This is a genomic window from Schaalia sp. ZJ405, assembly GCF_011038885.2.
GTDB lineage: Bacteria > Actinomycetota > Actinomycetes > Actinomycetales > Actinomycetaceae > Pauljensenia.
The window spans coordinates 2,297,637-2,345,961 of sequence record NZ_CP064952.1; the positions used below are offsets into that span (position 1 = coordinate 2,297,637).

General features: G+C 57.8%; 42 protein-coding genes (1 of these 42 running past the window's edge). 10 read left to right on the top strand and 32 right to left on the bottom strand.

Going from position 1 to position 48,325, the window contains the following annotated elements; genetic code table 11:
* The 3 genes from G7Y41_RS09775 to G7Y41_RS09785 form a co-directional block, all read right to left on the bottom strand.
* Window positions 1-97 carry the 5' end (the start) of an ATP-binding cassette domain-containing protein gene (locus tag G7Y41_RS09775; RefSeq protein WP_331272603.1) on the bottom strand. The gene continues 1,445 nt to the left of window position 1, outside the view, so only the first 97 of its 1,542 coding nucleotides appear in the window; the start codon lies at window positions 95-97; its stop codon lies beyond the left edge, outside the window.
* 133 nt (window positions 98-230) lie between these two features.
* Entirely contained in the window at window positions 231-1,358 is a 1,128-nt protein-coding gene (locus tag G7Y41_RS09780; RefSeq protein WP_165216866.1) for a substrate-binding domain-containing protein, read from the bottom strand.
* A gap of 207 nt (window positions 1,359-1,565) precedes the next feature.
* Entirely contained in the window at window positions 1,566-2,597 is a 1,032-nt protein-coding gene (locus G7Y41_RS09785; RefSeq protein ID WP_165216868.1) for a TIM barrel protein, read from the bottom strand.
* 192 nt (window positions 2,598-2,789) lie between these two features.
* On the opposite strand from G7Y41_RS09785, the gene G7Y41_RS09790 reads away from it, so the two are divergent.
* The 4 genes from G7Y41_RS09790 (at window position 2,790) to G7Y41_RS09805 (ending at window position 8,024) form a co-directional block, all read left to right on the top strand.
* The gene (locus G7Y41_RS09790; protein ID WP_165315530.1) at window positions 2,790-4,067 is read left to right on the top strand and encodes an ROK family transcriptional regulator; all 1,278 of its coding nucleotides are present in this window, start codon (window positions 2,790-2,792) and stop codon (window positions 4,065-4,067) included.
* A gap of 75 nt (window positions 4,068-4,142) precedes the next feature.
* The gene (locus tag G7Y41_RS09795; protein ID WP_165315529.1) at window positions 4,143-5,201 is read left to right on the top strand and encodes a carbohydrate kinase family protein; all 1,059 of its coding nucleotides are present in this window, start codon (window positions 4,143-4,145) and stop codon (window positions 5,199-5,201) included.
* A gap of 2 nt (window positions 5,202-5,203) precedes the next feature.
* Window positions 5,204-6,424 (top strand): mannitol dehydrogenase family protein, encoded by a 1,221-nt coding sequence (locus tag G7Y41_RS09800; RefSeq protein ID WP_165315528.1) that lies wholly within the window; start codon window positions 5,204-5,206, stop codon window positions 6,422-6,424.
* A 142-nt stretch (window positions 6,425-6,566) separates the two neighbouring features.
* Window positions 6,567-8,024: an ATP-binding protein gene (locus G7Y41_RS09805; protein ID WP_165315527.1), complete on the top strand. Its 1,458-nt coding sequence runs from the start codon at window positions 6,567-6,569 to the stop codon at window positions 8,022-8,024.
* Between the two features lie 143 nt (window positions 8,025-8,167).
* On the opposite strand, the gene hxlB is transcribed toward G7Y41_RS09805, so the two are convergent.
* The 5 genes from hxlB to G7Y41_RS09830 all read right to left on the bottom strand — a co-directional run bounded on the left by hxlB (window position 8,168) and on the right by G7Y41_RS09830 (window position 13,453).
* Window positions 8,168-8,725 (bottom strand): 6-phospho-3-hexuloisomerase, encoded by a 558-nt coding sequence (hxlB, locus tag G7Y41_RS09810; protein ID WP_165216879.1) that lies wholly within the window; start codon window positions 8,723-8,725, stop codon window positions 8,168-8,170.
* An 11-nt stretch (window positions 8,726-8,736) separates the two neighbouring features.
* A complete protein-coding gene (locus G7Y41_RS09815; protein WP_165315526.1) occupies window positions 8,737-9,750 on the bottom strand; it encodes an ABC transporter permease in 1,014 nt (337 codons plus the stop codon).
* A gap of 9 nt (window positions 9,751-9,759) precedes the next feature.
* On the bottom strand, window positions 9,760-10,779 hold the full coding sequence (locus G7Y41_RS09820) for an ABC transporter permease (RefSeq protein WP_165315525.1): 1,020 nt from the start codon (window positions 10,777-10,779) through the stop codon (window positions 9,760-9,762).
* Between the two features lie 9 nt (window positions 10,780-10,788).
* Window positions 10,789-12,342, bottom strand: coding sequence for a sugar ABC transporter ATP-binding protein (locus tag G7Y41_RS09825; protein WP_196819516.1), 1,554 nt, complete (start codon window positions 12,340-12,342; stop codon window positions 10,789-10,791).
* Between the two features lie 64 nt (window positions 12,343-12,406).
* Window positions 12,407-13,453 (bottom strand): substrate-binding domain-containing protein, encoded by a 1,047-nt coding sequence (locus G7Y41_RS09830; protein ID WP_165216884.1) that lies wholly within the window; start codon window positions 13,451-13,453, stop codon window positions 12,407-12,409.
* A gap of 146 nt (window positions 13,454-13,599) precedes the next feature.
* On the opposite strand from G7Y41_RS09830, the gene G7Y41_RS09835 reads away from it, so the two are divergent.
* On the top strand, window positions 13,600-14,865 hold the full coding sequence (locus tag G7Y41_RS09835; protein WP_196819517.1) for an ROK family protein: 1,266 nt from the start codon (window positions 13,600-13,602) through the stop codon (window positions 14,863-14,865).
* 53 nt (window positions 14,866-14,918) lie between these two features.
* On the opposite strand, the gene G7Y41_RS09840 is transcribed toward G7Y41_RS09835, so the two are convergent.
* The 6 genes from G7Y41_RS09840 to G7Y41_RS09865 form a co-directional block, all read right to left on the bottom strand.
* Window positions 14,919-16,082 (bottom strand): acetylxylan esterase, encoded by a 1,164-nt coding sequence (locus G7Y41_RS09840; protein WP_231367296.1) that lies wholly within the window; start codon window positions 16,080-16,082, stop codon window positions 14,919-14,921.
* Window positions 16,083-16,153: 71 nt separating this feature from the next.
* Complete coding sequence (locus tag G7Y41_RS09845; protein WP_165315524.1) at window positions 16,154-18,481, bottom strand: glycoside hydrolase family 3 N-terminal domain-containing protein; 2,328 nt, start codon at window positions 18,479-18,481, stop codon at window positions 16,154-16,156.
* Window positions 18,482-18,572: 91 nt separating this feature from the next.
* Complete coding sequence (locus tag G7Y41_RS09850; protein ID WP_165315523.1) at window positions 18,573-20,132, bottom strand: glycoside hydrolase family 43 protein; 1,560 nt, start codon at window positions 20,130-20,132, stop codon at window positions 18,573-18,575.
* Window positions 20,129-21,007, bottom strand: a complete 879-nt coding sequence (locus G7Y41_RS09855; RefSeq protein WP_165216888.1) for a carbohydrate ABC transporter permease — start codon at window positions 21,005-21,007, stop codon at window positions 20,129-20,131. The genes G7Y41_RS09850 and G7Y41_RS09855 overlap by 4 nt, the downstream gene beginning before the upstream one ends.
* On the bottom strand, window positions 21,004-22,002 hold the full coding sequence (locus G7Y41_RS09860) for a carbohydrate ABC transporter permease (protein ID WP_165315522.1): 999 nt from the start codon (window positions 22,000-22,002) through the stop codon (window positions 21,004-21,006). Before G7Y41_RS09860 ends, G7Y41_RS09855 begins: the two co-directional genes overlap by 4 nt.
* Before the next feature lie 8 nt (window positions 22,003-22,010).
* On the bottom strand, window positions 22,011-23,312 hold the full coding sequence (locus G7Y41_RS09865; protein WP_165216890.1) for an ABC transporter substrate-binding protein: 1,302 nt from the start codon (window positions 23,310-23,312) through the stop codon (window positions 22,011-22,013).
* Between the two features lie 210 nt (window positions 23,313-23,522).
* On the opposite strand from G7Y41_RS09865, the gene G7Y41_RS09870 reads away from it, so the two are divergent.
* Entirely contained in the window at window positions 23,523-24,554 is a 1,032-nt protein-coding gene (locus G7Y41_RS09870; protein WP_165315521.1) for a LacI family DNA-binding transcriptional regulator, read from the top strand.
* Between the two features lie 46 nt (window positions 24,555-24,600).
* Here the strand turns inward: G7Y41_RS09870 and G7Y41_RS09875 are convergent, their stop codons facing one another.
* The 4 genes from G7Y41_RS09875 to xylA all read right to left on the bottom strand — a co-directional run bounded on the left by G7Y41_RS09875 (window position 24,601) and on the right by xylA (window position 30,409).
* A complete protein-coding gene (locus G7Y41_RS09875; protein WP_165315520.1) occupies window positions 24,601-26,058 on the bottom strand; it encodes an MFS transporter in 1,458 nt (485 codons plus the stop codon).
* Window positions 26,059-26,094: 36 nt separating this feature from the next.
* Window positions 26,095-27,399 (bottom strand): MFS transporter, encoded by a 1,305-nt coding sequence (locus G7Y41_RS09880; protein ID WP_165315519.1) that lies wholly within the window; start codon window positions 27,397-27,399, stop codon window positions 26,095-26,097.
* 197 nt (window positions 27,400-27,596) lie between these two features.
* The gene (locus tag G7Y41_RS09885; protein ID WP_165315518.1) at window positions 27,597-28,955 is read right to left on the bottom strand and encodes a xylulokinase; all 1,359 of its coding nucleotides are present in this window, start codon (window positions 28,953-28,955) and stop codon (window positions 27,597-27,599) included.
* 101 nt (window positions 28,956-29,056) lie between these two features.
* A complete protein-coding gene (gene xylA, locus G7Y41_RS09890) occupies window positions 29,057-30,409 on the bottom strand; it encodes a xylose isomerase (protein ID WP_165216897.1) in 1,353 nt (450 codons plus the stop codon).
* A gap of 80 nt (window positions 30,410-30,489) precedes the next feature.
* On the opposite strand from xylA, the gene G7Y41_RS09895 reads away from it, so the two are divergent.
* Window positions 30,490-31,773: an ROK family transcriptional regulator gene (locus G7Y41_RS09895; protein WP_165315517.1), complete on the top strand. Its 1,284-nt coding sequence runs from the start codon at window positions 30,490-30,492 to the stop codon at window positions 31,771-31,773.
* 43 nt (window positions 31,774-31,816) lie between these two features.
* The gene (locus tag G7Y41_RS09900; RefSeq protein WP_165216901.1) at window positions 31,817-32,875 is read left to right on the top strand and encodes a LacI family DNA-binding transcriptional regulator; all 1,059 of its coding nucleotides are present in this window, start codon (window positions 31,817-31,819) and stop codon (window positions 32,873-32,875) included.
* Window positions 32,876-32,979: 104 nt separating this feature from the next.
* On the opposite strand, the gene G7Y41_RS09905 is transcribed toward G7Y41_RS09900, so the two are convergent.
* From G7Y41_RS09905 to G7Y41_RS09925, 5 genes are all read right to left on the bottom strand, one after another.
* On the bottom strand, window positions 32,980-33,543 hold the full coding sequence (locus G7Y41_RS09905) for an RpiB/LacA/LacB family sugar-phosphate isomerase (protein ID WP_165315516.1): 564 nt from the start codon (window positions 33,541-33,543) through the stop codon (window positions 32,980-32,982).
* Window positions 33,540-34,592, bottom strand: a complete 1,053-nt coding sequence (locus G7Y41_RS09910; RefSeq protein ID WP_165315515.1) for an ABC transporter permease — start codon at window positions 34,590-34,592, stop codon at window positions 33,540-33,542. Before G7Y41_RS09910 ends, G7Y41_RS09905 begins: the two co-directional genes overlap by 4 nt.
* 11 nt (window positions 34,593-34,603) lie before the next feature.
* Window positions 34,604-35,617, bottom strand: a complete 1,014-nt coding sequence (locus G7Y41_RS09915) for an ABC transporter permease (RefSeq protein WP_165216907.1) — start codon at window positions 35,615-35,617, stop codon at window positions 34,604-34,606.
* On the bottom strand, window positions 35,617-37,179 hold the full coding sequence (locus G7Y41_RS09920; protein WP_165216909.1) for a sugar ABC transporter ATP-binding protein: 1,563 nt from the start codon (window positions 37,177-37,179) through the stop codon (window positions 35,617-35,619). The genes G7Y41_RS09915 and G7Y41_RS09920 overlap by 1 nt, the downstream gene beginning before the upstream one ends.
* A gap of 129 nt (window positions 37,180-37,308) precedes the next feature.
* A complete protein-coding gene (locus G7Y41_RS09925) occupies window positions 37,309-38,358 on the bottom strand; it encodes an autoinducer 2 ABC transporter substrate-binding protein (protein WP_165217793.1) in 1,050 nt (349 codons plus the stop codon).
* Window positions 38,359-38,836: 478 nt separating this feature from the next.
* Here G7Y41_RS09925 and G7Y41_RS09930 point away from each other — a divergent pair, with 478 nt between their 5' ends.
* Both G7Y41_RS09930 and G7Y41_RS09935 read left to right on the top strand, forming a co-directional pair.
* Window positions 38,837-40,147, top strand: a complete 1,311-nt coding sequence (locus G7Y41_RS09930) for an aminotransferase-like domain-containing protein (RefSeq protein ID WP_165216911.1) — start codon at window positions 38,837-38,839, stop codon at window positions 40,145-40,147.
* Window positions 40,144-41,109 (top strand): D-alanine--D-alanine ligase family protein, encoded by a 966-nt coding sequence (locus tag G7Y41_RS09935; RefSeq protein WP_165216913.1) that lies wholly within the window; start codon window positions 40,144-40,146, stop codon window positions 41,107-41,109. Before G7Y41_RS09930 ends, G7Y41_RS09935 begins: the two co-directional genes overlap by 4 nt.
* A gap of 48 nt (window positions 41,110-41,157) precedes the next feature.
* Here G7Y41_RS09935 and G7Y41_RS09940 read toward each other — a convergent pair whose 3' ends face one another.
* The 9 genes from G7Y41_RS09940 to rpmH all read right to left on the bottom strand — a co-directional run bounded on the left by G7Y41_RS09940 (window position 41,158) and on the right by rpmH (window position 48,081).
* Window positions 41,158-41,808: an HAD family hydrolase gene (locus tag G7Y41_RS09940; protein ID WP_165315514.1), complete on the bottom strand. Its 651-nt coding sequence runs from the start codon at window positions 41,806-41,808 to the stop codon at window positions 41,158-41,160.
* A 144-nt stretch (window positions 41,809-41,952) separates the two neighbouring features.
* Complete coding sequence (locus G7Y41_RS09945) at window positions 41,953-43,389, bottom strand: ParB/RepB/Spo0J family partition protein (protein ID WP_165315513.1); 1,437 nt, start codon at window positions 43,387-43,389, stop codon at window positions 41,953-41,955.
* A 153-nt stretch (window positions 43,390-43,542) separates the two neighbouring features.
* Window positions 43,543-44,430, bottom strand: a complete 888-nt coding sequence (locus tag G7Y41_RS09950; protein WP_165315512.1) for a ParA family protein — start codon at window positions 44,428-44,430, stop codon at window positions 43,543-43,545.
* Window positions 44,431-44,535: 105 nt separating this feature from the next.
* Window positions 44,536-45,228, bottom strand: a complete 693-nt coding sequence (gene rsmG, locus G7Y41_RS09955; protein WP_231367297.1) for a 16S rRNA (guanine(527)-N(7))-methyltransferase RsmG — start codon at window positions 45,226-45,228, stop codon at window positions 44,536-44,538.
* An 11-nt stretch (window positions 45,229-45,239) separates the two neighbouring features.
* On the bottom strand, window positions 45,240-45,752 hold the full coding sequence (locus tag G7Y41_RS09960) for a Jag family protein (RefSeq protein WP_165216921.1): 513 nt from the start codon (window positions 45,750-45,752) through the stop codon (window positions 45,240-45,242).
* Window positions 45,753-45,775: 23 nt separating this feature from the next.
* Complete coding sequence (gene yidC / locus G7Y41_RS09965; RefSeq protein ID WP_231367298.1) at window positions 45,776-47,140, bottom strand: membrane protein insertase YidC; 1,365 nt, start codon at window positions 47,138-47,140, stop codon at window positions 45,776-45,778.
* 10 nt (window positions 47,141-47,150) lie between these two features.
* The gene (gene yidD, locus G7Y41_RS09970) at window positions 47,151-47,576 is read right to left on the bottom strand and encodes a membrane protein insertion efficiency factor YidD (RefSeq protein WP_231367419.1); all 426 of its coding nucleotides are present in this window, start codon (window positions 47,574-47,576) and stop codon (window positions 47,151-47,153) included.
* Window positions 47,576-47,908, bottom strand: coding sequence for a ribonuclease P protein component (gene rnpA, locus G7Y41_RS09975; RefSeq protein WP_231367299.1), 333 nt, complete (start codon window positions 47,906-47,908; stop codon window positions 47,576-47,578). Before rnpA ends, yidD begins: the two co-directional genes overlap by 1 nt.
* Window positions 47,909-47,940: 32 nt before the next feature.
* Window positions 47,941-48,081, bottom strand: coding sequence for a 50S ribosomal protein L34 (gene rpmH, locus G7Y41_RS09980; protein ID WP_231367300.1), 141 nt, complete (start codon window positions 48,079-48,081; stop codon window positions 47,941-47,943).
* Between the last annotated feature and the right edge of the window lie 244 nt (window positions 48,082-48,325).

The following is a 48,325-nucleotide window of genomic DNA, read 5'->3' on the forward strand; positions in this document are numbered from 1 at the left end:
CGTCAAACGTCACGTTGGACAGCGCTTTAACACCAGGGAAGGTCTTCGTAATGTTGTCCATTTCGAGAATGACCCTGGGCATGTTTTCCATCGCCATGAAACACCCTTCTCAACGGGTTGGCTTGGGGTGTGGGGTGCGCCCCGATAACCGTGGAGTCCCGAAGCTGGTCTTCGCGGATTCCCGCGGCTATTCGGGGCGCCCACACCTCACTGGCTAAGCCAACAATGAATCAGAGTCCGAGGTCCTCAGCTTTGTAGAAGCCAGAGTCAACGAGGACTTTCTGGACGGTGTCCTTCGTGACAACCTCCGGGGTCAGCAGGTAGGTCGGAACGACTTTCTGGCCGTTGTCGTAGGTTTCGGTGTCGTTGATTTCAACCTTTTCACCCTTGACAATCTGGTCAACCATCTTCGCAGCCTGCTCAGCGAGGAAGTCCGTGTTCTTGAAGATTGTCACGGCCTGCTTGCCCGCGAGGATGTTCTTGACGTTGGCGATGTCGGCGTCCTGACCGGTGAGCAGCGGGTAACCTTCGCCCGGCTTGTAGCCTGCACCTTCGAGGGCCTGAGCAATACCCAGAGCAAGGGAATCGTTCGGGGAGAGAACGACGTTGACCTTCTGACCGTCGGTGTAGAAGGAGTTCAGGCGGTTCTCCATTTCGGCCTGAGCGTCGTCAGAGCCCCAACCGAGAATGCCAATGGACTGCCACTTATCGTTATTCTCGGGAGCCTTTCCAGAGCGGACCTCCAGGGTGCCGTCCTTGACGAGGGGGCTGAGAACGTCCCAGGCACCGGAGAAGAAGTACTTCGCGTTGTTGTCGTCCGGTGATCCAGCGAAGGGCTCGAAGTAGATCGGCTTGTCCATATCCGCGATCTTCTCTTTGATGAATTCACCCTGGAGCTGGCCGACCTTGTAGTTGTCGAAGGTGACGTAGTAGTCAACGGATTCGGTTTCGTTGAGCAGGCGGTCGTAGGCAAGAACTTTGATGCCAGCTGCGGCGGCCTTGTCGAGGACGGGGCCGAGGGCGGTGCCGTCAATCGAGGCGACGACCAGGACGTCGGCGCCCTGCGTGATCATGTTTTCGATCTGGGTGATCTGCTGATCAACCTTGTTGTCGGCGTACTGCAAAGAGGTCTCGTAGCCCTTTTCTTTGAGGACCTCTTCAAGGTGAGCACCGTCGCGGTTCCACCGCTCAAGCGCCTTCGTGGGCATTGCGATGCCGATCGTCGCGCCTTCGGAGCTGCCTCCGGTCTTATCGGATTCCGAACCCGATGTGTTCCCGCGTTCGGCACTGCATGCCGTCAGGCCCGCAGCTGCAACTGCAAAGGCGGAGATGGCAACAACCAACTTCGTGATCTTCATGTTTAACTCCTGGCTTCACTGCCTTGGGTTCAGGGCAAACGACCTCGTTCACCCTTCCCCTGGATGTGGGGTGTGTATGCAGGGGTTGTGCGCCCCCTGCATGACGGTGTTCTCACTGCCACCGATAGGTGTCACTAAGAACAGCGGATGACCGGTTTGTACCCGGCGCTGACAGCATAACGCACACTATGCAACAAAATCAGTGCTTCATGCCCCCAAAAGTAGCTCGAGAATGTAGATTTCCACACCCTCGTAGTCATCTTTCGCCACCAAATCATCGACGATCGACTGGTCGAACTTCTCAACCTTGTCTTCCATCAATTCGACGATCCGAAGCGAGTTTTCCAAGTGTTTGAAGCCAAATTCGTCAGCCGTGGACCGCATGGCTTTGACATCGAGACCGATGTACTCACCCGCCGATCCATAATTGTTATCAATAAGCAACTTAATCTGGTTGAAAGTTGAGCGCAGGGACTCCGAACCAAAGATCTTGTCCTGATCAAACTTCATGCCGTTTTGATCGTTGAGGTGAACGGAGAAGAGTTTGTTCGCGGCGATCGCGAAAGCCATGTCGGCCGTGGGGTCCAGTCCGGCGAGCACCGAGTGTGCCGATTCGATGAGAACACCGCAGCGCGAAGGGTCATCCGTGAGGCCTCCGAGGGCTAGCGCGTGTCCCGCGGTTCCCGCGTAGGAGCGATCAATCGGCTCATTTGGCTTCGGCTCAATCGCAATGCGCACCTTGTCGTCGTAGCCAAGCATGTAGTTCAGCGACTCTTTGAGCTGATTGATCATGTCAACAGGATTCTTCGACTCCTGACACAGGGTTCCCTCACGGGCAAGCCACAGCACAATGAGGTCCGCACCCAGAATGTTCGCAATGTCGATGGTGCGCTCCGACCTCCACAGGGCACGCTCCCAATTCTCACGCTTAGGCGCGGTGTAGGCGCCGTCCTTGAACGCGGGATCGAACCACAGACGCGGTGCGACGAATTCACATCCAACGCCCAGGGAGTCGAGGAACTCTCGAAGCTCGTGCGCCTCGTCCCTGATCTGGTCAATGGACTTCGACTGGATATCCGGCACAGCATCGTCATCATGGAACTGGATCGCCGAGAACCCCATCTGGGCAAAACGCTCAATTTTTTCCTTCATTGTCAGACTGCGGCGGGTCTGTGGCCCATAGACGTCAGTTCCTTCAGCAACATTCCACGGACCAACGGTGTACCTGAACCTGCTCATCTGATAACTCTCCTCCACATTCTCACAAGGGCAGAACGCGCCCTTGCGTTCCTGCGACTGCGCAACAGCGTCGTCGCGGCTTGTCTCACCCGAACACCGATTAATGTTCGATGATGAAACTATTAACTGATGAACGACTCCTGTCAAGCCTTTACGTCACTTTGCTCCACAGACTGCGCTACTCTCACCTACATGGCCGGCTCGCAACAGACTCTCCCCGCTCACGGAGTTCCCCTGACTCTGTCAACCCCCCTCGTCGGCGCAGCCCCCACCGTCCCCGCAAGCCAGGCGAGTGTTCGCCAGCAGAATCTCTCCCTCATTTCTTGCCTCATTTTCGGCTCACCAACCTCGCTGACACGCGCCGCCCTCGCAACGCGCACAGGTCTTGGGCGCGCAACGGTCTCCCGCCTGATCAACGAACTCATTGGAGCGGGAATCGTCCATGAAAAGAAGCCCGAAGAGTCTCTTTCACGAGGACGACCGGGGACTCCCCTTGCGCCGGCATCTCGCACCGTCGCCGGCATCGGCCTCGAGGCAAACGTTGATTTCGTTGCGGGGCGCGCCATCGATTTGGCCGGGACAACTCTCGCGGAATTTCGGCTCTCCGGCCTCGACCTGTTGGATTCTCCCGAAACAATGCTCACTCTCCTCGGCGATTCCGCGGCATCCATGATCTCAAGCCTTGCCGCAACCGGAGTTCGCTTCGCCGGGGCCTCCCTGGGGGTCCCCGGCCTCGTCAATACGGAGAATCACAGCCTCCTTGTGGCCCCCAATCTCGGATGGTCCGAATTTGCCCCTCTCGCCATGCTCGGAGAGCGCTGGAATTCCCTCGGCATCGATACGCAGATTCACAACGATGCCGATCTTCAGAGTCTGGCTGCGGCATTTACTCGACCGGGGTGTTCGCGCACTGATGCGACATTCCTCTACATCGCGGGCGATGTCGGAATCGGCGGATCGATCCTCACGGGTGGTGCACTCACCCGCGGGTCCCACGGATGGGCCGGAGAAATCGGCCACCTGACCGTCGACCCCGTCGGACCCCAATGCTCCTGCGGCTCCGTGGGATGTCTCGAGGCTTTCGCCGGTCAGGCCTCGATCTTGAAAGCAGCGGGTCTCTCACGTGAAAGCTCCGTGCACGACCTCATTCAGCTGCTCAGAGAGGGCGACGAGGCCGCGGCGACCGCCGTCGAAAAAGCCGGATGGGCGCTCGGCGTGGCGCTGTCGGATGTCATCAATGTTGTCGACATCTCCCGGGTGGTTTTCGGAACCTCCCTCGGGTCACTACTTCCCTGGCTTCGCCCGCACATCGAGTCGGGTCTGACGCTGCGGGTGATCGGCGCGAAGCATCGTGGGATCGAGCTGGTTCAAGGCCCGATGATTGCGCTTCCCGCATGTACGGGCGGCGCCTTCAACGCCCTCCATCCGCTGATCGCCGACCCGTCCTCGTGGATCGACCTGACATCTTGAAATCTCGTCAACTTTGCGTATTATGTTTTGTCGTCGATCATAAATACGAAGTTGTATGTGAAACGAGGGTCCACCGTGGTAGCAGTACACGTTATCGGCCATGTCTGCGTCGATCTCACACCTCACCTGCACTCAGAACGCCTCGGAGTTCCCGGCGAACTCACCGAGGTCGGCCCCATCGAAATCCGCACCGGCGGAACTCTGTCGAACTGTGCTCGCGCACTCAAACACCTCGACACCGAGGTTTTCCTCTCCGGAATGGTTGGCAACGACGACCTCGGCACCATCTGCCGAAGAAAACTTGAGGATGAGCACCCCGGCCACGTTGAACTCACCGCTCATCCCAAAGCTGCCACGTCCTACTCCGTTGTCATCCGTCCGCCACAGACCGACCGTTCCTTCCTTCATCACACCGGTGCCAACGATTTCTTCACCGGCGAATGCACCCTCCACTCGAACACGATCTGCCACTTCGGATACCCCACACTCTGCCCCGGAATGTGCGCCGACAACGGCCGCCCCGTCGCCGACCTCTTCGACCGCGCCCACGCTCTAGGTAATGCGACCAGTCTTGACTTGGCCTACCTGGCAGATAACTCGCCCCTGAAACAGCTTGACTGGAATGCACTCTTTGCGCAGGTTCTTCCGGTCACGGACGTATTCTGCCCATCCTGGGATGACATTGCCTCGTGCCTGCCCGGTATCAGCGCCGACTTTGACACGGAACTCATTGAGAAGCAGACCCGCACTTTCCTTGACCAGGGTGCCGGCCTCGTCCTCGTTACTGTGGGAAAACACGGTGCGTACCTGGCAACGAATGACGCTGACCGACTGGCACCCCTGGCCACGCTCACGGGAATCAACGCGAAGCAGTGGGCGAACCAGTCGATCTGGGACCCAGCTGTGCCCGTGGAGAAAGAAGCCGACGGACCGCTGGACACGAACGGAGCCGGGGACACATTCAAGGCATCCTTCCTCCACGCGTTGACTCGTCGGGCAACGCCGCAGGCCGCAATCCGTTTCGCCTCGGAATCAGTCGCGCGCAAACTCCTGAGCCGACCCCTCGAGGCATTCGCCGACGTCGACAATGGCGACGCCTGGGATGCCGACGCACCCCTCGCCCAGGAGCACTAATCGTGCCTCAGCTTGTTGCTTTCGGCGCCGGAAACGTTGGACGCGGGTTCATCGGCCAGATTTTCTCCGACTCGGGGTGGGACGTCACCTTCCTCGATGTTGCTCCGCAGGTGGTGGATGCGCTGCACACGGACGGTTCGTATATTCACGAAACCGTGTCCACCAACGGAACCGTTCCACGCACCATCACACGTGTCGATGCCGCGTATTCTTCCGACCAGGACGCCGTTGATGCCCTGATAACACGCGCTGACCTAGTGACAACATCGGTGGGGGCACGGGTACTGCCGCTGATCGCCCCGGCGCTGGCTCACGGCCTTGCCTCCAGATGGGAAGCGGGTCACGGCCCCCTCGATATTCTTCTCTGCGAGAACATTCACGGGGCCTCACGGGTGGTCCGCGACCTGCTGCTTGAGCATATTCCCACCGAATATCGTGACCACCTGCTCACCCACTGCGGACTGGCAGAAACGTCGATCGGGAGGATGATCCCCGCCGTTCCCCCCGAGCTTCAGCGCACGCCAACCCTGGTTCGTGCCGAGCCGTATTGCCAGCTTCCCTACGATGCGACGGCGTTGAAGGCCCCGCGTCCCACAGTTCGCGGCCTCGTTGGAATTGATGACGTCGCTTTCGATTTCTACGCTGATCGCAAGCTATTCGTTCACAACATGGGCCACTGCTTGTGTGCCTATGTGGGAGAAATCTACGGTCATGAGTTCATCTGGCAAGCCACCGCGGATCCGCGGATTCACAGTCTTGTGCGTTCGGCGATGAATCAGTCCGCACTGGCTCTGGCCAGGCATTACGGAGCGGACTATTCGGCCCTGACCGAGCATATCGACGATCTCTTAGCTCGTTTTGCCAACCGGGCTTTGGGTGATCCGTGCGAGCGCGTCGGCCGTGACCCCGAACGCAAATTGGGTTCCCATGACCGCCTCGTCGGGGCATATCGCCTGGCGCAGTCTCAGGGGGTTGCGCGCAGCTACCTCTCCCTTGCTCTTGCGGTTGGCATCGCCCGACTCTCCCAAGAGCCGGGATGGGATCTGCCGCGTGCACGTTCTTTTGTTGAGTCCGCCCTCTGGTCCTCCGAATCGTCTAATTCAGGGGACGAGGACGAGCGCGCGCTCATGAACGCTCAGATTGATCAGGCCGCTGCTGGTTTCGACTGGGCTGAACAGATGCGCCTACTGAACGAATACATTGTGAAGAAGGGTTTGATCTAGGGTGCACACGCTCAATAGAGAACCGTGTGAGGCGCAGAATTTCAGCGAAAATACTTGGCTGATTGCTCGTTCACAGCGAACTTCCCACTCAGCTTCCCACTGAACTTCCCACTGTGGGATGTTGAGTGTTATGTTAGGTGTTATGTTGGAGAGCAGCGCCCAGGAAACGATTGATCGTCTGCGCATCATCGGGACAGACACGCAGCGGATCGAGGTCAAGAAAGGTGTTGGGAAAGAAATCCTTCCAACACTCAGCGCCTTCTCTAATTCCGGTGGAGGCACACTGATCATCGGCGTATCGGAACGCGACGGCTTTACCGCAGATCGCACCGCCAACGTTCACCAGCTCCAGGACCAGCTACTGTCCAGGTGCGATCAGATGTCTCCGGTTGTTAGACCGAATATCCGCATCGAAGATGTGGATGACATCCCGATTCTTGTCGCCGAAATTCCCGAAATTCCTCCCTACGACAAACCCTGCTACATCCGCGAGCGCGGACGCTACGCCGGCTCGTACAGACGTGGGGGCGACGGCGATATTCGCTTGGAAACCTACGAAGTTGACCGCCTCATTGAGGAGCAGCATCAACCCCGATGGGACGAGGACGGCGTTGCCGAGGCAACAATCGATGACCTCAACCCTGAAATCCTTCAGCCCTTTCTTGAGTCTGAAAAGCGAGCTCGTCCTCGTTCCTTCTCCAACGGAACTCAACAGGCTTACAAGCACCTCCGGCTCCTCAAGAACGATCAGGTGACCCTCGCGGCACTCCTGGCTATGGGTGAATATCCGCAAGAATTCTTCCCCAGACTCACCGTGACCTTCGCCCTCTTCCCTGGAACATCAAAAGGCGAGATCACCACCGGCACACGGCTCCTCCATTCGGAGACTTTAACGGGACCGATACCGGAACTCGTTGAAAGATCGGTTGAGCTGGTAAAGAACAATATGCGCACGGGCGCAATCATCGGAGATACCTTCCGCACTGAGCTTCCGGACTATCCGCTCGTTGCCGTTCGCGAGGCCGTCGTCAACGCGCTCATGCACCGCGACTACTCCCCGCTTGCACGAGGAACTCAGGTGCAGATCAATATGTTCGTTGATCGTCTTGAGATTACGAACCCCGGAGGCCTCTACGGTGCTGTGACCCTGTCAAACCTGGGTACTGCGGGCCTGAGTTCCACGCGCAACCAGCGGTTAGCAACTTTGCTCGAAACCGTTGCTCTTCCCAGTGGGGGCATCGTCGCTGAAAACCGCGGAACGGGGATCCAGGTCATCCAGTCCTCGCTTGCCGATGCCCTTTTACCCCCGGCGGAAATTCGGGGGGAGCTGACATACTTCACCATCGTGTTTCATCGCCGGCGAGTCGCACCGCAGGAACGGTACGAGACTGCGTACGACAAAGTCAACGCTTTCATTCACGAACATTCCAGTGCATCGACAACCGAACTCATCAAGGCAACCAGCCTGAGCCGAAGTGCGATCCAAAAGGCAATCAATCAACTCATTGACGCCGGCGTCATCGAGGCCGTTGAACCGCCGAGGAGTCCCCGGCAGCGGTACCGCATCGTCGTGGGTTCGCACAGCTCGCGCCACTGCTAACATCCGTTGATTCACGTCGATCCTCGTTTGAGGGAGCAAACTTCCCACTCAGCTTCCCACTGAACTTCCCACTGTGGGATGTTGAGTGGGAAGTAAGTGGGAAGCTCCGCCTGCCAATCTATTGTGGAGGCTCAAACACCAGATCACTCAAGGTTTCGATGCCGATCAACCAGGTCGGCGTGATCGAGTTGCTCGGCCTCTTCAATATCCAAAATGACGCAGTCAAACATCAACCAGACAGACTGCTCGAAGAGGGAACCCATCGGCTGGATGCTCTCAACCATGTCCCCGCTCGACAGGAAAGCGGCGGCGGGCACGGTCACGATGTGCTGGGCGCGCAGCGCGGTTTTGCCCTGCGGATTTGCAGTGACAACAGCGATCTGCGCTCCGATTTTCTCGGCGCGAGAAACGACATAGTCAATGTGCCCAATCTCCCCGGATCCACTGACCGCAATCAGCAGATCATCTGCGGTGAGGGAAGGGGTGGTGTCGTCCCAAATCCAGTGGGAGTCAATACCGGCATGGGCCAGCCGCATGGTGAAGGCACGAGCCGCTAGGCCCTCGCGCCCCACGCCGATGACGATGACCCGCCGAGCACCGAGGATTGCGCGTCGAAGATCAACGACCTCGCGAGAGGACACTCGCTGCATAACCTCCGACAGTTCGGAAACGATTGTTTGTGAGTTTTCTGCAAATGACATGTGGCGACCTTTCATTGATGTTGTGGGGTCTTACGGCGCACAATCATGCGCCCGGAACCCAGATAATAGTTGAGAACCATGACGATCAGGAGCATCGCACCCCAGACGAATGTCTTTGCGAAAGGTGAATAGCCGAAGATCGAGAATGCGCTCTGAAGCGACTGAAGAACGATGACCGCCAGGAGTACGTTCCATGCCCGGCCTTTACCGCCGTCTGGGTCAAAGCCTGCAAGTACCGCAACGAGGATTGCTTGAAGCTGGTACGACTCACCGAATCCTTCGCGCGCAGCATTCTGTGAAGCGAGCATGAGAACCGCTGCGATGCCAGAAAGTAATCCAGACACCGTGTACACCCAGAACTTAACGACATCGGTCCTTACTCCGCTGAAACGAGCGGAGGTCACCGATTCGCCGACAAGGTAGATGCGTCGACCAAGTTTCCTCCGTCTCAAAACAAAGGCAACGAGGGCGAAGGCAATGACAAGAATGATGAAGGCAACCGGGATTCCCGCGAGCGTCGCGGTGGACAGCGCGGACAGACTCGACGCTTGGACCGCAACGCTGTTTCCGTTCGTCACGGCTAAAGCGATGCCGCTAAAGAAGATCATCGTTGCGAGGGTGACCAGAATTGGTGGCACGGAAAACCATGCGACGAGCACTCCGTTAACGGCGCCACAGAGAACGCCAACGATGACAATCACGATGATGCCGATTGCGGTCACCAGAACATCGTCACCGTCCGAGAGCGGAATAAGTGACCCTGACATCACGTATGCCCCTGCAATCGACGCAACCGCTGCGATCGAAACGATCGATAGATCAATCCCGCCCGAGAGCATGGCCAGAGACATTGCAAGCGAGAGGAGACCCAAGACGGACATCTGGATCGCCATCGATTGGAAATTGACGACCGAGAAGAATCGTCCACCGAGAACTGCACCCAGCACGACGTAGAGAAGAAAACCAGCGATGACAAGCATCAATGAGTCTCGGTGGCGTCGAATAAAACGAATATCCATTGTCATTTTTCTTCCCTAGGCGTTTCCGAAGACCAGATTTTCGCGGTTTGCTCGGCGCTTTCGCAGATACATTGTTGCGAGCGTGACGAGCAGGACGGTCCCGAAGAAAAAGTTGTTAAACGAGGCCGAGAGCCCAAGAAATACCAGGGTGTTCTGGAAGAGTTGAACCACCGTAACTCCCAAGATCGTCCCAAGAATCGTGCCTTCTCCGCCCGTCAGGGTCGCACCACCGATGACTACTGCGGCCAACACGAAGAGTTCGGAACCGACTAAGCCTGTGGGGTTGACGAAGCGCAGATTGGAAAAATAGATCACCCCGGTGATCCCTGCGAGAAGACCCGCGTAGCCGTAAACAAACCCACGGACAAGGCCGACATTAATTCCGATTCGGCTTGCGGCATCTGCGTCGCTTCCCACCGCAAAAATCTCACGACCAAGCCTCCAACGGTAGAGGATGAACCAGGTCAACACACCAATGACCACAGCGATGGGGAAGAAGACCGTCAGACCGTAGCTTGAACCATCGTCTGCTGCGAACGACACGATGTTGGCGCTGCCGAAAGAGGCCATCGATTTGGGCATCTCCGCGGCAGAATACGATTTTGTCCCGAGGACGAGTGCCATTCCACCGTAGAACACCGACTGCGTCCCCAACGTAACGATCAGGGCATGGAGCTTGTATTTGTGCACAAGCACCGCATTGACCAGGCCCATGAGACATCCCGATAGGCCGGCGATAGCGCAGGCGAGCAGAATGTTGTCGATACCTGATGCCAGAAGAATTTTCACGGCAAGGTATCCACCGGCAGCAGCAATCGCCGTAAACGAAACATCGATTCCGCCGCAGATGAGAACGACAAGTAGACCCAGGCCAAAGAGGATCATTGTTGATCCTGAACGCACTGTGTCGAACACTGTCTCAAGGCTGAAGAACAACGGGTTCTTGATTCCGACGAGCGCAATGTAAGCAATGACAACGATCACCAAGTACTTTTCCATCGAAGTTGCTCGGCGATGAAAGAGACGTGAAAACATGTCGATCCCTCACTCTCCGACCTGAGAAAGATCTAGCGCAGCGTCGGTTGACGGCGGGTTTGCAATGATTCGCGCTAAGCGCTTCTTGAAGTCAGCTGCGGCCATTTCATAGTCCCGGAATGTCTCCACAACACGTCCCGCGTGCATCACGAGGACTTTGTTGCAGATTGTCGCAATCTCCTCGGCTTCATCCGAGATCACGATGAGACCCATCCCTTCGCTGGCTAGGTGCTGGATTGCCTCGTAAATTTCATCCTTGGAACCGATGTCGATTCCAACGGTCGGACTATCGAGGATGAGTACCGTCGGCTGAGCTGCCATCCATTTTCCGATGACAACTTTCTGCTGGTTTCCGCCGGACAGAGCGCCTGAGCGGATGGTGATATCCCTGTTATTCACCCTCAGCTGCTCAACCATCTGGGTGGCCAGATGCTTTTCTTTTTCGGAGGCAATACTGCCGACACGGTTCGTCACACGCGACAAAGCCGAAGACGTGATGTTACGTTCCACTGACTGGCGAAGAAAGAGTGCCTGCTTCTTACGATCCTCCGGGAGCAACGCAATTCCATGTGCTAGAGCATCCGAAGGACTGTTAATCGACACTTCCGTTCCTTCAACCAGGATGGATCCTGATGTCGGTGCGTTAAGACCGAAAAGCGAAAGAGCAAATTCCGTTCGTCCCGACCCCAGTAGTCCGGTGATTCCGAGAATATCTCCCGGTTTCACCTGCACGTTCACGTCGGCATAGTGTCCGGTCCGAGTTAGACCTCGTGTTTCCAGCAGTGAGTTGTCGTCTTGACGTGTGCGCTGATAGCGCGTGTACTCCACGTCGCGACCGGTCATATAGTATGCGAGCTTCTTTTCGTCGAGATCCGCAGCGGCAAAATTTCCGACCGTCACGCCGTCGCGCAGAATCGTCATCGAATCGGCAATCTTGAAGACCTCATCAAGTTTATGGCTGATGAAGACCACCGACAGTCCCTGCCGTTTGAGGTCGAGGACGATCGACAGCAACCGATCCACTTCCGTTGATGTCAGTGCCGTTGTCGGTTCATCCATGAATAGCACCCGTGCATTCATCGACAGTGCACGGCAGATCGCCACGATCTGCTTGTTCGCCACGGACAGTGACGAGACGAGGGCACTGGGATCCAGGTCAACACCGATACGTGTGAGTTGTTCACGTGCAATGCTGACGATCTTCTTCCGATTGATCAACGAGCTGCGCTGCTGACGAGTGCGGAGGAATGCAATGTTTTCCGCGATGGTCAGGTGGTCGAAGAGAGCGAGGTCTTGGAAAATTACCTGGATTCCAGCGTCGATCGATGCTTGAGGGTGCCCAAGTTGAAGGTCATGCCCACCGATTGCGACCGATCCTGAATCGGGTACGTGTACCCCGGAGATCACCTTGACCAAGGTTGATTTTCCACAGCCATTTTCTCCCGCTAAACACACGATCGTTCCTGGGAAAACGGTGAAATTCACATCGTTGAGCGCGGTCGTTCCGGAAAACCGTTTTGTCACATGTGAAACCTCAAGCAGAGGCTGGACTGTTGTCATCATGAGAACTCTTGTCTGTGTGAGCGTGGGCCGGCGGGCGTACGCCCGCCGGCCCACCTGTGACGTGTCAGTAGGGATACTTTCCTGACGAATGTGAATCGGATGTGAAGCTGACAATGCCGTCACCCGTGACCAAGCCATTTGTCACCGAGGCCGATGCGAAGCCATTTGCCTTCAGGTCCACTGTCGATTCAATCTTTTCGCCCTTGAGTAGTTTCAGGGCCAGGATGTTGGCAGCGTAGCCGGCTGCCATTGGGTCCCATCCTTGAGCATTGTCCATCCATCCCTCTGCAAGGTAGGAGTCCGAGATCGACGGAACAGACAGCGTAGAAACGGCAATGTTCGTCATGTTTTTATCCTTGATTGCCGCCGCAAAGTTCGATCCTGCTGACACAGACATTCCCGCGAATCCGCCCAGATCGGGATGGGCTTTGAGGATTTCAAGCGACTTCGACTGCGCAACGGCGTCGTCGTTATTGTCCTCGTATGGGGTATCGGTCACCGGTTTCATATCCGGGTAGTTCTTCTTCAGATATGCGGTCCCCGCTTCGTACCAGGCCATGTGTGTTTCGTTTGTTAGCGAGGCAACCATCGTGACGTACGTTCCCTTACCACCCATCGATTTGGCGAGGTTTTCGTACATCTGCTCACCGAACTTCGTGTTATCGAAGGCTTCGAGGTCGTAGTCGACGCTCTCAGTACCCGCAAGTGCCGGTGCTTCGTGAGTGATGACAACGATTCCTTTATCACGAGCCTGCTTAAGTACGGGTGCGATTCCTTGTGGGTCATTTGGAACGACGACGATCGCATCAACATTCTGAGCGATGAGGTCTTGAACAATCTGAATCTGTTGGGCGGAGTCACCGGTCGAGGGACCAGTCTGACGCGCCGACACACCGGAGTTGTCCTTGCCGAACTGTTGAACTCCCTGGTTCATACGTTCAAACCACGGAATACCTTCCACCTTGGAAACTGTGACGATCGTGTAGTTTCCGTCGTCGCCTCCGGATTCTCCAGACGAGCTACTGCTCACTGTCGAGCCGCACGCACTCAGCGTAGCCATCAGAGCTGTTGCAGTGGCGAGGACTATTGCGCGACCGAACCGTGCCTTCATGCCATTCTCCTTTGAAAGACAACTACATCGCATTTTGTTGCGACCATGATCAATATGCGTCTTCGGATACCCCCTCGTCAAGTCGCTCAGCACAATTCCTTGGTCACAATTAGATGAACACTCCCTTTCGATGCAGGGAAATCACGGTGCTACCCTTAAAAACGAGCGGCATTTTTGCGCACTACCTGGGGACAACACGGGAACTTGTGGAGAGGGGAATATCTTTGGGTTCACGCACCGCGACTCCCTCTCACGCACCGACCGGAATGGACTTCACCGCGGTACGTCGAAACAACCTCGCCGCAGTCCTGCGCCCCGTTCACTATTCAGGGTCGATCACCCGCGCCGCCCTCGGCCCCATGACCGGACTCAATCGGTCAACGATCATTGCACTGACAAACGAGCTCATTGAACGCGAACTCGTCATCGAATCTCCACCGGACATGTCCATCCGAAGGGAACGAGGACGCCCAAGCGCACTCCTGCACCCCAATTCCCTCATCGGTGTGGGAATCATCAGCGTCGATGTTCGATCAGTGACCACAGCACTCGTCGGACTCGGCGGAAAAATCCTCGCCCGCCACACCGTCGCCCGAACAACCCCGCCCACAATTGACGACATCCGCACCCTTCTTCACACGCCCGATGCCCTTGCCTTTGGTTCAGCACCGAGCGGATTCCGCTGCATCGGATACGTCCTCACCCTGTCGGGCATGCTCTCCCAAGATGACCAGACGATCCGACTCGCTCCACAGCTTGGCTGGGAGAACGTCAACGTCCAGCAGGAACTCGCTCAGACACTCGATCGTCCTCTCTCAGTGATCACCCACGCAGAAGCGGCCGCCCTTGCTGAAACCCGATTCGGCGGGGCCAAAGGATTCAGCGACGTTGTGTATATCGGAGGCAACGACGACGGCATTACATCAGTGATCCTCGTTGGGGGATCACCGCTTCGTGGGAGTCAAGGATACGCCGCACAATTCGGTGAATTCCTCACGGCACCTCCGCGGGGAACAGCGGGCCGAACCACGGCCCGAACAGTCAACGATGTCGTTAACCGATTCAATCTTCTTCGCGCAATCGGCACGGAACACGCCAGCGACTCCGACATTGAGAGGGCACTCTACGAGGGAGCCACCGACGCCATTCGAGCCGAGAGCGCACGCCAATCCGAAGTTCTCTCCGTGGTGTTCAGCAACGTCATCAATATGCTCAACCCCCAAGCGATCCTGCTCAACGGTTTCGTCAACGCCATCTACGGTTCCGATCCCGGGTATCTTCTCACGCTGCTACGTCGTCAGTGTTCAGCTCCGCTCATGGAAAACTTCCAGTTCCTGCGCTCATCGCTGGGCGAAGATGCAATTCTCATCGGTGCTGCTGAGGAAGCGCTGAGTGTTTTATTGCAGAACTAAATATCTCTGTATTCCTCGCCAATCAGCGGCTAATGATCCCCCACAGCTCACCCCTATCCTCGGTCCTCCTCGTCAAGGAGTTCGCGCACCCATGCAACCTGTTTGAGCCACTGATAGGTCACTCCACCTTCGTGTTGGTTGAAGGGGTAGACGTTGATGTCTGCGCGCACAGCCAGATCACCGTAGTGGTCTGAGCTTTGGGTGTTGTTCCCATCCATTGCGGCGCCAACTGCGCTGACAATGCCCGCGATTCCGGCGGCAGCTGCGACTCCGGCGGTCCCGGCGATCGGAGCGTCAGCCCCAATCGTTGCGCTGACACTCTCGTTTTCTGCGAGTTCCTCTGCTTTCGCGCCCCACCAATTCCGACAGGCAAACACTGACGAGGGCGGACAGGTTTCATCCATAAGCGCTGTGGAAAAGAGCGCGGGAACTCGGGCGCGACGCCCTAAGAGCACTCCGTCAAAGTACGACAGCGTGTGGAAAACCTGTTCTTCGCGCCCACGAAACACCGAGAGGTACTGAACGATTTCGTCGTAGGGCCGCTGCCCGGTCATCCCCACGGATCGGGGGAAGTGATTCATGAAGGGCACGTCAGGCATCGCTGCGATCACTCGATGATTGAGCGAGGCGGCAGCGATTGCGAGGGCTCCTCCCTGACTGCCGCCGGTGACGATGATTCGCCGGGGATCAACATGGGGAAGCACGGCTGCCGCTTCAACCGCGTGATGGGCATCCGTGTACAGTCGCCGGTAGTAGTAGCTTTCAGGGCTTTCGATGCCGCGGGTCATGTAGCCCTGTTCGCTTGAGCCACCGCCATCTGAATCCCCGGTTGCCCCTCCGTTTCCCCAGGTTCCTCCCTGACCTCGGGAGTCCATGAAAAGGTGGGCAAAACCGCAGCTCGCCCAATCCAGGTGATCCACCGGAAGCCCGCGGCCACCACCGTATCCCTGGAATTGGACAATCGTCGGCAGTTTTTCCGTGCTTCCCGCCGGCACAGTCAGCCACGCATGGATTGTTTCGCCCCCGTATCCAGGGAAAGTTACATCGAAAACAGACAGCGTCACGAGAGGCGTTTGCGCCGGAGTAATCGTCACCTTCTGAGGGATGAAAGGGTTTTCCCGCAGCGTCCTCGCCCAAAATTCGTCGAAGTTTTCGGGTTCCTCCAGCGTTGGCCGGTAGGTTTCCAGTTCGTCACGTTCCATGTCAAAACGAGGCACGGGTCAGCTTCCTTTCATTCACCGCACATCAACCGTCGTAGCTGCGGTTCACGCCATCCTATTTGCAGGGATCACCGTTGGCGGATGTCAACGTGAACGGGAGTTGTCAGAACGCGACCTTCCCCAACGATTCGCCGTCCGGCTTCGATCTCAACGGCAATCGCTTCCACACGATCTTCACTGGACCGTCCAGCCGATAGTTCAATGATTCCGCCCTCGACAATGCGCTGCATGTCAACACCGGTAAAGGAGAAACGATCAGCGTGAACATCGAAAGTCACTCGGGCTTCCTGCCCGGGATTCAGGTGAATTTTGGTGAACCCGATAAGGGACTTCAGCGGGCGAACAACTTCGCCAACGGGGTCTGCTGCGTAGAGCTGAACAACTTCCGATCCGGCTCGGTCACCGGTGTTACGCACGGTGACGGAGTAGCTCACCGTACCATCACGTGCGATCTGCGACGCCGACACCTGCGCATCGGTGTATTCAACTGTGGTGTAGGACAGTCCGTGTCCGAAGGGGAACTTCGGACGAGGGTCGATATTCGAGATCCCCTCGGATTCCCAGGCAAGCGGGGGTGCGAGATACGTCCCCGGCTGTCCTCCCGGGGAGTGAGGAATAGAAATCGGTAGGCGACCCGAGGGATTGACGTCCCCGGAAAGAACTCCAGCGATTGCGTCTGCACCTTCCACGCCGGGCATAAACGCCTGGACGACTGCCGCACAGCGATCCGCGTACTGCCCGATCGCATAGGGTCGGCCGGTCACGAGGACGAGGACGACGGAGGTTCCGGTGTCAAGAACTGCTTCAAGCAACTCACCTTGACGTCCCGGCAAATCGAGGCTCGCAACGTCACAGCCTTCACCGGAGGTTCCTTCGCCGAACATTCCAGCAATATCACCCAGAGTCATCACGACGGTGTCTGCGTTGCGCGCCGCTTCCACTGCCTCGCGGAGTTCATCGTCGGTCCCGTTCATGAATCCTGTGCCCCGAACGAAGGAGACGTCCTCGACAATCTCACCCAGAGCTTCGGGGAGTGTCCGGATCTCTAAACCGGTGCCCTTGTCTTCTCCACGAGAGAGCACGTGGTTGGGGAAGGCGTAGCATCCCATGAACGACCGAACTTCGGTCCACACCGGACCGATAACGGCGACTTTTTGTTCGCGTGCCAAGGGAAGAGTGCCGTTATTTGCAAGGAGAACAATGGATTCATCCGCCACTGTTCGTGCTGTCGCACGGTTACCTGCCGAATCCAAGTCGCGGGTGTCGTCGACCTGTGGCTGCCAGTCCTCATCAAGGAGTCCGTGGCGTACCTTCTGGAGGAGCACGCGACGCACCGCCGCGTCGATGGTTTCCTGCTTCACACGTCCCTGTTTCACAGCGTCCACAAGGTAGTGGTAGCACGTTGTTTCGGGCAGTTCGACATCCATCCCTGCGTTGAGGGCGAGGGCGCCGGCCTCGATGGGATTGGCGGCAACCCGATGCATCTTTTCGAGGAAGCGAATTGACCAGTAGTCCGACACGGTGACACCCGAAAAGCCCCAGCGCTGGCGAAGAACTTCCGTGAGCAAGTGCCGTGAAGCCATCGCGGGAACACCGTCAATATCGGAGTACGAGTTCATCACGGACTCAACTCCGCCCTCGCGCACCGCCATCTCAAAGGGAGGCAGCATGACGTCTTCGAGTTCGCGTGGTCCCATTGAAACGGGAGCATGATTGCGTCCACCCCGCGACGCCGGGTATCCAACGAAATGCTTGAGTGTGGCATCAACTCCGGTGCTTTGGAGCCCTTTGACGTAGGCCGTTCCGATGGAGCCAACAAGGTAGGGGTCTTCACCGCAGGTCTCTTCGACGCGCCCCCAGCGGTAGTCGCGAACAACGTCAAGCAGCGGAGACAACCCCTGGTGGACACCCACAGCGGCAAGGTCTTCACCGATGCGTTGCGCCATCTGCTCGATGACCTGGGGATTCCACGTTGCTCCCCACGCGATTGCTGCCGGGTAGACCGTCGCACGGTACGCGGTGAATCCCGTGAGGCATTCCTCGTGGACGAGGGCGGGGATACCAAAGGCGTTCTTTGACCGCACATCCTCCTGAAGGGTTTTGAGCTTTTCGGCCCCTTCACTCACCTCCAAGGGATCGGTCCCCCACACTCGCGTCAGGTGCCCCAGTCCGTGAGTTGTTGCCTCTTCCCACGTCAGGCTCTCGGCCTTAAACGCGTTCTCCATCGGAGCGACCTCGTGGTCATCCTGCGTTGGCTCCGGCGCGGGGACATCCTCGTCTTCTTGGCGTAGCCAATAGGAGCCAAGCTGATGGATTTTCTCCTCGTCGCTCATCTGTGCCATCAGCGCATCAACGCGCTCCTCGTCACTGAGTGCCGGGTCGTTCCAAAGTTTCATTGCTTCACCACTGATTGTTGTCTATTGGCCGCTGATGAGGCCTGATCGTTGAGATATCCACGTCGGTCATGATTGCGTGGGGGATTGGCCGTCAGTTGACTCCCGAGAGTCGAATCGTGCCAGCTCCAGCTGGGGTCTGTTCCCCACCCCATGTTCCCACGAGGCAACCGGTAAAACCGCCTGCTTCTTCGGTTGACAGCCACGCCGCATCGACCGAATAGGAGTGCCCGTCGCCGTCTTTTTCGCCGACGCCAACGAGGATCCCCAGGTCATTGAGGCGAATCCAGAGTCGGTGTTTCTCCGCTGTCCCCATTGACGAGGACGAGGCCGCGCCTTCCTCGCTCCGGGTTGCGTGATCTCCCATGCCTCGCAGCTGCTGTCCAAGGCTCACGCGTTCCATTTGTCCCGCACGGTGAAGTTCTACCAGCACTTCATTCGGCTCATCTCCGAGTCGAAGACGGATCCAGTTGTCACTGTCCTGGATCATTCCCAGTGCCGTGATGTTGCCCTGTGTGAGTGCTTCCCATGCGATTGATATCGACGCGTCCCAGGACGCCACCCTCACGCCACGGAACGTGGCGGCCTCGTCCTCGTACCAATCACGGCCCGCTGGACGTAAAGCGGACGCACGGAACTCAGCGATATCGGTGTCCGTGATGATGCCGGGGCGCTCCTGTCGGATCACACCGGCGGAGGCTGAGGTCAGGGAGCGTGTTTCCCCCGGAAGACCCGCAGTTGTGTCAATGAATTCCGGGAGGTGCCCAACGCCAGGGGCGAAAACAGGCCAGCCATCTTCCCATGTCACCGGGCAGAGGAATGTTTCTCGGCCAAGAAGATGGCGATTGTCCCTGAGGCGAACTCCCAGCATCACTGCCCACCACGACCCATCGGGACGGCAGAACAGATCTGCGTGTCCGACGTTGTGGACCTCTGAATGCCGCCCAAGGTTGCGATGAGTGAAAATCGGGTTCCGTTTGCATCCGTGCCACGGACCCGTGACTTCGCGTGAACGCGCGATACTCACCGAATGTTCTTCAGCTGTTCCGCCTTCAGCGGTGAGCAGGTAATACCAGTCCCCCACGCGATAGAGGTGGGGCCCTTCAGACCAGACGGCACCTTCAACGGCTCCGTGCCAAATAACGGTTTCCGGACCCGTGAATACGGCATTATCGAGGTCGACCGGTCGAGTCCAAATTTCCGTTTGCTGTTCCCACAGGGGAGTGTGTGCAAGACGCGTACCCGTCCACCAGACGGTGCCGTCCGCGTCCTCGAACACGTCGGGGTCGATCCCGCCGGCCCCGTCGAGGATCTTCGGAGTTGACCACGGGCCGGATGCTTCCGGTGCAGTCATGATGAAGGACCGCGATATCGGTCCCGTCACCATTGTGCACACCAAGACGAAGCGGCCCCCGATGTGGCGCAGTGTCGGCGCGAAAATCCCTTCGGAGTCTTTCGCCGAGGCGAAATCGAGCGTGGCCTCGTCAACGAGCGCATGGCCAACGAGTTCCCACGACTCCAGGTCGCGGCTGGCATGAATGGGAAGCCCGGGAAGCCACGTGAATGTTGAATTCACCAGGTAGGTGACGTCACCGACCTGACACACGGAGGGATCCGGATACATCCCCGGTAACAGTGGGTTACGCACGGTCATCCCTTCACGGCTCCTGTAAGTCCACCAACGATGCGACGCTCGAAGAGGCTGAAGAAGATCAACGCGGGAATCATTGACAGCGACGTAAATGCCAGGACTTGTGCGGTGTCTACCGAGTATTGGGATGCAAATGCCTGAACACCCAGCGGGAGGGTGAAGAGTTTGTCATCGGAGAGAACGAATAGCGGAAGCATGTAGGAGTTCCACGATCCGATGAATGCAAGAATTCCCGTGGTAATGACACCCGGAGCTGAGAGTGGCAGAACGATCTTCCAGAAGAACCCGAGGCGACTACACCCATCAAGCGCGGCTGCCTCTTCGAGTTCCTTAGGAATGGTCCGCAGGAACGGAACGAGGATGATGACCGTTGTTGGAAGTGCGAATGCGATCCCCGGGAGAATAACACCGAGGAGATTGTTCGTCAGCCCCAGTGACTTGATGAGAATGTACAGCGGTGTAATGGCGACGGTCATCGGGAACATCAGTCCCGCTGCAAATAGCGAGTACATGGCACCGCGTCCCCTGAAGGGGTAGCGGGCGATGACGAAGGAAGCCATCATTCCCAGGATGACGACGCCGAGGGTTGTGGCGACGGCAACGATGATGGAATTGAGGATCTGACCCCAGAACACCGACGAGGTGATCACCGTCGTGTAGTTTTCAATAACCCACGGATTGGGTAAGCCCGCCGGGTTTTCGGTGATCTGCGAGTTAGTACGGAATCCTCCGATGATCACGTAGGCAACGGGAGCAAGAATCGCAATGATTGTTACCGCAGCAACGAAGTAGATTCCGGGATTCCCCCACTGAAGTTTTTGTGCTTCACGCCTTTTTGCGAGGCGGCCTTTGCGTTGAGACAGACGTGCGGTTGTCATCTCGTCCCTCCTGTCAACGCGCCTTCGGTGTCACGACGCAGAACGAAGCGCTGGTACAGCAGCGCAATAATCAGCGAGATGATGAAGACAACAACAGCAACGGCGTTACCGTAACCAAAGTTTCCAGCGAGGCGGCCATTGACAACCATGTAGGTCGCCATTGTCGAGGTCCCCGCAGTTGAGGCAACGTACTGACCCCAGATGATGTAAACGAGGTCGAAGAGCTGGAGCGAGCCAATGATCGACAGGAACGCCCACATGCGGATCGTCGGACCGAGCAAGGGGATGGTGATGCGGCGTTGAATTTGCCAGTAGGACGCTCCATCGACGCGCGCGGCCTCCATGAGTTCCGTTGGAATTCCCTGCATTCCCGCAAGGAAAATGATCACGGCGAATCCCACGTACTTCCACGTGAGGATCCCCATGAGGGTCCACATAGCGATCTTCGGATTGGAAATCCAGTCGTTCGCCAGGTTTCCAAGACCGATGTCCTGGAGAAGTCGGTTGACACCACCTTGGGTTTGCAGAAGCAGCGACCACGCCGTTCCCGCGATGACCTCAGAGATGACGTAGGGAATGAAGATCAGGACACGGATCACTGACTGTCCGCGCATCTTCTTGTTCAGCAGCAGCGCAAGAAGCAGAGCAATCGGACCCTGAAGGAGCAGAGATGCCACGAGGATGATGGCGTTGTGCCCCAAGACCGCATGGAATTCCGGGTCCGTCAGGATAGTCACGTAGTTTTTCAGACCGACGAAGTCCGTGGGAACGCCATAGCCCTTCCATTTGAAGAAGCCATAGTAGGCGGCCATAATCACCGGGAAGATGACGAAAGCAAGGAACATGAGGATCGCGGGCCCCGAAAGAACCGCGATCTCAAGGCGTTCACGCCTGCCGATCATTGACGGCTCTTTCGTCTTGCGGCCGCGGCTGCGGGAGGAACGCGCCCCTCCCGCAGCCTTGGATCCCCCGTTGAGCACGGGGAGAGCTGACATTGGTGCGGTCACCCCTTATCCGCTGCGGACTGCACGGCCTTAAGGATGCCCTCTGCATCGCTCTTGCCGGCAAGCATGTCGACAACCGCAACGTTCAGCGCGTTACCCACATTCTGGCCGAGCAGGGTGTCGAGCCATGTGGAGACGGAGGATGCCGCTTCGTAAGCGGGCAGGATGTCCTTGAGAGCATCGCTGGTGATGACGTCCTGAGCATCCTTGTTTGCGGGGATCGTCTCAAAAGCATCCGCGTACTTACGCTGGTTATCAGCGTTGACAACAAAGTTGAGGAAGTCCGCGCATTCCTTGGGAGCGTTCTTCGAGCATCCGAATCCGTCAACGCCACCCATCATTGCGGTCGGGTCACCCTTGCCGCCGTCAACTGCGGGGAAGGGGAACCAGCGCAGGTCAGCGAGCGGTTGCTTATCCGGTGTCAGGTCACCGATGACGCCGACGTTCCAGCCACCCATGAGTTCCATCGCTGCCTTGTGGTTGGCCACGAGACCGGCGGAGGATCCTGCTCCCTGCTGAGCCGAGGTGGTAAGGAACCCGTCGTTAAAGGGTTCAGCCGCGGCGAATTCCTCCAGGTCTTTGCCGGCCTTGAGCCAGCATTCATTCGTAAAGTCACCTTCGAGCGCTGATTTTGCGAGGACGTCTTCAGAGCATTCGCGAAGAGCGAAGAAGTAGTACCAGTGCGCGGCGGGCCATGCGTCCTTCGCACCGAGTGCGATCGGCTGAATACCAGCGGCCTTGAGCTTGTCGATGGCTGCGTTCAGGTCTTCCATTGTCTTGGGGGCCTCGGTGATTCCGGCCTGTTGGAAAAGGTCAGCCGAGTAGAAGATGCCGCCGGGAAGAACCGACATCGGCATTCCATAGACCTTGCCGTCGACCGAGAGAGCATCAAATGCGCCCTCGTTAATCGCCTTCTTCGTCTCATCGGTGATGAGATCGGTCAGATCCATTGCCTGACCAGCGTCAACGACGTCCTTGAGCTTGGCGCCGCCACGCGCAAAGAAGATGTCTGGAGCGTCATCGGCATTAAATGCGTTCTGGAGCTTGCCATCCATCTCTTCGTTCTGGATAGCTTGGATTTTGATCGTCACCTTCGGGTTCTGCTCGTGGTAGGCGGCTGCGGCTCCCTCCCAGAAAGCCTTTCCGTCGCCCGTTGTCGAGTTGTGCCACAGGGTCATCGTGACGTTGCCATCGGCATCTGCCTTATTCGCGGAGTCGCCTCCACCCGCGCAGGCTCCGAGGGCCAGCGCAGCAACCATGAGGGTCGCTGTGGCTCCAAGAATTCGTGAACGCTGTTTCATCTGTGAAACCTCCATTTCCTGGCCGCTTCAATCATCTTTGATCGAAACCTTTCGCGAACCAGTTTCACACAGAATTAGTTTAGACGGATAATTTAATCCGTCAAGTCAGAGCTTTATTACGATTTCATAACCCTTTGAGCGCTTTGGCAATTCCGAAACTATTTCGTAAAATGGGTTCAGGAGGTCATGATGGCGCGAGGCACCCAGAGAATGAACAAAGTGACACTTGACGATGTCGCCCGTGAAGCGGGCGTCTCAAAATCCGCTGTTTCTAAAGCGCTGAACGAGCGCGCAGACGTCTCACAGTCCACGCGAAAACGGGTGCTTGATGCCTGCGCTCGCCTTGGCTACAGACGATCAACGTCACCGAGAAACCAGGGCTCCCCGATGATCGCCTTCGTTGCAGATGACCTCTACACGACCTACACGTTGAAAGTTCTCAAGGGTGCAACCACCGAAGCCCAACGAGGCGGTGCAACCATCACGCTCGCTCACGGCCAAGCTGATGAATTAACGGCTCCAACCAACACTCCCCTGTCTGACACGTGGATCTCACGCATCGCCGCGATGGGTTTTGCAGGTGTCATCACATTGACCTCTCGAATCACCGAGGAGATCGCTGAAACTTTCCGCCAGTCAGGACTCCACCACGTGTCGATTGACCCGGCACTTCCCTCCCCGACGGGAACAACGTCGATCGGTGCAACAAACTGGAACGGCGCCGTTGCAGCAACGCAGCACCTCGTCGATTGTGGACATCGCAGAATCGGTTTCATCAAGGGTCCACCGGACTCTGTTCCCTCAAATGAACGATACGAGGGATATCAGTCCGCACTTCGGATGAACAACATCGAGATAGATCTGCGTCTTGTCGGCGGTAACGAATACTCCTACGACAACGGACGCACGGTCGCCACACATCTGATGACTCTGCCACCGAAGATTCGACCAAGTGCGATCTTCGCCTGTAACGATGTCACGGCTCTGGGCGTGTACGAAGCCGCACGCGAACTGGGCCTGAGAGTCCCAGAGGATCTGTCAGTTATTGGCTTCGATGACACCGACCTCGCGCAGTGGGCCACTCCTGGGCTGACAACTGTTCATCAACCACTCCTGGAAATGGGAGCGCGCGCAGTTCGCCATCTCCTCACCCTCAACAGTGATCAGTCCGAAGCGACGAGCAGTCCGATTCAACTGACCACTCAGCTGATTCTGCGTGATTCGACAGCGCAGCTGCGGTGAAGCAGCGGCATCGGCACCCAGCGCCGCACCGGGGATTTTCTCAGCGTCATGAATCCGGCGTCGTGGGTTGCGCCTCTGAACCCAAGGAACGTCGTACCGAGGGCATCGACACCACCGCGAGAACCAGTGCGGCCAGCGCGAAGCCGATGATCGTTGCGAATCCACCGGCAGATCCCAGGCGGTCAATAGCCTGACCGGCAACGAAGTTCGATAGGGAGATGCCGACAACCCACATCGAACCGAGGAATGACATTCCCTCTGTAAAGCGCGATGATGGGACGATTCTCAGCAGAATCTGATTGATGTTCACCACGGTTGGTGCCTGGAAAAGCCCGGCGATGAGCATGATGATCCCGGCGGTGAGCATTGAGTCAACGAAAATCAATGCACTGCAACTGAGCGCAAGGACACCCAGACCCGAGTAGAAGCGAATCCACAGCGGACTCTTCCAGTCACGCATCCCGTAGAGCATCGCCCCGATCATTGAACCGCCTGAAAAACACGCCGTGACAGCTCCCGCCCAGGCCTGCACATTCCGTTCCTTTGAGAAGGCAACAATGGCCACACCCGTCGTTGTCTGAAATGCCCCGTAGAACACGAGGATCAGAAGCAGAGTGACAAAAGTGACGGTCCAGAGTCGCTGAGACTCGCGAGGACCCGAGGGGGAATTGTGCGCCGCGGTCGCAGTATTCTCAGTCAAATCCGCCGCGACCACAGGCCTCTCAGTGGGAGCCGATGGTGCCACGTGCGACGATTCACCCACACCGAATTCGGATTGCTCCGACACATCATTCGTCCGCTCATCAGCGATGGCGTCCTGTGATTGCTCCACCGCTTCCATGCCGGGTTGTTGAGCGGGCTCGTCCTCGTTCCCAGATACGTGCCGGCTCATCAGGGGAGCAGGCTCGTAGACCCGAACGGAAAATAACAGGTAGAGCCCGAGGAACACTGTTGCCACAGCAAACACCAGCGCAGCAATCGGTGACACCACCGTCGCCAGAACCGTGGCAATCGGAGTTGAGAGCACCCACATGCATTCCTCAAGCACAGAGGTCAGGGACAGCGCAGACGACATCCGCGACGGCTGTTCGCGCAACACCAGACGCCAGCGTGAGCGAATAATCGAACCACCCGGCACAGTGACGCCCAGCATGATGACAACTACCATGAGCACCCAATACGGAGGCTGCACCCACAGCACCACCGCGAGCGCGCACATGGACAGTACCCAGAAGGCACCGACGATGAGGCTTACTCGCTGCTGACCCCACCGGTCAATGAGACGCCCAACGTGGGGTCCAACGAACGCGCCGGCTATCGACATGACAGCCGAGGCAATCCCCGCTGCCGTGTACGAGTGATACCCGTCGCGCACACCAATCAGCAGCGCCATGCCGATCATTCCGAAGGGGAATTGGATGATTACTCCGCCCAGCAGGAATCGCAGCACGTGAGGGGTGGTCAGCAGTGTCCGATACACTCCGATTCCCCGATTGGAACTCACAAGGCACCTCCCATCCGTCCAAATGGCTTGATTGAGCTATTGGTCTTTCGAGACCCGCGGACCACGGCTCCCGCGGATAATCTGCGCCGACACCAAGGTCAACAGACCCGCAATCGGCACAACAACCATCGCGGACAGCAGCGACGTGTGTTCGACGATGATGCCGACAAGCGGTGGTGCCCCCAGGAAGGCAAGCCTGCCCAACCACGAAACGATCGTCAGACCAACACCGGGTTTCATCCCGGGAATGTCATCGGCGGCATTCATCGCAATCGGAACGGTCGACGCGCAGCCGAAACCAGCCAGGCACATACCGATGATCGTTGTCCAGACGGTCGGCACGGCAACGGCAATCCCCATACCGAGGGTGATGAGAAGCCCACCATAGATCAGCGTGCGCCTCGGGCCGAAGATCTGCATCTGCCAGTCCGCGCTGAATCGGCCAATTGTTTGCGCAGCGAGAGCGAGAACGTATGCAGATCCGGCAAGACCACCCGTGATCATGAGGTAGTCGCGCATATAGAGCGTTGTCCAGGTTTGGGCGGCGTCCTCGACAAGCATTCCGGCAATTGCCAGCAGCGTCAGCGCGGTAACAACGGTGACGGGGGAAACCTGCGCCGTGCGGATCCGCAGGTCAGGTGCGTCTTCTCTGAGGTCAATGGGGGACGAGGACGAGGCGGCGCTCCATTCACTCACCGGATCCCGTTGGCCGGGCAGAGGATCCGCGCCGGGAAGGCAGAATCTCAACGCCACCTGGGCAATGATGACAAACAGTGTGGAGGCGACGATCAGGTGAAGCCACAGGGGAATGTGTGCGGCCGTTGCCGTTGTCCCCATGAAACCACCAATGACGGCGCCGATCGACCAACCGGCGTGGAAAGAGTTGATGATTGGACGCCCTAAGACCCTCTGCACACGAAGGCCGTGGCCATTCTGTCCGACATCGGTGATCGCGTCGAGCCCACCGGCGGTGAAGAGAACAGCCATGAAAAGCGCCTGAAGGAGGAGTGGGACAAAACCCGGGGAGGCCCCATCCTGAGTGAGGAGACGCAGCCCTGCGAGGAGGCCAACACCGGTGAGGGAAATCCCGACCCCAATGGTTCCCCAGGCGGCGGTGCGTGCGGAGCCGAGGCGGCGCATGATCGCACCGGCCAGAGGCCCAACGATGAGGGCACCCAGAGGGAAAGTCGCAATTGTCATGCCGTAGAGGGAATCAGACAGCTCGAAAATGTCTTTGATTTCCGGGTAGCGGGGAACGAGATTGGCAAAGAGTGCGCCGTTCGTCAGGAAGAGGACGAACACTGCCATACGCGCATGACGGATACGGTCATTCACATGCATGCCTTTGATTGAGTCGTGTGGGATGGGACGGCGATCATGAGATGGCGAATGCGCACCAAGGCCGAGGCTCACCCACTGTGAACAGTGAGCCGCCCCGGCCTCAGTCACTGAGGACTATCACCGCATCGAGTATGTGCCTGCTTTAAGGCTCATGAGAACACGCACCCGCCGGCGACATCCAGCGATCCGACAGGAGATCAGGCGTTCGCCAGAACCTTCGCGGCCTGTTTCGCAGCTCCCAGCGCAACGTATTCGCCGGGCTCTGGCATCTCAACCTCAGCGGCCAATCTCTGTGCCGCAAGTTTCTGCACGGCAACCGACTTTGCGCCGCCGCCAACCATAAGCACCCTGTTCAGCGGAACACCCAGCGCCCGAACAGCGTCGAGTGCGTAACGCATGAGGCTGAGCAACCCCTCAACGGTTGCGCGGGCCACGTGCTCACGATCGGAGTTCGCCAGCGTCATGCCCCGCAGCTCAGCGGTGGCGTCGGGCAAGTTCGGCGTGCGTTCACCCTCGAAATAGGGAACGAGTTCGAGGCCACCGGCGTCCTCCACAGCGAGCGCGTATTCGTCGAACTCCTGATAGTTCAGACCCGTGACAGCCATCATCGCGTCAATAATGCGGGAAGCGTTGAGTGTGCACGCCAGCGGCAGCCAGTTTCCGGACGCATCAGAGAATCCGGTGACCAGGCCCGACGGGTCAGACACGGAAGTTGCGGATACCGCTGCGACAACTCCGGAGGTTCCCAGCGACAGCAGTGCCGAACCGGGTTCCAAATCCACGCCGAGGGCCGATGCGGCGTTGTCTCCAGCTCCCGGTCCCAGCACAATGTCACCCCAGCCGCGCTCGGGGTCGCCACGACCAACAACGTCCCACGGGCCGGCGATCGTGGGCAGGATGATGCGTTCGGCCTCGTCCTCGTCAATGCGCAGGGCGGCGGCGAGGATATCGCGACGATACGTTGGGGTCTCACGCGCCATGTAGCCGGTGCCTGAAGCGTCGGAACGGTCCGTGGCGAGGGCGTTGAGGGACGGTGAGCCCATGATCCGCCACGTGAGGTAGTCGTGGGGAAGGCAGATCGCGGCGATGCGGGCAGCGTTGTCGGGTTCGTTATCGGCCAGCCAACGCAGTTTCGTCACGGTCAGGGAGGCAACGGGAACGGATCCGGTCGCTTCGGCCCACCAGGCGGCTCCCTCAGATCCGGCGGTGTCGAGGCCGTCGGTTCCGCGTTCTTTGATGAGGTCGCGGGCGGCTGCGGCTGAGCGCGTGTCATTCCATAGCAGTGCCGGGCGGATGACCTGGCCCTCGGCGTCGAGGCAGACCATTCCATGCTGCTGACCACCGACAGACAGCGCGGCAACATCATCGAGGCCACCAGCCTGTTCAAGTGCCTCAAGGAAGGCATCCCACCAGGCGGCGGGGTCAACCTCGGTGCCGTCGGGGTGTGAGGCTTTCCCCTGGCGGACGATCCGGCCGTTTTCTGGGTTGTAAATGACGACTTTGCAGGACTGTGTCGACGTGTCGACTCCCGCAACATAGGGGCGTTGAGCGGTCATGATGGCTCCGTTAGTTCACTGTAGGGGAACGTCCAATGTGTATGCCGACGCGCGCTACCAAGCAGCCTGGGCCTGGCAGCGCGCGTCGCCTCGGGTCGCGATCAGGCGCGGCCGAGGGTGTCGAAGATGTAGTTATTCAGCGTGGCCTTGACACATTCGAGGTGGTCGGACTTCGTTGCGGCAACGAGGTCGGCCTGCGGAATGTCGAGTGCGTGCTCCTCAAGGGAGGCCAGCGTTGCGGTTCCGTCTTCGACGGTCTTGCCGATGCCGGAATCGAAGGACGAGTAGCGATCGGCCACAAGGTTCTCGATGTAGCCGTCTTCGTGGAGCTTCGCTGCAACGAGGAGACCGGCGGCGTAGGTGTCCATGCCGACGACGTGGGCGCGGAACAAGTCCTCAGCGGTGAACGAGGTACGACGCGGTTTCGCATCGAAGTTCAAGCCGCCGTGCGGGCCGATGCCTCCTGCGGCGAGGATTTCCCACATGACCGCAGTGGTTTCGTAAATATCCGATGGGAATTCGTCGATGTCCCAGCCGATGAGCTTGTCACCCTGGTTGGCATCGAGTGAGCCGAGCATCCCGGCCTCGCGTGCAACACGGATCTCATGCTGGTAGGTGTGTCCAGCGAGGTTGGCGTGGTTGCCTTCAAGATTGAGCTTGAAGTGCTTGTCGAGGTCGTAGGTCTGGAGGAACGCGATGGTTGTTGCAGCATCGAAGTCGTACTGGTGCGAGGTCGGTTCCTTGGGCTTTGGCTCGATGAGGAACTGAGCGTCCAGGCCGATTTCCTTCGCGTAGTCAACGCACATGTGGAAGAGACGAGCGATGTGGTCCTGCTCGCGCTTGAGGTCGGTGTTCCACAGGTTCTCGTAGCCCTCGCGGCCACCCCAGAACACGTAGTTCTCAGCGCCGAGGCGCTTGGCGATTTCCAGGGAGTGCTTGAGCTGTGCGCCCGCGTAGGCGTAGACCTCGGCAAATGGTGAGGTGCCGGCACCGGAAACGAAGCGGCGGTTTGTAAACAGCGAGGAGGTGTTCCACAGCAGCTTGATGCCGGTTTCCTTCTGACGTTCCTCAATGCGGTCAATGACGCGGTCGAGGATCTTGTTGGTTTCACGCAGCGTGTCGCCTTCGGGGGCGAGGTCGCGGTCATGGAAGCAGAAGTACTCAACGCCGAGCTTCTGGTAGAACTCAAAGGCGTAGTCAACTTTTGCCAGGGCAAGGTCAATGGGATCGGTGTAGGAGTCAAAGGGGCGTGTGGCTGTGCCCTCACCGAAAGGATCAACGAGACGCTGGTCAAAGGTGTGCCAGTAGGCAACGCCGAATCGCATCCAGTCCTTCATTGTTTTTCCAGCGACGACGCGGTCCGCGTCGTAGTAGCGGAAACCCAGTCCCTGTTCGAGCTTCTCGGTGCCCACGAATTGAATCGGGTCAATGTTCCACAGATTCGAGTCCGACATAGTGTTCCTCTCGTCGTTGAGTACGTGACGGATTTTGTTTCGCTATAAAACTTAGACCGGATCTGCGCTATAGTCAACATGTGTCCGTCCGAAAACAACGTTCCGCGTCGACAACGAAGTCATCCACCGTCAATCGGGGACTCGTCCGCCCTCGTCCCAAAGAACTCACGCGCCTGACCGGCGTGCGCGCAGAAAGCCTCCGTGCGATCAACATGTCGCTGGTACTGCGCGGAATCCTCGCCAAACCCGGTGACACCACGCGCGCAGCAATCGCCGCGGACACAGGAATTACCCGAGCAACGATTTCACGCCTCGTTGACGACCTCATCGACGCTGGATTCGTCACAGAACTTGCCCCCAGCGGCGACAACCAGCGCGGACGCCCCGCCGTGCGCCTCACCCCCGCTCCCGGCCGAATCGTCGCACTCGGCTTGGAAATCAACGTCTCCTCCCTCTCAGCCGTCCTCGTTGACCTCACGGGAACGATCATCGATCGCGAACAGATCGTTGAAGATAACGCAAACTCGAATCCCACCGCTGTGGTAACGACACTCGCGGCCCTGAGCCACGAACTCATTGAACGCTCGCTTCCACAAGGGGCGCTCCTCCTGGGAAGCGCACTTGCACTGCCCGGTCTCGTCTCCCCCACGGCTCTGACTCTTGCCCCCAACCTCGGGTGGCGCGATATTCCCCTCGACCAACTACTCAAGTCACTCGCCGACTTCAACCCCGTCGTTGTTGCTAACGAGGCCGACCTTGCAGCCTTCGCCGTGGCCAACCCACGTCCCGGAGTGCCCTCCGGTCCCCCAACATTCATCTACGTCTCCGGTGAAGTCGGAATCGGTGCCGGCCTCGTCATCAATCACGCAGCACTCGGCGGTGCCTCCGGATGGTCAGGCGAAATCGGCCATATCTGCGCCGATCCCTTAGGCCCCCTGTGTTCCTGCGGTGCCAGCGGATGCCTTGAGGCCTACCTGGGGCTGCGCGCCCTCGCCGCCCAAGCCGGTCTTCCCCGAAATGCAACGGCCCAGGACGTCCTCGACGCCGCTGCCCACGGAAACCCCGAGACACTGCGCGCCCTGACGGAAGCCGGCGGCGCACTTGGACGCGCACTTTCCGCAGTGATTAACTCCGCCGATATTCCCCTCGTGCTTCTTGGCGGACGCATTGCCGAACTTGCGGACTACCTCATCACACCCGCGATGCGGGAAATCACCACGCGCGTCCTGCACAACTCGTGGTCGCAGATCCGCATTGAAACCGTCAAGGAATCGAGCTTCCACTCCTCCATCGGCGCCGCTCACCGCGTCATCCAACAATTCGTTGATCACCCCGTTGACTACCTTCCACACGACCGATGGTGACGTTTCGGTGAAGAACACACCCGCGGATAGGTAAAATCCCCCTATGAGTAGCAACGAACCGATGCGCCCCCGGCTCATCGACGTTGCGCGTCAGGCAGAGGTCTCACTTGCAACAGCATCGCGTGCTCTCGGGCGCGGATCTGAACTCATTGCCGCGAAAACCCGAGATCACGTGCGTCAAGTTGCCCAGCAGATGGGCTACCAAGTCAACCCCATCGCCCGTTCCCTCAGGCTTGCGTCAACGCGCCAAGTCGGGATGGTTGTCCCCTCGATTTCCAACCCGTTCTTCATGGAACTCGTCGTTCAAGTCGAACATTCCCTCGCCGAACGTAACCGCTCTCTGCTGCTGTGCGACTCGCGGATGTCGGTGGCGAACGAGGACAATCTCCTTCGCGGCTTCGAATCCGGTGCCGTTGACGGACTAATCATCGCTCCATGTCACGAAACTTTTTCGACTCCCGCACTTGAGCGAGCCGCCGCCCACGTGCCAACGGTTCAGCTCGACCGCGCCGTTCAGTCTGACACGATCCCTATGGTCGGCGTTGATGACCGTCACGGAACGCGCACAATTCTCACCCACGTCAAGGAACTCGGCGCCCAATCAATCGCGATCCTGTCCAACACCGGTTCCAACCTGTCCTCTGTGACGCGTAACCTCCAGGCCCGTGAATGCGCCGAAGAGTTCGGCTTGGAACTCGCTGACGCAAACGTCATCGCCTGCAATTTCTCCGTCGAATCCGCTGAGGCGGCCGTCGGACAGCTCATCGCCCGAGGTCCCCTCCCCGACGCAATCATCTGCCTCAACGACCTCCTGGCGATCGGCGCGATCACCGCCCTTCGCCGACACGACGTGGCAATCCCCGAGGATATTCTTGTCACCGGATTCGATGACATTCAGTTCGCGCAGCTCATGCGCCCATCGGTGACCACACTGCGTCAACCCCTACAAAAGATCGCACAGATGGGCGTTGATCTGCTCTTGGGCGAGAACCCTCTCAACACCGACGACGCCAGTGCCGATAGCCTCGCAGCCCACGCTACGTCACGTCGCTACACGATCCCGGGCAAACTCATCATCCGAGAGTCCACCGTTCTTTCCTGACCGTCTAACGGTCATACGCCTTACCCGCGCCTCGCCCTCGTCACCATCTGCCGCGCCCCTAGGCCACGAGCGGGCACGGCAGAGGTGGCGAAAAGCCATGAGGTTTAATACGCAAGACCTTGGGGCTGCTCAGCCATGCTGGCCTCCTGTGGATTCACCACCTCGAAGTTATTGGCCTTGTAGGCGGCGTAGTCAAAGTTCTCGCACTCGTCATACCCGATCCGATGGTAGGCGTAGAAACCCTCCCAGTTTTCGTACCCCGACCCCAGTTCGGACTCAAGGAAAGCATCAGCCATTGCCATCCCCGTGCGTTCGGCAACGTAGAACGCTCCCATCGCCAGGAGATTCGCATTGTTGGCCGCTGCTGCCCGTCGGGCGGAAGCAACCGTCTCGCACACCGCAGCGTGAACATGAGGAACCTTCGAGGCCGCAATGTGGATTCCCATTCCCGTGCCACAAAACGCCAGGGCACGCTCGAACTCGCCCTCGGCAATTCTCGCACCCAAGGAGAAGCCAACACGGTGATACATCGGTGTCTCCTCAAGCACCGGTGTTAAGTCCGTGACCGTCCAGCCGCGCTCCTCAAGGTGCGTTTTCACCGCTTCCTTCAGCGGAAAACCCGCAAAATCTGCGCCGACGACAACGTGTTTATTCCGAAGCGTTTTCATTGCCTCTTCCTTCTGTTCACAAGGGATGCTAGGGGATGACGTCCGCTGAGCTCATTTGTCGTGATGACGAAGAGCAAGACTCCACCCCAGATCAGCGGGCGGAAGAAATTGGAGATTCCGGAGAACATGTTGAGACCCGAGGACAGCACCTGAAGCATGATGATCGCCAGGACCACACCGCTGAGGCGGCCGCGTCCACCGTTGGGGTTAACTCCGCCGAGAACAACAATGAGAACCGTCAGCAACGTGTACGACTCGCCGTAGTCGGCTTTCGCGGAATTGTAGTTCGCCAACATGACGAGGCCGGCGATGGCAGCCATGATTCCCGAAAGAATGTAGGTACGCATCAGCAGCGAGGTGATCTGCATTCCGGAGAACCGCGCTGCCGTCTCATTCGTTCCGAGCATGAGAATTTTTGTTCCGAAACTCGTCATGGACACGATGAGTCCCGCGATGATTGCGCAGATGATGAAGACAACGAGCGGCATTGGAACAACACCGCCAAGCTTCGCCGCGAACACCGAACCGTAGGCCGCAGGCAGGCCGGACACCGGCTTTCCCTTCGTCAGGATGATCGCGACACCGCCAAACAACTCCAGCGTTCCCAGCGTTGCAAGGATCGGCGGAACCTTGAGTTTCGACACGAGGAAGCCGTTGAGCGCGCCGCACACCGTTCCCACAGTCACAGCGATGACCAGGGCACAGACGGTGGCCAAAGCCATCTGTCCTGCGGAGGCGTCACCTGAAAGGATGTTGCGTAGAACCAGTGCGGTGCAGATGGATGTCACGTTCGCGATCGCAACAACCGACAGGTCGATGCCTGCGGTGAACATCGTGAACATGACGCCTAGCGACATCAGACCGAATTCGGGAAACTGAACGGCCATCGACTGCCAGGTGCGCAACGCGAAGAATGGACCGGTGCGGACGACCGCGAAGAACACGAGCAGAAGAATAAGGACGATGACCAGTCGCGTCATGTACGGGTCTCGCAAGAACACGCGTGGAAGAGCGAATCGTTTCTGCGTGGTTTGAGTCTGTGTACTCATGGATTGTCTCCTCACGCCGGGGTGAGCTGTCGGGATTTGGAACGGGCAACCTGCATTGCTGAAACACCGGTTCCCACGATGATCAGCAGACCCAGGGCGAATCCCTGCCAGAACGTCGGAATCCCCGTGAGGATCATTGAGTTCTGAACAATAACGATGAGCAAGGTCCCCAACATGACACCTGTGAGGGAACCGGTTCCGCCGGTGATGGCCGTTCCACCGAGGACGACCGCGGCAATGACCATCATCTCCATGCCCAATAGGTTCGTCGGGTGCATCTGCCCCATTGACGTTGTACGAACCATGCCCGCGAGCGCAGCGATCACCCCAACGATGACGTAGAGCCAGAACTTTGTGCGTTTGACCTTGAATCCGGCGCGTTCTGCCGCTGACTCATCGCCACCGATGGCGAAAATTCCACGTCCAAACATCGTGTATTTCGTGATGATATAAGCGACGATCACCACGGCAACGAGGATGAGGAATGACACCGGCATCGCCGACTTCAGGCCCGACACAGGATTCGTCGCAACGAAGAGGGACGATGCGCCGAATTCTTTCATCGATGTGGGGATGTTGGGGATCTGCACGGAGTTGAGCGCACCCTGCATGAAACCGGAAAAGACATTCGCTGTGCCCAGCGTAATGATGAGCGTCGGCACCGTCATCCACGATGTGAAGAGGCCGTTGAAGGCTCCCAGCGCCGCACCGAAAATCATCGCGATGATAAAGGGCACAATCACCGGGCCATCGAAACCGTTGTCAACGAGTATCCGCGTTGTCGCGTAGACCGCAAGTGAGGCCAACGCCGGGAATGACACGTCGATTCCTCCTGAGACGAGGACGAGGTGCGCAGCGACTCCGAAGAGGCCGGGAACGACCATCGCGTTGGCGAGGTCGACGATGTTATTCACGGTGAAGAACTGTCCCGATCGCATCTGAATGATCAATGCGAGAACAATGATGACGACAAAAACCCAAAACTCATTCGCTTTGAGAATGCGTCCGGTGAGTTTCTCTTTCATCACGCCACCCCTTTCGTTTCCGGTGCTGCCTGCGGGCGCTCGCGCTCGCCGGCGTCGATCTCCGCGGTGTCTCGCGCCATGAGTTCGGCAAGTTCCTTCTCCGTTGTTGTTGCGGGGTCAACGCTTTCGCGGAGTTTGCCGCCACGCATAATCCACACGGATGAGCAATTTGTCAGGACCTCGGCAATGTCGTCAGAAATGATGATGATGGCCATTCCTTCGGCTGCGAGATTGCGCAAGATGGAGTGAATGGTGAACTTAGAACCGATGTCGACGCCTACCGTGGGGCCATTGAGTATCAGCACATCCGGCCCTGTGGCCAGCCACTTTGCGAGGACGACTTTCTGCTGGTTGCCACCCGAGAGCGTGTTGACCGCATTATCGGGATCCGGCGTTGCGACATCGAGTTCCTTCACCCAGCGTTTTTGGGCTTCGTCAATTCGTTGCCGGTCCATCACTCCCAGTGTCCGCGTGAAGTCGGACATCTGGGAGATGACAATGTTTTCGCCGATGGAGCGTGAAAGGAATAGTCCCTCGGTTAAGCGGTCCTCGGGGACGTAGGCGATTCCCGCGTCAATCGCGTCGGTGATCCGCCGCAGAGTGACGTCTGTGCCTTTAACGGTGATCGTGCCCGAATCTGCTCGGATCGCCCCGAAAAGTGCCAGCGCCAACTCGGTTCGTCCCGACCCCAAAAGCCCGGTGATTCCGAGAATTTCTCCGGCGTGCAAGTCAAAGGAGACATCCGTGAATGCGTTGGTGACGGACAGGTTCTTCACTGACAAGACCGGATCTGTGGTCATCGTCGACGCGTCCGCTTGGAAACGAACTTCCTCGAAATCGCGGCCCGTCATGTATTGAGCGAACTTGTGTCGATCCAACTCATCGCGGTGGCACGTGATGACTTTTTCACCGCTTCGTAGAATGGTAAAGCGTTCGGAAATCTCAAAGACTTCTTCAAGTTTGTGTGAAACGAAGAGAATCGCGATTCCGCGTGCTTGAAGATCGAGAATGATCTTGAACAGCGAGGCAACTTCGCGCTTCGTCAACGCCGTTGTCGGCTCATCCATAATGATGAGTTTCGCGTCCGACATCAGTGCCCGACAGATCGCCACAAGCTGCTTATCGGCAACGGACAGGTCCGCAACCGTGGCGTCGAGGTCCACGGCGAAACCAATTTTGGCTACGGCTTCTTCGGCAATTCTTCGGAAGCGTTTCCAATTGACCCATCGGTGTCCCGCAGCCACCTCGGTGGTCAACGCCAAGTTCTCCATAACCGTGAGGTTGGGGAAGACCGAGAAGTCCTGGTAGATCACTTGGATGCCTGCGTCAATCGCCTCAAGTGGCGTCAGGCTATTCCACGTGTGGCCCGCAATGTCAATGGTTCCTGACTCGGGAGTATGCACACCCGAAATCACTTTGATCAGGGTGGATTTCCCCGAGCCGTTTTCGCCGGCAAGGCAGTGAATCTCACCGGGAGCAATATCGAGATTAATGTTTTTGAGAGCATGAACACCGGCGAAGGATTTATTGATGTTCTTCACCGAAAGAAAGGGGGCTTCCATATGCGTTCCTTTCAGCCCGCCACGGGCGTGTCCGGGCGACGCAGCCGCGCCACCCGGACACGCAGTCTGGGTTATTCGCAGTCACTCGCAGTCACTGGTCATCTTCGTCGGCAACCGCGGTGACCACGATCAGAATCCGAAGCTGTCGACGTTGTCCTTGGTGATCTGGATCCACCCGTCACCCTCAAGAACCTTGGTGGAACCTTCGGCGAACTTCATCGCCTTGTACCCGTCAAGCCCCAAATCAAGCGGCGCTTCGATCTTCTCGCCCTTGAGGATCTTCGTTGCCAGCGCAGCCATTGCATATCCCGCATCCGCCGGGTCCCACAGGGTAAGAGCTGCAACTGATCCTGCCTCAAGAATGTCCTTATTCGCAGCGGGCATCCCTGTTCCCGCTGTGAAGACCTTGCCCTTGAGTCCAAGCTCGTCAATGGCACGTGCAACACCCGGGGCGTCAAAGGACGAGGTTCCCAGGACGCCCTTAATTTCGGGGTACTTCTTCAGGACTTCTTTGGCAACCTGGTAGGCGGTTTCACCATCATCCTGTGACTCCACACGAGGCTCGGCCTCGAGCAGAGTCATCTTCGGGTAGGCCTCCTTCTGGTGCTTGACGGCGCCATCGGCCCACTCATTGTGCGAGGCATTCGTTACGTGACCGACCATCGTCGTGTACACACCTTCCTCGCCCATTGCCTCGGCGAGGTTATCCATGATGAATGCGCCATACTTTTCATTGTTGAACGCTTCGATGTCATACATCGTGTTTTCTTGGCTCGCACCTTCGTGGGTGACAACAACGATTCCCGCGTCCATCGCTTCTTTGAGTACGGGCTCGATGGCTCCCGGGTCAACAGGAACAACGCCGATCGCGTCTACCCCCTGAGCGATGAGGTCCTGGATCACCTGAGCCTGCATCGTTGCATCGGTCTCAGCTGGGCCCTTTTGGTAGACGTTCATTCCCGTCTCTTGGGCGTACCTCTTCACGCCGTCTTCCATCCGGACGAACCACGGGTTTGTTGCGTCCTTCGGGACGATGGCGATTTCATAGTCGCCATCAGACTTCGGGCCTTGAGCGCTACCCGATTGACCGTCTCCGCCTCCTGTAGAGCACGCTGCAATTGAGAGCGCAAGTGCGCCTGTGAAAACGATTGCACCAGCTCGCGCAAATACCGACTTCATCATGACTCCTTGTCGATTCACATCATCGTTGATGAGACCACTGATCTGAAGAATGATCTGAAGAACGCCAGATTCTTCTCAACCGCACAAGAGTCACCTCGTCCTCGTCTTTAAGGGCGGCCCTGCGCTCTCGCGTGGTCGATACAGGAACTGTACTCTGGGCACCCAGCTATCGGTACACTCACCGTGCGAAGCGTTGTGCAATCGTTATCATTCGCGAGATTTCGCAGAAGTATGCATGACGCATCCAGCATGACATCTTTGCGTGATTTTTCAACCATCGCATGTCCACCGGTGCCACCTCGTCCTCGTTACCCGCATAGGTCCACGATAAATACCCGCGTTCGGGCACGCACGGATCACGAAGGAATGTCCATCATCCACTGATTGGGCATATTCGCTCGCCGGGCAAAGTAGTGGCAAACTTAGGGTGTGTTGCCCAGCGCACACATCCATTCCAAACGAAAAGGAAGGTCCAGTGAGCACGCAATCGCATCCGGACAGTCATCAGCAGGGCCCCCAGGGCAATCGACTCGACACGTGGTTTGACGCCTACGCCGAACGAGCACACAACCTGCGAGCTTCCGAGATCCGCGCGCTCTTCTCCGTGGTGTCCCGCCCCGAAGTTGTTTCTTTGGCCGGCGGTATGCCCAACCTCGAAGACCTCCCGCTGCCCAACCTCGCTGAATCCGCAAAGTCCCTGATCCTCAACCACGGCACCCAAGCGCTTCAATACGGCTCGGGCCAGGGCTGGGAACCGCTGCGTTCGCAGCTTGCGGAAATCATGACGTACGACCACATCATCGGTGCCGACCCAGACGACATTGTCGTGACAACGGGGTCGCAGCAGGCGCTTGACCTCATGGCGGAGCTTTTCATCGATCAGGGCGACCTCGTCCTCGCCGAATCGCCATCGTACGTGGGTGCTCTTGGCTGTTTCAGGGCACGCCAGGCCGAGGTCGTTCACGTACCAATGGATGAACACGGCCTGATCCCCCAGGCCCTTGAGGAAACAATCCGTCATCACAAAGCTCAGGGACGTCACATCAAGTTCCTCTACACGATTCCGAACTTCCAAAATCCCGCGGGTGTTTCCCTCTCACTTGAGCGCCGCCCGCAGATTACCGAGATCTGTATGCGCGAGCACATCCTCATCCTTGAGGACAACCCGTACGGCTTGCTCGGTTTCGACGCGGATCCACTGCCTGCGCTTCACTCATTCAGCCCCCAAGGGGTTGTCTATCTGGGATCGGTCTCGAAGATTTTCGCCCCCGGAATGCGCGTCGGGTGGGCGCTGGCACCGCATGCCATTCGTGACAAGCTCATCCTCGCGTCCGAAGCGGCGATTCTTTCGCCGACGATGTTCGGTCAGATGTTCCTTTCGCAGTATCTCTCCGATTATGACTGGTACGGGCAGGTCAAGGTCTATCGCTCAATGTATCGCGAGCGGCGCGATGCAATGGATGCCGCTCTGCGTGACTTCATGCCCGATTGCACGTGGACAAAACCCGAAGGCGGCTTCTACACGTGGGTTACCCTCCCTGAGGGACTCGATGCGAAAGCGATGCTCCCGCGTGCGGTCCGCGCTCAAGTCGCCTACGTATCTGGAACTGCTTTCTACTACGACGGTCAAGGCTCCAACCATATGCGTTTGTCCTTCTGCTACCCCACGCCCGAACGTATTCGTGAGGGAATCCGACGCCTTTCCACGGTTGTCAACGCCGAAAAGGAGTTGGTCGACATGTTCGGGGCCTCGTCTTCGTCTGCTACCTCCAGGAGTGCGCAATGACCACGAAAGTTCTCATCATCTCCGGTGGCCTCACCCACGAGCGCGACGTCTCCGTTCGTTCCGGCCGCCGCGTTGCCAATGTTCTCGCGCACGCGGGTTTCGATGTGCACGTCAGTGACCTCGACGATCAGTTAGTTCACGTCATCGATTCCTTCCGTCCCGATGTGATCTGGCCTCTCGTTCACGGTTCCATTGGCGAGGACGGATCCCTTCAGACCCTGCTTGAATCCTCTGGAATCCCCTTCGTTGGAACTTCATCGATTCAGGCGATGCTCGCGTCGAATAAGCCGAGCGCAAAGGCGTTGCTCGCATCTTCTGGGATGTCGACGCCGGGTTGGGTCACGCTCCCTCAGGCTCTTTTCCGGCAGTTGGGTGCGGGGAATGTTCTCGATGTCGTTGAGCGGGCAGTTGAGTTCCCCGTTGTTATTAAGCCAACAGACGGTGGCTCCGCACTGGGAATTTCAACGGTGAACTCGTCCTCGGCCCTTCGCTCTGCGATGGTCGATGCCTTTGCCTACGGCGAAAAGGTCATGGTTGAGCAACTCATTGAGGGACGCGAAGTGGCTGTTTCCGTTGTCGACCTGGATGACGGTCCGGTCGCACTGCCTCCTGTTGAGATTTCAACAGACGATGGTCGGTACGACTACGACGCTCGATACACGACGGACGAAGCCGAATACTTTGTTCCAGCCCGACTTGACGAGGCAGTGCTCGATGAACTCCGTTCATCCGCCATTCAGGCTCACGTCATTTTGGGTATGCGCGATCTGTCTCGAATTGATTTCGTTGTCGATGCGGGCGGCGTGTGTTGGTTCATTGACGCCAATGTGTCGCCGGGAATGACCGATACGTCGCTCTTCCCTCAGGCTGCCGATGCTGACGATTCCTTCGCTACGTGCTGCGCCCGAATTGTCGAGTTCGTTGCAGGTGGCCGTCAGGTACCGACCGAGGACGAGTCCTAACAAGGGCGAGCTGCACTCTGTGCAGATGTTCTCTCGGTGAAGGGTGTTTTATGCGGACTTCGTCGAGGTGACGGGCAGGATTCCACGTGAAACGAGTTCCTCGCGTACCTGCGCGGCGCTCTCCCAGATGATTCCACCCATCCCCAGCAGTTCCGCAGCTCTGACGTTCCGCTTGCGATCATCAATGAAGATCAGTTGATCCGCGGGAACACCCATTTGCTTCACGGCCTCTCGGTAGATTCCGCGGCTTGGTTTATTCACGTGATGCTCGTGGGAAAAGATCAATTCATCAAAGGGCTTCGCCCACGCGGTCTTCCGAATCTCCTCGGCAATTGACTTCGGAGCGTTCGAGAGGATCCCCAGACGAACCCCTTCGGCATGGAGCTCATTAATGAGAGCGACCGTGATGTCATCTGGATGATGCATACGCGCAACATCATGCGCAACTAATTGTGAAAGTACGTGATCCGTGACTTCGGCTTTCCCACAGTCCCCGGCGACCTGATCCCAAAACTCTCGATCTGAGCATCCGGCATCATAGGAATCACGGTGCGCCCACATCGCCTGGTCGACGAGGCTGACCAATGATGGCGCACCATCTCCGATAAGGTTCGCAACAAACTGGGGATCTGGATGCGCCTTAACGATGACGCCTCCCACATCAAAGAGCAGTGCCTGGCTTGCAGCGTCCTTAGCCATTCCACTCCCTCCTTCATGCGGGACACTGCCATTCTCCGTCGGAGACGACGGGCTAATCAAGTTTGGTGATTATTCGCACCTCTATGCGAGCACGGTCCACGAAGCCCTGCGTCGTGTGTGGTGGCCTTCCTTTGACGATGAACTTTAGTGGCCAATAAGGTCGGCAATCCTGAGAAGATCGTCCTGGCCAGCGAATTCGATGATAATTTTCCCCTTTGTGCGGCCCTCTGAGATTGTCACCCTCGTGTCGTAAAGATCTTGAAGTTTGGCAACAACCTGTTCTCCTAGAGGCGAGGTCGTCTTATGAATACGGGCACGCTGAGGTTGCGGCTTCTTGATCTTGCCTAAACGAACAAGCTCTTCGGTTGTCCTCACCGACAGACCTTCCGAAACGATTCTGTCTGCAAGGCGCTCCATGTCTTCAGCTGACTCAAGTGAAAGCAATGCTCGGGCGTGTCCCGCCGAAATGACCTGAGCGGCGACCTTTGTCTGAACTTTAGGCGGCAGTTTGAGGAGTCTCAGTGTGTTGGCAATCTGTGGACGCGACCGCGCAATGCGCTTCGATAGCTCTTCCTGTGTGGCCCCGAAGTCGGCCATGAGCTGCGCATATGCCGAGGCCTCTTCCAGGGGATTCAGTTGTGCACGATGAAGGTTTTCAAGGAGTGCGTCCCGGAGAAGATGATCATCCTCAGTCTGTCGAACAATCGCCGGGATTGTTTCCCGACCCGCAAGGCTTGAAGCACGTAGGCGACGCTCACCCATAATGAGCTCGAATCGGGCGCCCGGATATTCATCGAGTTTTTCCTCGGGTACCGATCCCGGAAGAACTGGTCGAACGATCACGGGTTGCAAAACGCCCACTTCGCGGATCGATGCCGAGAGTTCCTCGAGGTCCTCCTCGTCAAACACGGAACGCGGCTGCTTCGTATTTGGCATGATCTGATCAATGGGAATTTCGGCATACGCGGCTCCCGGAACCGGCACCAACTCTGGCGTATCAGCCGTTGTTTTCCCGGTGTTTCCGCTCGTTTCCGCGGAGTGGCTCGGTGTCGTATCAGTCAATGTTTCACGTGAAACATTTTCATCGGCACCATCGAGGACCTCTGCGAACAGCTTTGTGCGATCCGCATCGGTTGTGTCCGACTGCTTCACCTGACGACGACTGGGCTTTTGTGTGGCCGTCCCTGAACCCGCAGACCTAGTGATCTGCTCGTTCCGTTTGTGAGGACGAGAATGGACCGATGTCTTCGCATCAACCACTGGATCTGTCAGTTGTTCATCACTGCCGTCGTTCCGGAGTGGTGCGTCGTCTTCCGCAATCGGAGATGAACCACTGCGCGCGGCTCGTGGCTTTGGGACAAGAAGATCACGGGCTGATCCACCACGACGTCGCCCGTGTGACGCCGAGCTCGACGAGTTCGGAAAGAACACATCGAGCGGATCGCGAGTGGCATCGCCAGATTGCGAGGTGTTGTCCGTGACAGCGGTGGGGATCAACGCCCCCAGTCCACGCCCAAGCGCGCTATGCCGAGAATGAGTTTTCGGAGACTGTGCCTCCGATGAATTCTTCTGTGCTGCCATGACCCCTCCGTACGACTTCCATCCAATTGTTTCACGTGAAACATTCACTGGCCACATCGCCAGATATGCACACGTATTAACTCACGAACCACACGATCCGAAGCACAGACGGCCACATCACTATATCCGCGCCGCGAACCGGATGACCTTTCGCTATACCCCAGTCTCAAGACGAAGACTCAACTCCAACGCCGCCTTCCGATAGGCCACCGCGCCCGAACCTTTAGGCTCGTATGTCACAACGGTCTGGGCATACGAGGGCGCTTCAGAAACACGAACTGACCGAGGGATCACGGTCTGAAGAACAAGATCTGAGAAATGTTCCCGGACCTCAGCCTCAACTTCTTCACTCAAGCGAGTTCTGCGATCAACCATTGTCAAGAGCATCGTTGACACGCGTAACTTCGGATTAAGCGTCTGGGAAATCCGCTCGATCGTTGTCCACAACTGAGAGAGACCCTCAAGTGCGTAGTATTCCGTCTGGATGGGGATGAGCACCTGATCTGATGCAACCATGACATTGAGGGTGACGAGGCCGAGCGACGGCGGACAATCGATCAGGATCACATCAACATCGCGATGGGTCGCAAGGAACGCATCCACGGCGTGCGCCAGAAGAAATTCCCGCTGGCTAACATCGACCAACTCGATCTCTGCACCCGAAAGATCAATCGTTGACGGACACACCCGTAAACCCGGAACCGTGGGGCAATCCTGAAGAACCTCTTCAAGCGAATTGCGACCAATGACGACATCGTACGTCGATGGGGTACCGGTCGGATGATCGATTCCAAGCGCGCTCGACGCGTTCCCCTGAGCATCGGCGTCAATGACAACGACATTCAACCCACCCAAGGCCAGACCGGCCGCGATATTCACCGCTGACGTGGTCTTACCGACACCGCCTTTTTGATTGGCCACAGCAATCACCTGCGTGCGGCCCGGTCTGCCGAATCGGGCGTGTTCAACTTTCTTCAAGTCACTGAGATTGCGCGCAACCTGCGTCAGAAGGGGAAAGTCACCCTGATTTTCCGTTTCCACCGAACCACCTTCCGAATCCGTAACATCCAGTCTACGGACCACCTCATGCAGATACGTTCCGACGACGAGAGCTTGGAACGAATGATGTCGATAAAGTGCCAGACATCACACGCGTGTGCACACGACGATATACGTCGATTCCTCTTCCATGATCGATGGCACCTCATGAATCTGCGCAGCTAGGTGATGGCGTTTCAGCTCGGTTGCGGCCTCGTCAACTTCAATCGCCGCGCGACGACCCTTCAATGCCACCAGTCGACCGCCGGGGGCAATGAGTTTCGACGTCATCCGGATCAGCTTCGACATATTCGCCACGGCCCGTGCCGTCACGACATCCGCTTTACCCTTCCCACGCAGTTCTTCAGCGCGCGCCTGATGAATCGTCACATTGTCCAGACCTAGAGTCTCGACAACATCCATCAGCCATTCGCACCGTCGCAACATCGGCTCTGCCAAATGAACGTCAAGATCTGGTCGAGAAATGGCAATGATAATGCCAGGGAATCCTGCACCCGAACCAACATCGAGTACCTGCCCCTTCCGGGGAAGAAAATCGAGCACAGCCGCTGAATTCACCGCGTGACGCGACCACAGTCGCGTCATTTCACGCGGCCCAACGAGACCACGAATCTCGCCCTCGTCCTCAAGCATGTGGACGAACTCCTGGACATCACCAAACGCCGGTCCAAAGAACTCACGCACCGCGCCAGTGGCTTCCTCGGGGACGAACGGGTCACCGACCCGACGCTTGAGCGGATCACGCGACGCGTCAGCCGGCATCGCAGTCTCGTCAACCATCCGAAGAAACCTCAGTCCTCGTCCTCGTCCCCAGATTCGGCAGGAAGAATAACGACCCGGCGGTGCGGTTCAGTTCCCTCCGACTCCGAATGCAGGCCCTCACGAGCGACAACGTCGTGACACACCTTGCGCTCAAAGGGATTCATCGCCTCAAGTTTTTGTGGCTCTCCCGTCGAACGGAGCCGAGCAATCGCCTCAAGAGTCAGCTCCTCAAGCTCAGCCTTACGATCTGCGCGAAAACCCGCGATATCAAGCATCAGACGCGAACGTTCTCCGGTTTCCGTCTGAACGGCAAGCCGGGTGAGTTCCTGAAGAGCATCAAGAACCTCGCCATCTGCGCCCACGAGCTTCTCAAGCCGCCTCGTATCCTCCGAAACGATCTCAACCGAAGCTCGCCCATTGTCCACGTCGATCTCGATATCTCCATCAAGATCGGCGATGTCGAGAAGCTCCTCCAAGTAGTCGGCAGCGAGTTCGCCCTCGTCCTCAAGCTGTGCAATACGGTCCTTCTGATCTTCACTCATGACTCTAACGACCCTTTCCCTGCTCAGTGGCCCTTATTCTTTTGACGACGTGCCTTGCGGCGTTCCTGCCGTCGCTGTTCAATTTCCTCGGGGGTCAGCCCATTGTGCACCCCGGATTGCCGGGCGCGTGCCTGGCGTTCATTCTCTCGCTTCTCAGCTTCGCGCTGGCGCTCGGACTGACGCAGACGTTCTTCGCGTGAGAGTTTGCGAGACTGTTCGCGTCTAGCCTGCTGAGCACGCTTCTCCGCGGACTTCGTTGTGGCCTCTCTGACTCCGCGCATCCACATCTCGTCAGGCAAGGTCGTCCATGTCTGCGACGAAAGATTCCGATACACGCTCACCTTATCGCCGGCGCTCATCGTCTCGGGGAAGTCCGATGCGATCTTTTGACCTTTCGCCTTCGCCTGAACCTCCTTGAGCGTCTTCTCGTTAAGAGCAATGACGCGTTCATCCGTCGTGTTGTTAGGAAGAGCGGAACGCAGCTCGTCATACTCAGCGAAGAAGGGTTTCGCCCATTCCTGATATGCACGCTGACGACGCTCGACTAGCTCTGCGTAGGCCGGTGACCCCGGAGTCGGCATGACTTTGATCGTCCATAGTGACTGACCGAAAGCCCACAGTGACGCCGTCGCCATGTAAACAAGCACGCCCATCTGGAAGAAACCACCGGAGAAGACGTACATCAGCGGCATGACGTAGAGCATCGACTTTTGCGACTGCATCATCGGGTTGTTCTCGGCCGTGCTTGTTGGCATGTTCCGCGTCATCGTCATGCGCATTGACAGGAACTGCATGACAACCATGAAAATGATGAAGACAACGAAAATGACAACGGCAACGGGGCCATCGCCGGAGGTAATCGTGTGGGAGAGCCGCACGCCGAACACCGTTGATTCGTCGATTTCGCCGGCAACGCTCTTGTTGATCGGACCGAGGCTATCGGCTTTCTGACCGGCGAATTGGTATGTCCCGGTGGACAGGTCTTTGACCGGGTAGATCGCGCGATACATCCCGAAAAGAACCGGCATCTGAACAAGCAGCGGCAAGCACGAAGCAAAGGGGGAAACCTTGTGTTTCTTGTACAGAGCCTGAGTTTCCTCCGCCATCTTTTGACGGGACGCAGGATCTTTCTTCCCCTTGTACTTCGCTTGGATGCGCTGCATCTCAGGCTGCACGGCCTGCATCGAGCGCGAGGAGCGAATCTGACGTAAGAACAGCGGAAGAATCAGCACGCGCACGATGATCGTCAGCAAGACGATGGAAACCACCCACGCAGCACCCGGACCCTCACTCAAACCGATGAGTGTGAGGAAATCGTGGATCTTCATCCACACCCACGCAATCGCCACCGCGAAGGGGTGGATGATCTTTTCCATTAGCCCGAGCATTCGAACTCCTTCAGAACGGCTGGGCGCTCGTTGCACCCTGGGGTTGGCCGGCTTGCACCGGAAGTTTAGGGGAATTAAGAGGGACGAGGACGGACGAGCTTTCCTCTACGAGACCCATCGGGACAGGATATTCGATGTCGTCGGCGTTTCCCGCCCAGTCGTCGGGGGCAATCCACGGGTCTGGCCGCCAGCGTCCTCGGTCTGGGACATGATCGACACCGCCAAGGCTCCACGGATTGCATCTAAGCAGTCTCCATGTTGCCAGGATGATCCCCTTGATCACGCCGTGGACACTGATTGCTTCGACGGCATACGCCGAACACGTCGGTGCATACCGGCATCGTGGACCCAGAAGAGGGGACACCCATCGCTGGTACGCCCTAATTGGCGCAATTGCGGTAGTTCTCAGTACCCGTCGGACAAAGGGGAGAATCATCATCGTCGCTCCCACCTCGCCCATGCTCGCTCAAGGGTTCCGTCGAGGGTTCGCCCCAATTCCTCAGAGCTCTTCCCCAGAGCTTCCCCCGATACCCTGATGACGACGCGCGCGCCGCGCGGCAGATCGTCGATGCGTGAGCGCATGAGGTGACGAAACTGCCTTTTGACGCGGTTGCGTCCGGTGGCCCTCTGAATTTCTCGCTTAGGCACGACGAAACCGACGAGGCGGCTGTCGCTCTCCTCGTCGGTTCTGCAATGCACGACGATCAGCGGATTCCCAACACGTTTTCCTTGACGAAAGGTCTGTCGAAAATCCTCAGGGTCGACCATGCGGTGCGCGCGCGGCAGCACCTGTCTAAATTTCAGGCAGAGAGCTTAGCGCGACCCTTGCGACGACGGTTCGCCAGAATGGCGCGGCCGGCGCGGGTGCTCATGCGCAGACGGAATCCGTGCACCTTGGAACGGCGACGGTTGTTGGGCTGATAAGTCCGCTTGGTAGTCACTGCACTTCTCCTCGGGGCGAGCGGGTGTTGACTCTCCCGCTCATCGGTCATTGATCCTTCGGTGCTTTTTGGAGCACATACGGACTGCAAGCCTACGATTCACGGCCTGTGAGAGTCAATGTGACGGCCCTTCTTGTGACGAAGAACCCCTCGGTGAACAACAGCCGATATCGCTCGCGGTGCCACCGGGCAGGTTTCACGCTTATCCACAGCTGTGGATAAAGGTGTGGATACCTCTATCCAC

What these genes read in the sequence shown, in the direction of transcription:
- G7Y41_RS09885 (WP_165315518.1), bottom strand. Translation starts at nt 28,955, where the DNA reads ATGACCGCTCAACGCCCCTATGTTGCGGGAGTCGACACGTCGACACAG.
- hxlB (WP_165216879.1), bottom strand. Translation starts at nt 8,725, where the DNA reads ATGTCATTTGCAGAAAACTCACAAACAATCGTTTCCGAACTGTCGGAG.
- G7Y41_RS09900 (WP_165216901.1), top strand. Translation starts at nt 31,817, where the DNA reads ATGAGTAGCAACGAACCGATGCGCCCCCGGCTCATCGACGTTGCGCGT.
- xylA (WP_165216897.1), bottom strand. Translation starts at nt 30,409, where the DNA reads ATGTCGGACTCGAATCTGTGGAACATTGACCCGATTCAATTCGTGGGC.
- G7Y41_RS09925 (WP_165217793.1), bottom strand. Translation starts at nt 38,358, where the DNA reads ATGAAGTCGGTATTTGCGCGAGCTGGTGCAATCGTTTTCACAGGCGCA.
- G7Y41_RS09805 (WP_165315527.1), top strand. Translation starts at nt 6,567, where the DNA reads ATGTTGGAGAGCAGCGCCCAGGAAACGATTGATCGTCTGCGCATCATC.
- rsmG (WP_231367297.1), bottom strand. Translation starts at nt 45,228, where the DNA reads ATGGTTGACGAGACTGCGATGCCGGCTGACGCGTCGCGTGATCCGCTC.
- G7Y41_RS09865 (WP_165216890.1), bottom strand. Translation starts at nt 23,312, where the DNA reads ATGAAACAGCGTTCACGAATTCTTGGAGCCACAGCGACCCTCATGGTT.
- rnpA (WP_231367299.1), bottom strand. Translation starts at nt 47,908, where the DNA reads ATGGTCGACCCTGAGGATTTTCGACAGACCTTTCGTCAAGGAAAACGT.
- G7Y41_RS09860 (WP_165315522.1), bottom strand. Translation starts at nt 22,002, where the DNA reads ATGTCAGCTCTCCCCGTGCTCAACGGGGGATCCAAGGCTGCGGGAGGG.
- G7Y41_RS09960 (WP_165216921.1), bottom strand. Translation starts at nt 45,752, where the DNA reads ATGAGTGAAGATCAGAAGGACCGTATTGCACAGCTTGAGGACGAGGGC.
- G7Y41_RS09790 (WP_165315530.1), top strand. Translation starts at nt 2,790, where the DNA reads ATGGCCGGCTCGCAACAGACTCTCCCCGCTCACGGAGTTCCCCTGACT.
- G7Y41_RS09905 (WP_165315516.1), bottom strand. Translation starts at nt 33,543, where the DNA reads ATGAAAACGCTTCGGAATAAACACGTTGTCGTCGGCGCAGATTTTGCG.
- G7Y41_RS09780 (WP_165216866.1), bottom strand. Translation starts at nt 1,358, where the DNA reads ATGAAGATCACGAAGTTGGTTGTTGCCATCTCCGCCTTTGCAGTTGCA.
- G7Y41_RS09785 (WP_165216868.1), bottom strand. Translation starts at nt 2,597, where the DNA reads ATGAGCAGGTTCAGGTACACCGTTGGTCCGTGGAATGTTGCTGAAGGA.
- G7Y41_RS09910 (WP_165315515.1), bottom strand. Translation starts at nt 34,592, where the DNA reads ATGAGTACACAGACTCAAACCACGCAGAAACGATTCGCTCTTCCACGC.
- G7Y41_RS09945 (WP_165315513.1), bottom strand. Translation starts at nt 43,389, where the DNA reads ATGGCAGCACAGAAGAATTCATCGGAGGCACAGTCTCCGAAAACTCAT.
- G7Y41_RS09870 (WP_165315521.1), top strand. Translation starts at nt 23,523, where the DNA reads ATGAACAAAGTGACACTTGACGATGTCGCCCGTGAAGCGGGCGTCTCA.
- G7Y41_RS09850 (WP_165315523.1), bottom strand. Translation starts at nt 20,132, where the DNA reads ATGACCGTGCGTAACCCACTGTTACCGGGGATGTATCCGGATCCCTCC.
- G7Y41_RS09915 (WP_165216907.1), bottom strand. Translation starts at nt 35,617, where the DNA reads ATGAAAGAGAAACTCACCGGACGCATTCTCAAAGCGAATGAGTTTTGG.
- G7Y41_RS09940 (WP_165315514.1), bottom strand. Translation starts at nt 41,808, where the DNA reads ATGGCTAAGGACGCTGCAAGCCAGGCACTGCTCTTTGATGTGGGAGGC.
- G7Y41_RS09920 (WP_165216909.1), bottom strand. Translation starts at nt 37,179, where the DNA reads ATGGAAGCCCCCTTTCTTTCGGTGAAGAACATCAATAAATCCTTCGCC.
- yidC (WP_231367298.1), bottom strand. Translation starts at nt 47,140, where the DNA reads ATGCTCGGGCTAATGGAAAAGATCATCCACCCCTTCGCGGTGGCGATT.
- G7Y41_RS09855 (WP_165216888.1), bottom strand. Translation starts at nt 21,007, where the DNA reads ATGACAACCGCACGTCTGTCTCAACGCAAAGGCCGCCTCGCAAAAAGG.
- G7Y41_RS09815 (WP_165315526.1), bottom strand. Translation starts at nt 9,750, where the DNA reads ATGACAATGGATATTCGTTTTATTCGACGCCACCGAGACTCATTGATG.
- G7Y41_RS09820 (WP_165315525.1), bottom strand. Translation starts at nt 10,779, where the DNA reads ATGTTTTCACGTCTCTTTCATCGCCGAGCAACTTCGATGGAAAAGTAC.
- yidD (WP_231367419.1), bottom strand. Translation starts at nt 47,576, where the DNA reads ATGATTCTCCCCTTTGTCCGACGGGTACTGAGAACTACCGCAATTGCG.
- G7Y41_RS09830 (WP_165216884.1), bottom strand. Translation starts at nt 13,453, where the DNA reads ATGAAGGCACGGTTCGGTCGCGCAATAGTCCTCGCCACTGCAACAGCT.
- G7Y41_RS09880 (WP_165315519.1), bottom strand. Translation starts at nt 27,399, where the DNA reads ATGCATGTGAATGACCGTATCCGTCATGCGCGTATGGCAGTGTTCGTC.
- G7Y41_RS09845 (WP_165315524.1), bottom strand. Translation starts at nt 18,481, where the DNA reads ATGAAACTTTGGAACGACCCGGCACTCAGTGACGAGGAGCGCGTTGAT.
- G7Y41_RS09935 (WP_165216913.1), top strand. Translation starts at nt 40,144, where the DNA reads ATGACCACGAAAGTTCTCATCATCTCCGGTGGCCTCACCCACGAGCGC.
- G7Y41_RS09825 (WP_196819516.1), bottom strand. Translation starts at nt 12,342, where the DNA reads ATGATGACAACAGTCCAGCCTCTGCTTGAGGTTTCACATGTGACAAAA.